Raw genomic sequence first — 57,153 nt, 5'->3', positions numbered from 1 at the left:
CGCCGGGCTGCACGGAGGCGACCGGCCCCCATCCCTCCGGCACCGGCAGGGCGCCGATGACCTGACGGACCTCCAGCACGCCGTCCGGCCTCAGGTCGAAGGCCGTCGGCACGCCGGAGCGGCTGAGCGGGTTGTCGGCGATCGACGCGGCATGGCCGTAGCCCGACCAGCAGCGTGCATCCTCGATGCCAAGCACGGCGACATGGCGGCTGCTCCAGGGCGGATAGAACCGGCCGCCATTGCTCATCCACAGAAGCGTCACCGGCAGCAGCGCCGGGTCCTTCAGCACCAGGAGGAGGTCCTGCGTCTCCTGGCGCACCGCCGCCGTCCAGCCCAGCGGGCTGCCCGCGGCCTCGACCAGCATGAGGAAATCCTCGTGCCGCTCGGCAAAGGGGTAGCGACGCAGGTCGGCCGTGCCGCCCTCCGCCAGGGGCAGGGCCGAGAGATCCTCGCTGCGCGAGGGGTAGGCGAGCACGCCGCGCCCACGGGCCGGATCGCTCTCCAGCGCCGTGCTCGGCATCTCGGCATAGGCCTTGGCCGAGAAGCTGAGCAGGCCGCCCCGGGGCAGCCGGGTGTTGACGTGATGCGCCGCGGTGATCGCCCCGCTCCCGCCCTCGAAGAGATGGCGCTGATAGAGGAAGGGATGGCCGTCGCGCAGCGTCAGCTCCTTGACGAGACGGGCGCCGAACACCGGCTTGCCGAGCACGAAGCGCCCGGTCACCCCGCCGGCGGGATGGACGCGCTCCTCGATCAGGCTCCAGGGGCTGTTGGCGGGCCAGCCGTGCGGCGGCGCCGGCTCGACATCGTTGCGGCCGAAGGGAGCGCAGAGGAAGTCGCCGCCGAGGGCCATCACGTTCGGCGCCGTGTCAGGCTCGGCCTGCGCCTGCGGCTCGTCGGCCCAGGGCGCCAGATGCAGCGGCGCGGCCGTGCGGCCGTCGCGCCGCACCTCCAGGCCGCGCAGATGGCCGACGGACAGGTCGAGCGAGACCGAGATGCCCGCCGCAGCCAGAGTGTGGAACCGTCCGCTCATCCGTGCCTCGCCGCTGGCTGCCATGGGATGCGGCGACAGGCCGGTCTTCCGCGCCCGGACGGCGCGCCGCACGATCGGCCGGGCGGGTCGGCAAGGAGGCTGCCGCAGCAGGGGTCGTACCGCAAACAGCCGGACATGCGCGACTGCTTCTATACTCGGCCAAACTAGTCAGACCCAGGACGATTCGCGACAGAAGATGCCCAGGACTCCCACCGGCAAGAAACGCGGAGGGGACGCCGCCACGCCCCTTCGACAGGTCGCGGCCCTGCCGATGCGCGAGCGGGACGGCCGCCTCGAAGTGTGCCTGATCACCACCCGCGACAGCGGCCGCTGGACGGTGCCGAAGGGCTGGCCGATGAAGGGCCGCAAGGACTTCACGGCAGCGCGGATCGAAGCCGAGCAGGAGGCCGGGGTCACCGGCCGGCCGGGCAAGAAGCCGATCGGCTCGTATCAGTACTGGAAACGCCGCGGCGACGGCGCCGACCTCGTTCGCGTGGCGGTCTATCCACTCGACGTGACCGGTAGCCTGCCGGCCTGGAAGGAACAGGCCGAGCGCCAGGTGCGCTGGGTCGCCCCGGGCGACGCGTCCGTCGTGGTGGAGGAGTCGGGCCTCGCCAGCCTGCTGCTCAGGGTCGACGCGGAGGGAGATGCCATCCTCGCGTCCCTGTCGAACGAGGATTAGGGCGTCAGGCGCCTTGCTTCTTCGAGCACGTCCACGCACCGCCGGTTGCCGGCGTGCAATAGAGGGTGACGCCGGCGATCGCCCGCTTGAGGGAACGCATCGGCCGCCAGTAGCAGCGCTTGCCCTTCTCGGGGGCGCAACGCGTGTCGACTCCGAGGCCTTCGATGGACGTCAGGCGGTAGAGCTTGTTGCCGACCATGAAGGACGCCCGGTCGCGGACCTGCACGTCCTTCGGCACCTTGAGGGTCACCGGATCACCGTCCGCCGCGGACGCCGTATCCGACCCCGCATCGGGAGTCGCCGGATCGGCAGCCGCGGCATCGGCCGCGGCCGGACGCTCCGGCGGGACCGTGACGTCGACCTTCGCCATGTCGATCGGCTTGGCCTCGACGGGCGGCGGGGCATCGTCGGGGCCTGCATCGGCGCCGGCGGCAGGGTCGGCTTCATCGCCGGGCGTCGGGATGACGACCGGCGCCTGGCCGCCTTCGGACGGCATCGGAATGGAGACGGTCGCGATGTTGCGCGTCGCGGGCATGTGAGGCGGAGCGGGCGCGGCCGGCGAGGCGCCCGCCGGCTTCGCGGCCAGGGCACCGGCAGGCGCGACCGACAGTGATGCCAGAGGCTGCTGCTTCACCATGTCCCAGCTTTGCTGAAAGAAGACCGGGAGCGGCTGCAACTCCGCGGCGGCGGCCGGACCGGGGGCCGCCCAGCCACATGCCGCGAACGCACAGGTCAAGACCGTCCAAAAGCGCATTCAAGCATCCCTCTGTCGTCGCGTCTGCGCCCAGAACCACGCGACATGACCCTACCCTGCCAGACCTCGGCCCAGCATGCCAAGCGAAAGCCCTAATTCATAAACAAGGCAATAGCGCGGCTGCTTCGTGGCCGACGAAGAACCCAACGTCAGGGTCATGGTAGCCGGAAACGGGCCCATCAGCCATGCAGCCCCGTCTTTGCTGCACTGCAACCAAGACCCTAGGCAAGCCGGCGGGTGCGTGCGAGGCTACTGGACAGTCAGGGAGGAGTTGGATTGTCGCCAGCAGGCGACGCGTTGAAGGACCACCATCATGTTTCTTGCCAGCATCATCGCCCACATTCATGACCGCCTCGCCAGGCGCCGCCGCTACCTCAGGCTGGTCGCTGAAATCCAGAGCCTGACCCCGCGCGACCTTGCCGATATCCGCGGCAACACCAGCGACATGCTCGAGGCCGCCTGGGAAGAGGTTTACGGCGCCAAGGCCGCCTGACGCTCCGGGACGGAGCGAGCATCCGGCCTGTGCGAACGGGCACGGCCCCGGTGGCTTCGTCGGCGCAACCTGCCGGCAAGTGATCCACCTCGAGCCGGCCCGCCGCCACGACCGCCCTCTTCGCCGACGCACGCTTCGCCATCGCCGTCACCCATCTCACGATCGCGGCGGCTTTCGCGATCGGCCTGGGGCCGGCCGCGCTGCTCTGACCAGCCGCCGGGACTGCCGCTTCCTCCGGGTGCCCGACTTCGGATCCGGCGCTCAGCGCAGCGACACCCAGATCGTCTTGGTCTGCAGATACTGGTCGACCGCTTCGGTGCCGTTGTCGCGAGCCAACGAACCCGAGCGCTTATAGCCGCCGAACGGCGTCGTCACATTCCCCTCGGTGAAGCCGTTGATCGCCACCGTGCCGCAAGGCAGCCGCCTGGCAAGGTGGAAGGCCTTGTCGATGTCGCGGGTGAAGACGGTGGCGTGCAAGCCGTAGTCGGTGTCCCGGGCAACGCGCAGCGCCTCCTCGAGGCCGCTGACGCCGATCACGCCCAGCACCGGGCCGAAGATTTCCTCGCGCGCCACGCGCATGCCGGGCTCGACCCCGTCGAACACGGTCGGGTCGACGAAGCTGCCGGCAAGGCCGGCGCTCGGCCCGCCGCCAGCGAGCAGCCGCGCGCCCTCCCGCCTGCCTGTCTCGATATAGGACAGGACGCGCTGCTGGTGCTCGACGCTGACCATGGCGCCGAGATCCGTCGCCGGGTCGAGCGGATCGCCGACCCGCAGCCTCCGGGTCTTCGCCAGCACCCGGTCGAGGAAGCCGTCCTTCACCCGGGCATCGACGATCTGGCGCATGTTGGCCGAGCAGTTCTGGCCGCCGTTCCAGAAGGCGGCACTGACGGCGCTCGACACCAGCGCATCATCGATCTCGGCATCGTCAAGCACGATGAACGGGCTCTTGCCGCCCATCTCCAGGCCGACGGGCTTGAGGTTGCTCTCACTGGCATATTTCAGGAAATAGGCACCGACCTCGGTCGATCCGGTGAAGGAGACGACGTCGATGTCATCGTGACGACCGATGGCCTGCCCGGCGGTCTCGCCGAGGCCCGGCACGACGTTCAGCACGCCGGGCGGCAGGCCGGCCTCGACGGCGAGCTCGGCGAGGCGCAGGGCGGTGAGCGGCGTCTGCTCGGCCGGCTTCAGCACCGTCGAGCAGCCGGCCGCCAGGGCCGGGGCCAGCTTCCAGGCCGCCATCAGCAACGGGAAGTTCCAGGGCAGCACCAGGCCGACGACGCCGACCGGCTCCTTGACGATCATCGCCACCGTCTTCTCGCCGGTCGGCGCGACCTTGCCGAAGCTCTTGTCGGCCAGCTCCGCGTACCATTGGAAGAAGGTCGGCACCTCATGGCCGATCTCGTTGAGGCAGTCCTTGACGGTCTTGCCGCTGTCGAGGCTCTCGAGCACCGCCAGTTCCTCGGCGTTGGCCCGCACGAGATCGGCAAGGCGCAGCAGCACGGCCTTGCGCTCCTCCGGTGCGGCGCGGGACCAGGCGCCGTCCTCGAAGGCGCGCCGTGCCGCCCTGACGGCCCGGTCGACGTCGCCGGCGCGGCAATGAGCGACGAGACCGAGCGTGGCTCCGGTCGCCGGATCGACGGTCTCGAACACGCCGCCGTCGGCTGCAGCCTGCCAATCGCCGTCGATGAAGGCCTTGGACGGCAGCGCCAGGCCGCGGGCCAGGGCATGATACTGCGTTGCGGATTTGAGCTCGGTCATGACGAAGGCTCCGGCGTTCGCTGGGATGGGGTCAATCTGCGACCGGGCACGGGGCCGGCAGGCGGAAGCGGCCCGCCAGGCGTTCGAGATCGGCGACGATGCCCGGCAGCAGGGGCACTCCCTCCGCCAGTGCGGCACGCTTGCGGCCGAGGCCCGCCTCTCCCGGCAGCCGCACCCGCGGCTGGCCCGCCGGCACGCGGGCGGCGCGACAGGCGTCGGCGAGCCATCCGGTCTGGCGGAGGAAGCCGTCAAGTCCGCCGAACAGGGCCGGAGACAAGACCAGGACCAGCACCGAAGCGCCCCAATCCTTCGGCTCGTCCGCGCGGCCATAGCCGCCGAGGCCCTGGGTCAGGGCTTCGACCATCAGCGACAGGCCATAGCCCTTGTGGCCGTGGTCGACGCCGCCGACCGGCAGGATCGAGCCGCCCTCGCGCATCACCGCCGGGTCGTCGGTGCCCGCACCGTCCCGGTCCAGCAGCCAGCGGCCCGGCAGGCGCCCGCCGGCGGCACGGACGCGGCCGCACATCGCCGCCGTGGTGATCGAGGTCGAGACATCGACCAGGATCGGGTCGGGCCTGGCGGGGATGCCGGCTGCGATCGGGTTCGGCGTCATCACCGGCGTCAGCCCGCCGAAAGGCGCGACATGGCTGTCGCTCGGATCGGAGGAGAACACCAGCACCAGGTTGCCGCGCCGGGCCGGCTCCTCCAGGAAGGCGGCGAGGCAGGCGATATGATGGCTGCGCAGGACGGCGATCGCACCGAGGCCGAAGGCGGCGGCGCGCTTCTCCGCTTCCTCGACCGCCAGGGCCGTGGTCCACACCCCCGGCAGGCGGCGCCCGTCCCAGGTGGCGACGGCGGCGTGGTCCGCCACGACCTCGGGCCGGCCGACCTTCGCCATGGTACCGTTGTCGAGCTCCTCGACATAGTCGGCAATGAGGGCGAGGCCATGGGTCGTATGGCCGAGCAGATCCGCCTCGACCAGGCCGCGCGCGACCGCCGCGGCCGGCTCGGCCGGCAGGCCGGCGGCGGTGAGGATCGCCCCGGCGAGGGCCTCGAGATCGTGATGGGCGTAACGCTGCGACATGGACGGTCCTTGCGACTGGGCCCCGGCTCAATGCCGGCGGACGGAAATGTGCCAGGGGATGAGCAGGCGCTCGGCCAGCGTGACGCAGCCGAACAGGGCGAGGCCGAGCAGGGTGAGGAAGAAGATGCCGGCGAAGGCCAGGTCGGGCCGCATGTTGCCGGTGACGATCTGGATGTAGAAGCCGAGCCCCCGGTCGCTGCCGATGAACTCGGCGATGGTGGCGCCGACGGTGGCGTTGACGGCGGCATATTTGAAGCCGACGAAGCACTGCGGCAACGCCGCGGGCAGGCGCACCTTCCAGAAAGTGCGCAGCGGGCCGGCGCCGGTGGAGCGGCAGAAGCGGGTCAGCTCGTCGCTGAGGGAGCCGAAGGCGTGAATGGCGTTGAGGGCGACCGGGAAGAAGCAGACCAGCACCACGATGATCACCTTGGGCAGCATGCCGAAGCCGAGCCATGAGATGAACAGCGGCGCGAAGGCGATCTTCGGCACCATCTCCAGACTGACGAAGAAAGGATAGATCGTCCGCCGCAGCAGAGGCGAAAAGGCGATCGCCAGGCCGACCGGCACGCCCACCAGGATTGCCAGCACATAGCCGATCACGGTCTCCAGCCCCGTGACGGCAGTGTCGTTCAGCAGGCGCGGGATGTCCGCCCAGCCCTTGGTGACGATCTCGGTCGGTTTGGGCAGGATGTAGGCCGGCACCGAGAACAGCTCGACCGACCATTCCCACACCAGGAAGAAGCCGACGAAGAACAGCAGGAACGGCCAGGACCGGAGCAGCGCCGTGCCGAGCCGCGCCGCAAGGCGCGGGAGGGGGCCGGCAAGCGGAGGCGGGCTAGAGGACGCCATAGTCACGGAAGATCCCCTGGATGTCGTGGACGTAGCGCGTGAAGGCGGGGCTGCCCTTGGTGGCGAAATCGCGCGGCCAGGGCAGGTCGATGTCGATCATGCGCTCGATGCGTCCCGGCCGGGGCGTGATCACGCAGACCGTGGAGGACAGCTGCACCGCCTCCTCGATCGAATGGGTGACGAAGACCACGGTCGGTCGGCGCTTCATCCACAGCGCCTGCAGGTCGGTGCGGATGCTCTCGCGGGTCATGGCGTCGAGCTTGCCGAGCGGCTCGTCCAGGAGCAGCGTGTCGGGGTCGTGCACCAGCGCCTGGCAGAAGGCGGCGCGCTGCTGCATGCCGCCGGAGAGCTCGTGCGGGTAGCGCTCGGCGAAGCCGTCCAGCCGCACCGAGGCGAGCAGGTCGCGGATGCGACCGCGATGGGCGGCGGGATCGAGGCCGCGCAGCTCCAGCTGCAGCGCCACATTGCCCTCCACCGTGCGCCAGGGCACCAGGGTGTTCTCCTGGAACATGATGCCGATGCGGGTCTGCGGGGCGGCGACACGGGCGCCGTCGACCCGGATCTCGCCGTGGGAGGGATCGAGCAGGCCGGCGATCATCAGCATCAGCGTGGACTTGCCGCAGCCCGACGGGCCGAGCAGCGAGACGAAGCCGCCGGACGGAATGGTCATCTCGACCGGGCCGAAGGCGTGCACGGCCTGCGGCCCGGCCCCGAAGGTCTTGGTCAAGGCGCGGATTTCGATGGTCGCTCCCATGGGGCGTCGGTCGTCCCTGTGTCGTGATGGCGGGCCTTGCCGTCGCGCGGCTCGCGCCGGCCGACTGGCAGGAGAGTGCCCGAACGCCACCGCGGCCGGGCGCGGCGAAGCTAGGGCCTGGGCAGGAAATCGTTGGTGTAGAAGGCCGTGTCCGGCTCGGTCGTCTCCAGGCCGTTATAGGTCTTCATCAGCGCGATCATGTCGGCCCAATCGCCCGGGACATTGAGGCCCAGCACCCTGTCCTTGTTGGCCTTGGAGTAGAGAACGTCGAGCGTGACCTTCTGCACCGCCAGTGCCTGCTTCTTGCCGGCCTCCTCGTTCATGGTGCCGCCGACGATGTCGCCGAGCGCGTCCACGGCAGCCTGCGGGTCCGCCTCCGCCGCCTTGTAGGACTTGATGGTGGCAGCGACGAAGCGCTTCACCAGGTCAGGATTCTCGGCGATGGTCTTCTTCGAGGCGACGATGCAGTAGCCGACCTGGTTCACGCCGAAGTCCGAGTAGGCGAAGGTCACCGGCGGCGCGCCGCCATTGGCGATGATCTCCGCCGGTTTGTCGTCGAGGCCGCCGAGGATGCCGACCGAGCCGCCCGCGCCCTGCAGATAGCTGGAGACGAGGGCACCGTCCGGCACGTTGGTGATGCCGACATCGGCCTCGGACAGGCCGGCATTCTTGAGCACCAGCGGCAGGAAGGTGTTGACGCCGGCATTGGCCGTGGTCAGCAGCTTCTTGCCCTTGAGGTCGCCGATCTTGGCGACGCCGGCATCCGGCCGCACGATGACAGCCTCCGTACCCATGGCGTCGATCACCGCCACCGAGACCAGCGGCGCGCCCTTGGCGGCCAGGTTCACCAGGCCGGCGCAGGAGCCGTAGGAGAAGGTGCTGTCGCCGTTGGCGACCAGCCGATGGGCGGACCCCGAGCCGTTGCCCGAGCGGATGTCGAGGTCGATCCCGGCATCCTTGAAATAGCCCCGGTCCTTGCCGAGGGCGAAGGCGGCGTGCGAGCCGTACCACATCCAGTTCAGGCGCAGCCGCACGCTGTCATTGGCCTGCGCCGCGCCCATGGACGCGAACGTCGCGGCGGCAAAGGCGGCTGCGGCCGCCCGCTTCTTCCAGCTTCCCAGTCCGGTCATGACGATCCCTTCCCATTCGTGTTCTTGACACTCACCGCCACACGGACCGCTCAGACCGGCAGGCAACCGGGGCCGAGCGGCTCATAGGTCTTGTAGGACAGGACGAACTCCTGGTGGCCGAGCGCCTCCGACTTGGTCGGGACACCGCCGGCGGCAGCGACCACGGCGTCGAGAAGGTGACGCCCGACATCCTCAACGGTCTCGACGCCGTCGGCGATGGTGCCGCCGTTGACGTCCATGTCTCCGGCCATGCGGGCGAAGACGCGGCTGTTCGAGACGCCCTTGACCACCGGCGCCAGCGCCTGCCCGACCACCGAGCCCGCCCCCGTGGTGAAGAGGATGAGGTGGCAGCCGCTCGCCACCATCTCGGTGATGGTCTGGGTGTCGTTGATGTTGGGGATGCCGAAGCGCACCGGCCCGTCATTGACGGTATCCATCAGGTAGAGGCCCGGCCCGGGCGGCCGGACCCCCGGCTTCAGCACGCCCGCGATCGGCCGCGAGCCGCTCTTGGCATAGGCGCCGAGCGACTTCTCCTCCAGCGTCGACAGGCCGTACTTGATGTTCCCGCCGCCGAAGCTGCCGTGGCCGAGGTCGCGGTAGTAGCTGTCGGCCTTGGCGACGGCCTCGCGCAGGGCCTGCGCCAGCTGCGGCGAGGCGGCGCGGCCGGCCATGTGCTCCTCGCAGCCGATCAGCTCGCAAGTCTCCTCGAACATCACCGTGGCGCCGGCATCGACCAGCAGGTCGACGGCATGGCCGACCGCCGGGTTGATGGTGACGCCGGAAAGCCCGTCCGAGCCGCCGCACTTGGTGCCGACCACCAGGTCGGACAGCGCGAGAGGCACGGTCGGCGCGGCCCGCAGCAGCGGCAGCTGCGCCTCGATCCAGGCACGGCCGTCGGCGACGGTGGCGGCCGTGCCGCCGCATTGCTGGATGGTGAGCAGCTCGACCGGCCGGCCGGAAGCCTCGATCGCCGCCTTGAGGCGGCTGCGCTGGAATTCCTCGCATCCCAGCGACACCAGCAGCACGGCGCCGGCATTGGGATGCGTTGCAAGGTCGGCCATCACCCGGCCGGCGTATTCGCTGGGGTAGCAGCCGGGAAAGCCGATGAGCTGCACGCCCTCCTCCTCGTAGGGCGTCGCGATCTTGCGGGCGACGTGGTGGGCGCATTCGACGAGGTAAGCGACGAGGAGATAGTTGCGGATGCCCTTGCGCCCATCCGCCCGCGGAAAGCCGCGCATCCGGCCGAGGGCCGCTGCCCGGGAGAGGTCACTCATAATGATCCTCGTCATTGTTGAGATAGCGGCTGGCGACGTTGTGGACATGCACCAGGCGCCCCGCCGCGATCGGCACCGTGGCCACCGCGACAGGCATGCCGAAGCGGATGACGGGCTCGTCGGCATCGATGTCGCGCAGCGCGATCTTGTGTCCCTGGGGGATCGCCTCCAACGCCTCGAGCGCGCGGCCGGCCAGGCTGTGGGCGCGGCTGCCGGCCGCGATGTCCCGCAACGCGATGCCGACATTGTCCGCCGCCGCCAGGACGACCATGTTCGCCGCTGCCGTCATGATCCGTCTCAAGCCTCCACCAGGTTGGGCGCGCCGATGCCGCGCAGCATGGCCAGGGTCGCGGCCCGGTAGCGCTCGCGCACGTCCCGCGTCGGCGGGCGGCAGCGGCTCGACGGCAGGCCGACCAGCTCCATGCACAGCTTGTCGAGATAGCCGTCACCGCTGGTGAAATCGCGCTCGATCTCGACCCAGAGCTTGTAGAACGGCATGGCCTCCTCGACCAGCATGCGCGCCACCTCCGGATAGTTTTCTGCCCGGATCTCGCTCATGAGCTTCAGGCCCCAGGCCGGCCAGAAGTTGCACAGATGCACCTCGAAGGCCCGGGCGCCGAGAGCCGGCATGGCGCTGAAGGCGAAGAAGAGATTGTTGTCGATGATGGTGAAGCGGCGGGAGAAGCGCGCCGTGACGCTCTCGAACTCCATGGCGTCGGTGCGCGGCGTCGCCCATTTCAGGCCGACGACATTCGGGATCTCGGCCAGGCGCTCGACCATGGCGAAGGACAGGTTCGTCGTGGTCCAGAACGTGTTGTAGACGATGATGCCGACATTGGGCGCGGCGGCCGCCGCCGCGCGGACGAAGGCCTCGAAGTCGCCCTCGGTATGGGTGAAGTAGAACGGGCAGGACACCTGGATGAAGTCCGCCCCGAGCCGCTCGGCCGCCTTGGCCAGGCGAACCAGCTCCAGCGTGCTGGTGGTCTGGGCTCCCATGGCTACCGGCACCCGGCCGGCCACCTCCTCGATCACCACCTCCGCGACGCGCACCCGCTCGTCGAAGGTCATGGTGGAGAAGTCTCCGGCCGCGCCGCCGGCCAGGAAGACCGCGTTCTCCGCATCGAGGCCGCCGGCGACCAGGAAGCGCACATAGGCGCGCAGCGCCTCCTCGTCGACCGGAAAGCCCTCGACGTCGCGAAACGGCGTCGGTACCGTGACGTAGCAGCCCTCGAGCTTCTTCTTCAAAACGTCGGTTTGCACGTCCAATCCTCTTTCCCATGCGGGTACGCCGGCGCCGGCCGCAGGACGGCACCGCGCCGGCCGGCATGGCCGGGCGCGTTCACGGGCGGGCGAGCCGCCGTGCCTGGTGTCCCTTCATGTCAACGGGTCGGTGGCGCCGGTCGCCGCGGCGGCGAGCCGGGCGCATCCGCGAATGTTTGACCTGCGATCATAGTTCACGCCGTCGCGCCAAAAGAATTGACAAGGACGGACTTGATTTTGACGTTTATGGACAGAGCCATTGCACCTGCCGCCACGCCCCCGAGGGTTGCCGCCATGACCGAGAGACCCGTGACCGCCACGCCCGCCGACCCGGCCATCCCCTCGTTCAACCTCATCCTCCAGCCGGAATTCCCCCTCAATGCCCTGGTCCTGGCCAGCGAGGCGCTGCGCATCGCCAACCAGAACAGCGGGCGCGAGCTGTTTCGCTGGCGCTTCGTCTCGGAGGACGGCCAGCCAGTGCGTGCCAGCAACGGCCTGTGGATGTCCGCCGACGACAGCCTGCAGACCATGCCGCCGGCGGATTTCTACCTCGTCTTCGAGGGCAACCTGCCGATGCAGCGCAACTCCCCGAAGCTCCTGAACCAGTTGCGCACCGCCGCCCGCTTCGGCGCGACGATCGGGGCGATCGACACCGGCACCTTCGCCCTCGCCCAGGCCGGCCTCGTCGACCGCCGCGCGGTGGTGCTGCACTGGGAGGCCGTGCCGACCTTCAGGGAGCGCTTCCCCGATATCGGCGTGCACGGCCAGATCTACATGATCGACGGGCAGCGCATCACATGTGCCGGCGGCGTGGCGACGCTCGATATGATGCTCGACCTGATCGGCCGGCTGAAGACGCCGACGCTCGCCAACGAGGTCGCCAACGCCCTGGTCTATGCGCCGCGCGCGGCCGCGGCACCGCAGCGCCTCGACGACCGGCCGCGGCCGGCCAAGCGCGCCCTCGCCGACCGGATCGTGGCGCTGATGGAGCGCAACCTCGACTTCCCGCTGTCGCTGGAAGACATCGCCACCCAGTTGGAGGTCTCGCACAAGACGGTGCTGCGCGAATGCCGCCGCAGCTTCGAGGAGACGCCGATGCGGCTCTACCTGCGCATCCGCCTGCAGGCTGCGCGCAACATGCTGTTCTATGAGGAGTTCGGCATCAAGGACGTGGCGACGGCCTGCGGCTTCTCCTACCCGTCGGTGTTCTCGCGCGCCTTCCACGCCCAGTTCGGCATGACGCCGCGCGAGTTCCGCGCGTCCCTGCGTCGCCAGCAGAACCAGGCCTATCGGCCCGAGGTGCGCCGCCTTTCGACGAGCGGCCCCGGGGAGGCCCGCGAAATGTCCACGGACGCAAACTACGAGTCTATTTCGATCAAGTCAGAACCGGATTCTGGTCCACTATAGCATCACCAATGGATGAGGCCGGCGGGTAGTCCGGCTTGCGTATGTGACGCCCATTGCGACCCGATCGAGACCGACCTCGGCCTTTCCCCGCAGGAACGTGCGTTCCCGCAGGCGGCATGGCCTTGCCGAGCGCGGCGGCCGGCCTCGATCGAACGGACAGCGGACATCGCGACGACTTCGGTCCAACGCGAGCAGAACGACACCAGTCGGGAGGAAGAACCATGAAGATCGTCACCGAACCGGCAGCCGGGCCCGTGCGCGGGCCATCGCGGCGCCAAGTCCTGGCAGGCGCCGGCGCGGCCGCGGCGCTGGCCGCAGGCGCGCCCTTCATGGCCGCGAGCCCTGCCGTCGCCGCCGGTCCCATCGAGCTCGTCCACTGGAGCTGGCTGGCGGCCTCGGACGGCGAGGTCTGGGCCAAGATGATCGCAGCCTTCAACGACGCCCACAAGGACAAGGGCGTGCAGATCCGCATGGAGCTGGTGCCGGAGGAGCAATACGTCACCAAGGTGCTCGCCGCCGCCGCCACCGGCAAGGCGCCCGATTTCGGCTGGGGCACCGCCGGCAAGGCCGCCGCCCTCGCCCGCGACGAGGTGACGGTGCCGCTCGACGACATTGCCGGCAAGGTCGGGCTCGACCTCGCCGACTTCAGCGCCGCCTCGATCACCGCCTCGCGCTACCCCAAATACGACAACAAGCTCTTCATGATCCCGATGGACCTGATGAGCCTGCAGCCCGAGATCAATCTCGACATCGCCAAGGAGGTCGGCCTCGACCCGGCCAAGCCGCCGCATGACGCCAAGAGCCTGATGGAGTGGGCCACCGCCATGGCCAAGACCGAGGGCGGCAAGGTGACGCGCTCGGGCATCATGATGACCGGCGCCGGCGTGCAGCCCACCGTCACCTGGGGCATCATCGCCGCCCAAATGGGCTTCCGGCGCGCCAGCGACGATCTCAAGACGGCCTGCGTCAACCCGGAGGCGGGCAAGCAGGCCATGCAATGGGTGCTCGACCTGTTCGACAAGCACAAGGTCTCCACCCGCGACGTCACCGACCGCTACAAGGCCTTCGGCACCGGCCAGGGCGGCATCTTCTGGACCGGCCCCTGGACGCTGAACGGCTATCTCGGCCAGAAGCTCAACTTCCAGACCTCGCTTTTCCCCAAGGTCGGCGAGACGCTGCGCACCTATCTGGAGATCGGCGGGCTGGAGCTCTATGCCCAGGCCGACCAGAGCCGCTACGAGGCGACGCTCGCCGCCGTCAAGTGGCTGTCGGACAACAGCTTCCTGTGGACCACGATCGGCCGCGGCGCCTCGCCGCGCAAGTCGATCCTGGCGCGGCCGGACTACAAGACCGCCGGCGCGCCCTGGTCCGTGCGCGGCGCCTTCGTCGAGGGCATGGCCTTCGCCACCGAGGGCGAGATCCCGGTCGTCGCCGGCCCGGACTTCACGATCTACAGCGGCGGCAACTTCCTGGCCAAGACGCTGGACGGCGTCTGGTCCGGCCAGACCACGATCGACCAGGCGATGGCGGCGCTGCAGGAGCAGTGGCAGCGCGGCCTGGACGAGGGCTGAGCCCCTCTCCTTCCTTCGGCGGCGCCCTGCCCGGGGCACCGCGCCCTTCCAGGACCCGAGCCGTCCCCGGCTCCCGGCAGTATTTCGGCAGCGTTTGACCATGGTGACGACGGCAGCGACATCAGCGGCGATCCCGGACGGAACCCGGCCCGCCCGTCCCGACGGGCGGGCCGGCCAGGAGCCCCGGCGGCTCGACGGGATCGGCTATGTCTTCGTCGCCTTCTTCACCGTGCCGTTCTTCCTGTTCAACATCCTGCCGGTGTTCTTCGGCATCTATGTCGCCTTCACGCGCTGGAGCATCGTCGGCTCGCCGCGCTGGATAGGCCTCGACAATTTCAGCAACGCCTTCCGCGACCAGTGGGTGGCGCTGGCCTTCAAGAACGCGCTGCTCTACGGGCTCCTGATCGTGCCGAGCGTGACGGTGCTGGGCCTCGCCTTCGCGCTGTTCGTCAACAAGCGCTATCCCCTCTCGGGCCTCGCCCGCACCCTGTTCTTCGCGCCCAACGTCGTCTCCGCCACGGTGATCGGCCTTGTCTGGGTCTGGCTGCTCGACACCCAGTACGGCCTCGTCAACCACTACCTCGCCTTTCTCGGGGTCGAGGCGATCCCGTGGCTGACCTCGACGCAATGGTCGATCATCGGCGTCAGCATCGCCTCGGTATGGTGGGATCTGGGCCTGGCCTTCGTGCTGTTCCTCGCCGCCCTGCAGGACATTCCCTCCGACCTGACCGAGGCGGCGCTGGTGGACGGCGCCGGGCGCTGGCAGCGGCTGCGCTTCATCATCCTGCCGCAGCTGCGCCCGGTGCTGTCGATGGTGGTGACGCTGCAGCTGATCTCGACGCTGCGCATCTTCAGCCAGGTCTACGTCATGACCAATGGCGGCCCCGGCGGCTCGTCCTCCTCGCCGATCTACTACATCTACAGCGTCGCGATCGTGCGCAACCTGTTCGGTTACGCCTCGGCCATCGCCCTCCTCCTGTTCGCCGGCATCCTGGTGCTGACGCTGGTGCAGCGCCTCCTGCTCAGGGAGCGCGACTGATGACCCTCCTGCCGCAAGGCTTCGCGCGCTGGCTGGAAGCGCGCCGGATGACCGCCGTCGACCTGCCGATCTGGCTCGCCGGCATGGCCGTTGCCTTCATGTGGTTCGCGCCCTTCGTGTGGATGGTCTCGACCTCGCTGAAGTACCCGTCCGACGTGATGACCCAGTCGATCGAGTGGTTCCCGAGCCGGATCACCCTCGACAACTACGTCAAGGTCTTCGAGTACCCGGTGGTGCGCTGGGGCCTGAACAGCCTGATCCAGGCCGTGGCGTCGACCGCCCTCTCCGTGCTGTTCGGCGCCATGGCCGGCTATGCGCTGGCGCGGCTGCGCTTTCCCGGACGGGACGCCCTGTTCGCGCTGTTCCTGGCCTCGCTGATGATCCCCACCGAGGTCTCGATCATCCCGATGCTGCTCGGCTTCATCAAGCTGGGCTGGGCCTCCAGCTACCAGGCGCTGATCCTGCCGACCATCGGCAACGTCTTTAGCGTCTACATCTTCCGCCAGTTCTTCCTGACCTTTCCCAACGAGATCGAGGAGGCAGCCCGCGTCGACGGCGCCGGCCCGTTCAAGCTGTTCTTCCTCATCGCCCTGCCGCTGGCGCGGGCGCCGGCCATCGCCGCCTCGGTCATCCTGTTCACCCTGAACTGGAACAACTTCCTCTGGCCGCTGCTCGTCACCTTCGACGAAAGCATGAAGACCCTGCCGGTCGGCATCGCGGCCTTCACCCCGGTGGTCGGCACACACACGCAGCTCGAGGGCTTCAGCGTCGCCATGGCCGGCATCACCATCCTCAGCGTGCCCAGCCTGCTGCTGTTCTTCCTCCTGCAGCGCTACTTCATCCAAGGCATCTCCCAGGGAAGCATCAAGCAGTGACCACAGGTTCCAGCCCTCCGGCAGCGCTCAGCCTCGACATGCCGCGCACCCTCTTCATCGACGACGCCTTCGAGGCCGCCGCCTCCGGCGCCACCTTCGCCACGATCGACCCGAGCACGGAGGCCGTGCTCGGCGAGGCTGCCCGCGGCGAGGCCGCCGACGTCGACCGCGCCGTCGCGGCGGCGCATCGGGCGACGCGCGGCCCCTGGCGCGACATCACGCCGGCCGAGCGCGGCCGGCTCCTGTTCCGCCTTGCCGATGCCCTCCTCGCCCGCAAGGAGGAGATCGCCCGGATCGAGACGCTCGACGTCGGCAAGCCGCTGAAGGAATCGCGCGGCGACGTGGACGGCGTGGCGGCGACGCTGCGCTACAACGCCGGCGCCGCCGACAAGCTGGAAGGCTCGACCATCCCGCTCGGCCGCTCGGTGATCGACTTCACCCTGCTGGAGCCGGCCGGCGTCACCGCCCACATCATCCCCTGGAACTATCCGCTCGGCATGCTGGCGCGCTCGGTGGCGCCGGCCCTCGCCGCCGGCTGCACCGTGGTGGTGAAGCCGGCCGAGCAGTCCCCGCTCAGCGCCATGCTGTTCGCCCGCTGCTGCCGCGAGGTCGGCATCCCGCCGGGCGTGGTCAATGTCGTCACCGGCCTCGGCGAGGAGGCGGGCGCGGCGCTCGTCGCCCACCCCGAGGTGCGCGGCATCACCTTCACCGGCTCGGTGGAGACCGGCCGGCTGGTCTATGCCAATGCGGCGCGCGGCCTGAAGCCGGCCGTGCTGGAGCTCGGCGGCAAGAACCCGCTGATCGTCCTGCCGGACGCCGATCTCGACCGCGCCGTCACCGACGTGCTCGACGGCGCCTTCGGCAACAGCGGCCAGGTCTGCTCCTCATCCTCCCGGCTGATCCTGCACCGCGCGATCCACGACGAGTTCCTCGACCGCCTGTCGCAGGCCGCCGCCCGCCTCACCCTCGGACCGGGCCTCGACGACTGCGACCTCGGCCCCGTGGTCTCGGCCGAGCAGCACGAGCGCGTCACCGGCTACATCGCCCAGGCCCGTCGCGACGGCGGGCGGCTGCGGCTCGGCGGCGGCCGCCCGAAGCATCTCGACCGCGGCTACTTCGTCGAGCCCACCGTCATCGACCGGGTCGAGCCGTCCCACGCGGCGGCGCGCGAGGAGATCTTCGGCCCCGTCGCCGTGGCTCTCGCCTTCGACACGATCGAGGAAGCGACCGCCCTCGCCAACGGCCTCGGCTACGGCCTGGTCGCCGGCGTCTATAGCCGCGACATCGGCACGGCGCTGCGCCTGGCCCAGGACATCGAAGCCGGATCCGTGTGGATCAACGGCTGGTTCATCGGCGGCCAGCAGGCGCCGACCGGCGGCATCAAGGACAGCGGCATCGGCCGCGAGCGCGGCCTGCCGGGCATCATGAACTACCTGCAGATCAAGAATGTCGGCATCCGGCTCTGAGCCGGACCGCCGCCGCCACCCCTCCCCGCCACTCGAGCCAAGAGCAGACGAGCCGACGATGAGCATCATCACCGATATCGAACATCACGACATCTTCCGCCATGAATCCCATTGCGTGAACCAGATCGCCCAGCGCACGCTGAAGAACGGCGATATCCTTGCGGTCTTCAACGAGGAACGCTTCCCCTTCCATCACGACAGCGGCCAGACGCTGATGACCCGCTCCAGGGACGGCGGCCGGACCTGGAGCAAGCCGCAGGTGGTGCTGCCGTGGAGCGCCACCGAGGGCAACTGGGATTGCGGCATCTGCGAGCTGGAGGACGGCACGCTGCTGGTCAACCTGACCATCACCGGCTTCTTCAAGCGCGGCGTCCGGCCGGAGCAGCCCTCCTGGTCGTCGCACCCGATCACGCCCGAATGGGGCGACTGGACCTGGACCTACAAGCTGCAGGGCTGGCTGGGCACCTATGTCCTCAAGTCGACGGACGGCGGCGAGACCTGGACCAAGCCGGTTCCGGTCAATGTCCGCCCGCTCAAGCACGGCGGCTGCCGCCTCGGCTCCTGGCAGTTGCCGAACGGCTCGCTGCTGATGGGCCTCTACGGGCGCATCCGCGGCTATGAGGAGGAAGGCGAAGGCGAGACGACGCGCTCGGCGCTGATGCGCTCGGACGACGGCGGCGAGAACTGGGAGTACTTCTCCACCCTGGCCTACGACCCGGCCAGCATCATCGACTACGAGGAGCCGGCGCTGCTGCGCCTCAAGGACGGACGGCTGGTCTGCTTCATGCGCACCCACACCCAGCCGAGCAGCGACGCCAAGAACATGGTGATGGTGGTCTCGGAGGATGACGGCTTCTCCTGGACGCCGCCGAAATGGACCAACATCTGGGGCTACCCGGCCGAGCTGATCGCCCTGCAGGACGGACGCTACCTGATGGTCTACGGCTATCGTCGCCCGCCCTACGGCGTGCGCGGCATCATCTCCGAGGACGGAGTGACCTGGGACGTCAAGAATGAGTTCGTCATCCGCTCCGGCGGCGTGCCCGGCGGGACGGCGACCGAGACGCCCGGCTCCAGCCGGATGTCGCCGGAGTCCGGCAAGATCGCCGGCGGCGGCGTGAACTGGCACCATCCGGGCATCTATCAGCACATCGGCTATCCCAGCGTCTGCCAGGTCGCGGACGGCACGATCGTGTGCTCCTATCACGAGTGGAGCGACGATCCCAAGCCGCTGCAATACGTGCTGTGCACGCGCTTCCGCGTCTGAGGCGGACGATGGCCGCAGGCGGCGCAACCCCGACCGTCGACGTGGTGGAGAGCCGGGCGCTCCACCACGATCCCCATGCCTATTGCGCCCACCCGCACATGGCGGTGGCGGCGGACGGCGCCTTTCTCCTGGTGTTCAACCGCGCCCCACGCCGCGAACGCATCCTCCACCCGCCGCAGGACCCCGAGTTCCGCAACCTGATGATGCGCTCGGCCGACGAGGGCCGCAGCTGGAGCGCGCCGGCCGTGGTGCCGGACTACGGCTGGAGCGGCGTCGAATGCGCCGGGCTGACGGCCCTGCGCAGCGGCCGCGTCCTGCTCAACCAGTGGCGGTTCGAATGGCTGCCCCTGCCGCTGGCCGAGGCACTCGGCCGGCCGGACCTCGTCTGGCCCGGAGAGCTGGCGGCCGGGCTCGCGGCCTCGCCGGAGCTCGACACGGTCTCCGGCGGCGAGCCCGCCGCACCGGTCTTTGCCTGGGCTCGGGGCGGCGGCGAGACCGTGGTCCATCTGTCCGACGACGGCGGCCGCAGCTTCCATGCCTCGCCGCGGATCGACACCGCCCCCTTCAGCGGCGGCTACGGCATGCGCGGCGCCCTGGAGCTGCCGGACGGCGACATCCTGCTGCCGCTCTCCGACGTGCCGCGCTACGCGGCGGTGTTCACCGTGCGCTCCTCCGACGGCGGACGCTCCTGGTCCGCCCCGAGCCTGGCGGCGCGCGGCGCCGGCCACGAGTTCGAGGAGCCGGCGGGGCTGGTGCTGGGCTCGGGCCGGATCCTGTTGATGCTGCGCGACAATGGCAGCCGCATCATGCACCAGGTGGCCTCCGCGGATGGCGGACGCAGCTGGAGCGCGCCGGAGCCGACCGGCATCAGCGCCTACCCCGCCCATCTCCTGGAGCTGCCGGACGGGCGCCTCGCCTGTATCGCCGGCCGGCGCCAGAAGCCCTTCGGCATCGTCATGCATCTTTCGGAGGACCAGGGCGAGACCTGGGACGCGCGGCCCATCCTGCTGGCCGCAGACTGGCCGACCAAGGATATCGGCTACCCCACGGCCGCGCTGCGCGCCGACGGGACCATCCTCGTCGTCTACTACGCCCGCGACCATGACGGCGTCACGGGCATCCACTCGCTCACGGTGCGGCTGTCATGAGCCGGCAAACAGCAGAGGCCCGTGTGCCGGTCACGGCCGGATCAAGCCGCATCGGCGCTGAGATAGGGCCAAACCATGCTGCTCCGAGAGAGGCGTCGCCCTTCTCGGGAGCCGCATGGTGCGGCCGCGGCGCCGCATCGCCGCCGAGCCCGTATCGTCGGTGCCTGCCCTGTCCCAGGGCCCATCAAGACAGAGGGGGCCGCCATGTCGCGGGTTGAACTGACCGGCGTCGCCAAGCGCTTCGGCGCCTTCGAAGCCCTGCGCGGCATCGACCTCGCCATCCCCGACGGCGCTTTCACGGTGTTCGTCGGCCCCTCGGGCTGCGGAAAGTCGACGCTGCTGCGGCTGATCTGCGGCCTGGACTCGCCGAGCGAGGGCGTGATCCGCTTCGACGGCCGCGACGTGCGCGGCGTGCCGCCGGCCGGCCGCCGGCTCGCCATGGTGTTCCAGTCCTACGCGCTCTATCCGCATATGAGCGTGGCCGACAATATGGGCTTTGCCCTGCGCATGGCCGGCGTGGCCAAGGCGGAACGCATGCGGCGCGTCGCCAAGGCGGCCGAGACGCTGCAGATCACGCGCCTGCTCGACCGGCGGCCGAAGGAGCTCTCCGGCGGCCAGCGCCAGCGCGTGGCCATCGGCCGGGCGATCGTGCGCGAGCCGTCGCTGTTCCTGTTCGACGAGCCGCTGTCCAACCTCGACGCCGAGCTGCGCGTCGAGATGCGCTTCGAGCTCGCCGACCTGCATCGCCGGCTGGGCACGACCATGATCTACGTCACCCACGACCAGATCGAGGCCATGACCCTGGCCGACCGCATCGTGGTGCTGCGCGACGGCGCCATCGAGCAGGTGGGCGCGCCGGCCGAGCTCTATGAGCGGCCGTGCAACCGCTTCGTCGCCAGCTTTATCGGCTCGCCGCGGATGAACATGCTCGCCGGCCGCGTCGCCGCGGTGCGGGACGGCGCGATCGACGCCGAGATCGCCGGGCTGGACCGGCCGAGCCTCGCCTTGCCGGTCGCCGCCGGCAGCGGCCTGAAGCCGGGAGACGCCATCGACGTCGGCATCAGGCCCGAGGACCTTGCCTGCGGCGGCGACGGGCCGGCGCGCCTGGCGATGCGCGTCGAGGTCTGCGAATATATCGGCGGCGCGGTGCACCTGCATGCGCCCGGCCACCCCGCCGGCCCGCTTACCGTGCGCCATGCGGGGCGGCGGCCCGATGTCGGGACCGAGCAGCAGCTCGGCCTCGCCCCCGCGGCCTGCCACGTCTTCGCCAAGGACGGACGCCGGCTGTCGCCCTGAGACGGGCCGCCGGTTTTCCGACCGACCGATAAAACCGGAACGAAGATCGCAACGCCGCCGCAATCGCGTTCTGCTTGGAGTCGCCCCGCGGCTGCGCCACCCTGGCGCGACGCAGGGAGAGACAGCATCATGGCAGGAACGATTCGGACGAAGACCCGCCGGTGCGGCGGCCTGCTCGGGCTCGCGGGCTTGCTTGCCGCCGCGGCGCCGGCGGCGGCGCAGCCGGTGCCCGAGGCGCGGGTGACGGCCGCCCTGCCCGGTCTGGAGGAGATGGCGCGCAAGGCGGTCGAGGACGGCGGCGTGCCGGGGCTGGCCATCGCGGTCGTGCATGACGACAAGCTCGTCTACCTCAAGGGCTTCGGCCGGCGCCAAGCCGGCAAGCCCGAGGTGGTCGACGGCGACACCGTGTTCCAGCTCGCCTCGATGTCGAAGCCGATCTCCTCGACCGTCGTGGCGGCGCTGGTCGGCGAGGGCCTGCTCGGGTGGGATTCGCGCATCGGCGACCTCGACCCGGGCTTCCGCCTGCGCGATCCCTATCCCAGCGCCGAGGTCACGGTGCGCGACCTGTTCGCCCATCGCAGCGGCCTGCCGGGCAATGCCGGCAACGAGCTGGAGGATATCGGCTACGACCGGGCCGAAGTGCTGCGGCGGCTGCGGCTGGTGCCGCCGTCGTCGAGCTTTCGCGCCGGCTATTCCTACAGCAATTTCGGCCTGACCGAAGGCGCCGTGGCCGCGGCAAGGCCGACCGGCGAGGACTGGGAGACGGTGTCCGAGGAGCGGCTCTACCGGCCGCTCGGCATGAGCTCGACCAGCTCGCGCCATGCCGATTTCCTGGCCCGGGCGAACCGGGCCGCCTTGCATGTGCGGATCGGCGGCGCCTGGACCGCCAGGGTCGAGCGCGATCCCGACGCGCAGGCGCCGGCCGGCGGCGCCAGCTCGAGCGCCCGCGACCTGGCGCAATGGATGCGGCTGGAGCTGGCCGGGGGCGTGATCGACGGCAAGCGGCTGATCCCGGCCGAGGCGATCGGCCAGACCCATGTGCCGCTGATGGCGCGGGGCGCCAACCCGGTCACGTCGGCCACGTCCTTCTACGGCCTGGGCTGGAATGTCGAGTTCGGCCGGCACGGCCTGACCTGGGGCCATGCCGGCGCCTTCAGCGTCGGCGCCAGGACGCTGGTGACGCTCTATCCGCGGTCGAACCTCGGCATCGTCGTCCTCGCCAACGCCTTTCCGACCGGCGCGCCGGAGGCGCTCGCCGACGGCTTTGCCGACCTCGTCTTCGACGGCAAGGCGGGCAGGGACTGGTCGAAGCCCTGGGACGATGCCTATTCGAGCCTGTTCGGCCCGGCGCTTGCGGCGGCCAAGGCGGCCTACGCCTCGCCGCCGGCCACGGCCTCCCCCGCCCTGCCGCTCGCGGCCTATGCCGGCAGCTACGCCAACGCCTATGTCGGGGAGGCGAGCGTGACGGTCAGGGACGGGAGCCTGGTGCTCGGCGTCGGGCCCGGCGGCGGCCGCTCCTACCCGCTCAAGCACTTCGACCGCGACCTGTTCCTCGCCTTCACCATGCCGGAAATGCCGGACATGCCCTCGGCCGTGCGCTTTTCCGTGGGGCCGGACGGCAAGGCGGGCGCGGTGACGATCGAGGCGCTCGACGATGTCGGCCTCGGCACGCTGGAACGCGCCGCGAAGTGACGGCGCAGGCAGGCGGCGGAGGTCCCGCCGCCTGCCCGGCGCCTCAGGCGGGGTGATGCACCTCGGGCAGCCCGTAGACCGGCGTCGCCATCCCTTCCATCCGCGCCTTCAGCTGCAGCGCCAGGTACTGCGAATAGTGCCGCGACTGGTGCAGGTTGCCGCCGTGGAACCACAGCCCGTCCTGCCGGGTCGGCTTCCACATGTTGCGGGGCTCGCCGACCCAGGGGCCGGGATCCTTGGTCGTGCCGGAGCCGAGGCCCCAGACGCGGCCGACCTTGTCCGCGACCTCCTGCGAGATCAGCCGGGCGGCCCAGCCGTTCATCGAGCCGTAGCCGGTGGCGTAGACGATCAGGTCCGCCGGCAGCTCGGTGCCGTCGGCGAGCACCACGCCGTTCTCGGTGATCTCGCGGACATCGCCGCTGGCGAGCTTGACGTCGCCGTCGGCGATCAGGTCAGAGGCGCCGACATCGATGTAGTAGCCCGACCCGCGCCGCATGTATTTCAGGAACAGGCCGGAGTCGTCGTCGCCGAAATCGAGCTTGAACCCGACCTTTTCCAGGCGCTGCAGCAACTCGGCGTCATGCGCCTTGACCGCGGCGGTGACCGGCTTGAGGATTTCGGGCATCAGGCGGTAGGGCACCGAGGCGTTGAGGAGATCCGCCTTGTCGGTGGTGATCCCCTTCTCCAGCGCCGTCTCCGAGTAGAGCGTGCTGGTGCCGTAGCGGAACAGCCCCTCGGAGCTGGCGACATGGGTGGAGGAGCGCTGCACCATGGTCACGTCGGCGCCATGCTCCCACAGATCCGCGCAGATGTCGTGGGCCGAGTTGTTCGAGCCGATGACGACGCAGCGCTTGCCGGCATAGGCCTCGCCGCCCTTGTGCTGGCTGGAATGGTGCTGCTCGCCCTTGAACCGCTCCATTCCCGGGAAGCTCGGCTTGTTGGGTATGCCGGACATGCCGGTCGCCAGGATCAGGTGCCGGGGGCGCAGGGTCAGCGGCTTGCCGTCGCGGACGACCTCGACCGCCCACTCGCCGCGCCCGGCATCGTAGCTGGCCTTTTGGCAGGGCGTGGAGGTCCAGACGTTGAGCTCCATCACCTTGGCGTACATTTCCAGCCAGTCGGCGATCTTGTCCTTGGGCGAGTAGACCGGCCAGTCGTCCGGGAACGGCAGATAGGGCAGATGGTCGTACCAGACCGGGTCGTGCAGGCAGAGCGACTTGTAGCGCTTGCGCCAGGCGTCGCCCGGCCGCTCATGCGCTTCCAGGATGATCGTCGGCACGCCGAGCCGCCGCAGCCGCGCCCCCAGCGCCAGGCCGCCCTGGCCGGCGCCGACGATGACGCAGTAGGGCTGGCGCTCCGTGCCGAGCGTCGCGGCCTCCTCCTGCCGCTCCTCCAGCCAGGTCTTGCGGTCGCGGTGGACGCCGTGCTGGGCGCCGAAGGCGCGCCGGCGGCCCTTCTTCTCCTCGAAGCCCTTGAGCTCCTCCATCGAGGTGAGCAGGGTCCAGCACTTGCCGTCCCTGAGCCGGACATGGCCCCTGCCGCGGGCCTCGGCGGTCTCGAAGGTGAACCAGCCCTCGATCACGCCCTTGCTGTCGGCCGCCTCCCCCTCGACGGCGAAGGCCGACGGCCTGGCGCGCTCCAGGGTGGCGTCGAGCATGGCGCGGATCGCCGGCTGCCCTTCGGCCGTGTGGATGTTCCAGGTGAAGGCCACCAGGTCGCGCCAATAGGCGTCCTCCGTGAACAGCGCCTGCACGCCGGCCTTGTCACCGGCCGCCAGGGCCGCACCGAATGCCTCCAGCCACGCCGACAGGCTGCGCGTCGCCTCCGCATTATCCATGCTCGCTCCATCCCCAAATCTATTCATTTGCATCCGCGCAAACGATGTCGTCGGCGGATTCGACGGGCCAGCCTGCGATGACGGCGGCCCGAGATCAAGCCCCCGCGAGGATGTTCCGGCGGCGAGACAGGGGCGGCGGCAAATTCGCCGGACGCGTGACGGTTTCAATCCACGCGTCCGAGCAGGACGCGACCATCGGCGGCATCCAGCTACAGGTGACGATCCGCTTGTTTCAATCCACGCGTCCCACGCGGGACGCGACCCGGGGCGCGCGGGCGCGGCTTGCTGAACATCTCGGGTTTCAATCCACGCGGGACGCGACGGGGGATCATGCCGTTACGTCAAGAACCGGCCACAGTTTCAATCCACGCGCCCCACGCGGGACGCGACTCGACAACCCGCTCAAGGCCGCCGGTGACCTCCTGTTTCAATCCACGCGTCCCACGCGGGACGCGACCAGTCGGCCGTCAAGCCGGCGCTGGACGCGGAACTGTTTCAATCCACGCGTCCCACGCGGGACGCGACTCCCGTAGCGGCCAGCGGCCACGATGCCGTCAAGGTTTCAATCCACGCGTCCCACGCGGGACGCGACAGTGTGTTTGCAGCTGGAGACATGGCCAAAGGCGTTTCAATCCACGCGTCCCACGCGGGACGCGACAGTGTGTTTGCAGCTGGAGACATGGCCAAAGGCGTTTCAATCCACGCGTCCCACGCGGGACGCGACTCATTGAGCCGGCCCTCTGTGGGGTCGGCCTGATGTTTCAATCCACGCGTCCCACGCGGGACGCGACGCTCACGGTCATACACCTTGCCGAGCCCGCCCTTGTTTCAATCCACGCGTCCCACGCGGGACGCGACGCCGTCGAGCGCGAAGCCGAACCACTCCTCCGGATCGTTTCAATCCACGCGTCCCACGCGGGACGCGACTGATCCGGCACGGTGACGATGGCGAGGAGCTCCTGTTTCAATCCACGCGTCCCACGCGGGACGCGACGCTACGGCCGCGACCTCGACGATGTCTCGACCGAAGTTTCAATCCACGCGTCCCACGCGGGACGCGACTCCCGTAGCGGCCAGCGGCCACGATGCCGTCAAGGTTTCAATCCACGCGTCCCACGCGGGACGCGACAGTGTGTTTGCAGCTGGAGACATGGCCAAAGGCGTTTCAATCCACGCGTCCCACGCGGGACGCGACAGTGTGTTTGCAGCTGGAGACATGGCCAAAGGCGTTTCAATCCACGCGTCCCACGCGGGACGCGACTCATTGAGCCGGCCCTCTGTGGGGTCGGCCTGATGTTTCAATCCACGCGTCCCACGCGGGACGCGACGCTCACGGTCATACACCTTGCCGAGCCCGCCCTTGTTTCAATCCACGCGTCCCACGCGGGACGCGACGCCGTCGAGCGCGAAGCCGAACCACTCCTCCGGATCGTTTCAATCCACGCGTCCCACGCGGGACGCGACTGATCCGGCACGGTGACGATGGCGAGGAGCTCCTGTTTCAATCCACGCGTCCCACGCGGGACGCGACGCTACGGCCGCGACCTCGACGATGTCTCGACCGAAGTTTCAATCCACGCGTCCCACGCGGGACGCGACAGCGCCGTCAGCGTCTTGCCGGTGCCCATGTCCATGTTTCAATCCACGCGTCCCACGCGGGACGCGACTAGTCGTCGATCCAGAGTGCCGCGGTCGGGACAAGTTTCAATCCACGCGTCCCACGCGGGACGCGACGCGGTGGCCCCGCTTCCCCTTCATCGCCGTCGATGTTTCAATCCACGCGTCCCACGCGGGACGCGACTTTCGCGCAGGTCCTCTGTTGAGGCTTGCGCGGCGAGTTTCAATCCACGCGTCCCACGCGGGACGCGACCATCATCGGGATCGGCACAGTCCAGTCGATGGCCTTGTTTCAATCCACGCGTCCCACGCGGGACGCGACGCACAGTTGATGCCCGTCTGGCCGTCTGCGTTGATGTTTCAATCCACGCGTCCCACGCGGGACGCGACCGCGACAAGACGCTTACCCGTTTCGACAGTCATGGTTTCAATCCACGCGTCCCACGCGGGACGCGACGGTCGGCGAAATCGTCACGAGGGTACGAATAAGCACCGTTTCAATCCACGCGTCCCACGCGGGACGCGACCCCGCCCATGCGAGAGCAGCCCGTTGATCCGATCGTTTCAATCCACGCGTCCCACGCGGGACGCGACGATGAGGGGGGCGATGATCATGGCGCCTCCGGATCGTTTCAATCCACGCGTCCCACGCGGGACGCGACCCCTATGCCGCCGGCACCTACCTCGCCAAATGGAAGTTTCAATCCACGCGTCCCACGCGGGACGCGACGCATCCACGCTCAAAATGGTTATTGAGAAAAAACCGTTTCAATCCACGCGTCCCACGCGGGACGCGACCTTCCGACCTGTCGTCGCTACCCGGGCTGCTCGGTTTCAATCCACGCGTCCCACGCGGGACGCGACGTTGCCACTCAACGCCACTTTCGCGCCGACGATGGTTTCAATCCACGCGTCCCACGCGGGACGCGACCTGGCATCGACGCTCTGCGCGACCTCAACAGCCAGTTTCAATCCACGCGTCCCACGCGGGACGCGACGAGCGCGAGACATGGCGCGTTGCTCCGGTCAATTTTGTTTCAATCCACGCGTCCCACGCGGGACGCGACTGGCATTTTTCATTCAACGCGAAAAGCCGCAATCGTTTCAATCCACGCGTCCCACGCGGGACGCGACCTCCGACTATTGGATTGCGTGGTTTGCAGTGCAAGTTTCAATCCACGCGTCCCACGCGGGACGCGACGTCGACATGTACGCGGGCAAGACGGTGCTGGTGCAGTTTCAATCCACGCGTCCCACGCGGGACGCGACCGCGCGCGAGGGCGAGGGACTCGTCAGAGAGGGCGTTTCAATCCACGCGTCCCACGCGGGACGCGACGCCCCACGGATCGCGGATCGAGTCGCGGAGGACGAGTTTCAATCCACGCGTCCCACGCGGGACGCGACCGTGATGGCGATGGCGTAGGCGAGGCTGCTGCGGCCGTTTCAATCCACGCGTCCCACGCGGGACGCGACGCCTTTTCGATCGACATTGACGTTCTCCGGGTTGAGTTTCAATCCACGCGTCCCACGCGGGACGCGACCCAAATCTGCACAAATATCCCTGCATTTATTGGTGTTTCAATCCACGCGTCCCACGCGGGACGCGACCAGTCAACGCGGCCGGTCTCTGCGAGGTGCGAGAGTTTCAATCCACGCGTCCCACGCGGGACGCGACCGAAATGATCCGAAAGAGGTGCTACTTTTTGGCCGTTTCAATCCACGCGTCCCACGCGGGACGCGACACAATCCCCTCGCAACTCCGGAGTCACCAAATGCGTTTCAATCCACGCGTCCCACGCGGGACGCGACCGCCCCACAGTTAACCCATTCCACCCGCACTGAAAATGCCCGCAGTCGCGCGAACCTCAACGGGCTGCTGCCAATCTCCCGCCAAAATTCGACGACTGCGAGCAAAAGATCCCGACCGATCAACGCTCTACAGCCAGCGCGAACCTCCGGGGGAAAGCGGGCCTGCTTCCGGTTCGCGCTCGCCGCGCCGGATGCGGGATCTGCCGGCCTCATCATCATCATCGGAGCGGCCGTGCCCGGCCATGCCAGACGCCTGCCGGCGATGCCGAGGCCTTCATCCGCGACGGCTTCGCCGGGATCAAGGCCGCCTTTCCCCGAACGCGCGCCGGGGAAATGGGCGCCATCCTCCCCTGGCTCGGCCGCGAGGCGACCGGCCGCGCGCCGGTCGCACGGGCGATCCCGGCAGGCGCTCGACATCGCCGGCCGCCGCGGCGCGAGGGCGGGCCTGCGCGAGGGCCGCCGGCCTATTCGGCGGCGAGACCCCTGCTCCGGTCACGGCCGAGGCCGGCGTAATAGGCGCGCTTGGCCTCGTACATCATCAGGTCGGCCCGCTTGATCGCCTGCTCCAGGCGCTCGCCGGGCAGCGCCGTCGCGGCGCCCAGGGAGAAGCTGAGCGGCTCGCCGGTGTAGAACTGGTTGTTGAGGGCCACGAGCTTTTCGATGTTCTCCATCGCCAGCTCGGCGCCGCGCTCGTCGACGCCCGGCAGCAGCACGGCGAACTCGTCGCCTCCGATGCGGGCGGCGTGGGCGGGCTTGTCGACCAGCTTGCCCAGGATCTCGCCGGCCCGCCGCAGCAGCTCGTCGCCGGCGGCGTGACCGAGCTGGTCGTTGGCCCCCTTGAGGCCGTTGAGGTCGGCGACGATCACCGAGACCGGGAACGGGCCCTTGCGCTCCAGGCGGTTGAGCTCGTCGACGTAGAAGGACCGGTTGTAGAGCTTGGTCAGCACATCGTGCTTGCCGAGGAACTCCAGATAGGTCTCGGCCTTCTTGCGGGCGGTGATGTCGGTCAGCGCCACCTGCACCAGCGACCAGTCGCGCTCGTGGCCGGGCAGCACCGAGAACTGCAGGTGCAGGTGCAGCTCGTCGCCGGCGAGGGTGTAGTTCACCACCTCGCGCTGCTGCATCAGCTTGCCCTGCCAAAGGTCGATCAGCTGCTCGCGGAAATGCTGGTGCATGCCGTCGCGAAAGACGTCGCGCAGGCCGCGCAGCAGGGTCGGCTTGTCGCCGGAGCAGAACAGCTCGAGCGTGTGCTGGTTGACCTCGATGACCCGGATCTCGCTCATGCAGCGGCTGACGAATTCGGGGTGGACATCGGTGAAGACGCGGAAATCGACAATGCCGCGCTCGCGCACGTCGTCCATCAGCCGCTTGACCGCGCTGAAATCCTCCACCCACAGCGACACCGGCGAATGGTGGAACAGGCCGCGCGCATAGGCCTCGGCCGCGGCGGCCTGGCGGCGGGCCGCCTCGCGCTCGGTGACGTCCTCGATGGCGACGAGCACGCGCGCCCAGCTGTCCTCGTAGCCGGGCAGCACGGTGCCGTGCAGCTGGATGTCGAGGCGGCGGCCGGACAGCGTGTAGTTGACCGTGAGGCTGGCGAACTCCAGCCGGCCGTTCCACAGCTGCTCCAGCTCGTGCAGGTGCGCCACCAGCATGTCGTCGCGGAAGACGCGGTCGAGATGCGCCACGAGATGGTCGAGATCGTTCGCCTCGAACAGCGACAGGGTCTTGCGGTTGACCTTGACGACGTCGATGCAGCCGGCGCAGCTCCGCACCCGGGCGGGGTCGGCGCTGAGATGCTCGCGCAGGCTGGTGACGCCGGCGCGCCGCCAGTCGTCGAACAGCGCCTTGAGGTCGCTGTAGTCCTCCAGCCAGAGCGACACCGGCGCGAGATCGAACATGTGCGCGTCGTCGGTGCGCCCGGCAGCGTCCTGGGGACCGGCGACGTCGTGGTTCCGTGGTGGCATGGTGCTCCCGCATGACCAAACGCAGCGGAGAAGGCCAGCGCCCTCATCGCCGTTTTGCCTCATATTGCATCAAATGACCCCTTGCCGCGAGAACAACCTCGCCGTCCCCGGCGCGGCCGGCGATTGACAGGCCCGGTGACGCCCGATATTGCGCGCCGGCCGGTTGCCGGGGCCGGATGGCCCCCGGCTGTTCGGCGCCGGTCGCCGCTCTCCTTCGCCGGCCGCACCGCGATCTCCCGGGCCGCGGCTCGCCGGGCGGCAGGCCCCCGGAGGACCCCATGGCAATCACTCGCAGGAGCTTCTGCGGCGGCCTCGCAGGCGGTCTCGCCGGCCTGCCCCTAGCCCAGCGCGCCGCCCTGGCGGGCCTCGCTCCGCCCGCCCGCCCGCTGGCGCTCGCCGTCGTCGACGTGACCGGCAGCCTGGCGTTCACCCGGCCGGCGATCGAACGCTACCGCGCGGCGCGGCCCGGGGCCGTCGAGCGCTTCGCCTTCTCCGGGGCCTCGGCGCCGGCGCTGGCGGCGCAGCTCGCAGCCGGCCGCGCCGACGTCGACCTCGTCCTCGCCGACACCGACATGCTCGCAGCCGGCCTGGCGCAGGACCTGTGGACCGACCTCGCCCCCCACGCCGCCGCCCTACCCCGGCCGGAGGCGCTGCTCACGCCCCAGGCCGCCCGCATGCAGGCGCTGGCCGGCAGCCGGGCGCTGTGCATCGCCTGCCAGCCCTGCGGGCCGCTGATCGAATATCTGCCCGGCCGGGTCGCGGCGCCGCCGGATACGGCCGAGGCGCTGCTGGCCTGGGCCCGGCAGAACCCGCACAAGTTCGCCTATGCGCGCCCGGCGACCTCCGAGCCGGGCCGCACCTTCCTGATGGGCCTGCCCTATATCCTCGGCGACGCCGACCCGCGCGACCCGGCCCGAGGCTGGACCAGGACCTGGGACTACCTGGCGGCGCTGGGCGAGACCATCGAATCCTACCCGGCGGGCGCCGCCCGCACTCTGCAGGATCTCGGCGAAGGCACGCGCGACATCGTCGTCTCCACCACCGGGTGGGACCTCGCCCCCCGGGCGCTCGGCGTCGTGCCCGCGGCGACGGCGGTCGGCGTGCTGCAGGGCACCCGCTGGATCACCAGCGCCCAGTACCTGGCGGTGCCCAAAAACCTGCCCGCCGAGAGGCTGGCGGTGCTGCTCGACCTCATGGGTTTCCTCCTGGAGACGGAGCAGCAGGCCCTGGCCTTCGACCGGAGCCCGTTCCATCCCGCGCCGGCCGCGAAGGGCGTGACGCTCGACATGGCGCCGCGGCGGAGCCGGGAGATGATCCGGGCCTACGATCGCCCGGCCTACCAGGCCTGGCTTGCCGACGCGCCGCTGGAGGCGCCGCTCGACACGGCCGGCATGATCACCGCCGCCCGGCTCTGGGACGAGCGGATCGGCGCCCGCAAGCGCTGAAGGCGGCGGGATATCCGGCCTGCCGCCGCGGCCGCGGCGTCGCATTGCAATCGGGCCCGGGCTGCCGCACCTATAGGGGGCGGCGCGCCATCCCGCGGGCCGGCCCGAGCGCCATCCGCCATGTGGAACAGCCCCCTCCTGCCGAAACTCCGGTTGGTCAGCGGCCTGGTGCTGATGGCCTATGTCTGCGGCCACCTCGTCAATGCCGCGCTCGGGCTCGCCTCGGTCGAGGCCATGGATGGCTGGCGTCCGGTGCTGATGGCGCCCTGGCGGCCCCTGCCCGGCATCGTCCTGCTCTATGCCTGCCTGGCCGTGCACACCCTGCTCGGCCTCGCGGCGGTGGTCCGCCGGCCGCGCCTGGCGCCGACCCTGAAGGACGTGACGCAGATCGCCTTCGGGCTCCTGATCCCGGCCCTGCTCGCCGCCCATGTCCTGGCCACGCGCGGCGCCCGGCTGCTCGCCGACTTCCAGCCGGACTATGCCTGGATCCTGACCGTCTATTGGAAATGGGGACCGGGTTACGGCCTGGTGCAGGTCTTCCTCGTCGCCGTGGTCTGGACGCATGGCTGCATCGGCATGCTGGCCTGGCTCAACCTCCGGCCCTGGTGGCCACGCGTGGCGGCCTTCGCCTACCCGCCGGTCTTCGCCCTGCCGATCCTCGCCCTGCTCGGCTTCGTCCATGCAGGCGACGAGGTCCTGGCCCGGCTGGCCGGCGATCCGGCGTTCCAGGCCCGGGCGCACGCGGCCGGCCAGGCCGCCGCGCCGACGGTGCCGACGCTGGTCGCCTGGCAGCACGACCTGCTCGCCGCCTGTGCGCTGGTGATGGCGGCCACTCTCGCCCCCGCCCTGTGGCGTGTGCTGCGCCGGCGCCTGGAGCCGCCCGCCACGGCCACGCTGCGCTATGTCGGCGGGCCGACGCTGGCGGCCGAGATCGGCGCGACGCTGCTCGACGTCAGCCGGCGCAACCACGTGCCCCACTCCGCCGTCTGCTCGGGACATGCGCGCTGCGGCACCTGCCGGGTGCGGGTCGAGGCGCCGGCGGGGGCGCTGTCGCAGCCGCGGCCGGACGAGAGCCTGCTCCTGTCGCATCTCGATAGCGGAGGGGCCGTCCGCCTCGCCTGCCAGGCAAGGATCCTGCAGCCGGTCGCCCTCACCGTCGAGCGGCTGGTGCCGGTCGAGGTCGCGGAGCCGGCGGCGCGCGGGGAATGGCGGCCCGGCGCCGAGGCTGAGGCCCTTCCTTGAGACGGCGCGCCATGGTCCCGCTGATCGCCCTGGCCAGCCTCGCCGCCGGACCGGCCACGGCCCAGGACGGCGGCGCCGTCGCCACCGCCGAGCGCTTCGTCGCCGACCTGGAAACGATCGGCAACGAATGGGCGACGGCGACCATGGGCTTTGCCGGCGCATGGGCGAGCGGCGAGCTGCTGCGCGTCGTCACCTATCTCATGGTGCTGCTGATGATCGCGGCCGGCAGCGAGCTGCTGTTCTGGTGCTATGGCGGCCCGGCCCTGCGCGCGCTCAGGGCCGCCAGGCCGACCTCGCCGCGCCAGCGCGCCCTGGTCGGAGCCGAGCAGCTCGCCCTGCGCGCCTTCGGCGTGGCGCTGTCGACCGGCGCCGCCCTCGCCGCCACCGCGGTGCTGACCCTGCCGCCGGTGGTGACGGCGATCGCGACCGTCCTGGCGCTATCGACCGGCGCGCTGCGCGCCGTCATGCTGCTGGCCGGCTACCTGCTGGCGCCGCGCATCGGCTCCCATCGGCTCCGGCCCTGGACCGACGCCACGGCGCGCCACGTCCATGCCTATGTCCTGGCGATCGCGACGACGGCGTGGGCCGGCTATGTCGCGGCCCAGTTGCTCGACGTCTTCGCCGCCCCGGACGTCGGCAGGGCCGCGGCCAGCGTCGCCGCGGCGCTGACGGGGCTGATGCTGCTGGCGGCGCTCTCGGCCTGGTCGCGGACCCGGCGGGCCGCCCGCCCGCCGGGGCGCCGGGGCCTCGCCGATCTCCTGCCCTTCAGCCTCGCCGCGCTGCTCGCCGCCGGCGCCGTGCTCTGGTTCATCGGCTGGCATCGCTGGGTGTGGACGCTCGTCGTCCTCGCCGTCCTCGTCGTCGCCGACTTCGCCGGCGCCGCGATCCTGCACGCGCTGCTGCGCGGCGATCCGGACGGGACGGAGCAGGAACCCGACGTCATCGGCCTGGCGCGCGCCTATGAACCGGTGATTCGCCGCTTCCTGCGCTTCTGCCTGGCGCTGGTCGCGTTCGTGATCATCCTGGCGATCTGGCGCGTCGACATGCTGATGCCGGAGGCGGCGGAGCGGCCGGTGGTGCGCGTGGTGGCGCAGTCCGTCAACGTCGTCGCGGTGGTGCTGCTGTGCGACCTCGCCTGGCTGTGGCTGCGCACCTTCATCGACCGGCAGTTGCGCATGTCGGTGCGCATGGGCGACGGCGAGGCCGCCTCGCGCCTGTCGACGCTGCTGCCGATGATCCGCACCGCCGTGCTGATCCTGCTGGTCGGCCTGACCACGCTGGTGGCGCTCTCGGCCATCGGCGTCAACATCGCGCCGCTGCTGGCCGGCGCCGGCGTGGTCGGCCTCGCCATCGGCTTCGGCGCCCAGACCCTGGTCCGCGACATCATCACCGGCGTGTTCTTCCTGATCGAGGACGCCTTCCGGGTCGGCGAGTACATCGACGTCGGCAGCCGCAAGGGTACGGTGGAGGCGATCTCGCTGCGCTCGGTGCGGCTGCGGCACCAGCGCGGCGCGCTGCACACCGTGCCGTTCGGCGAGATCAAGTCGGTGTCGAACGAGAGCCGCGACTGGTCGATCGTCAAGCTCGAGTTCCGCATTCCGTTCGACACCGACCTGGCGCAGGTCAAGAAGATCATCAAGGGCATCAATGCCGATCTGATCGCCGATCCGGATCTGGGGCCGAACCTGCTCGAGCCGCTGAAGAGCCAGGGCATCAACCGCTTCGACGATTACGGCATGGTGCTGCGCGTCAAGTACACGGCCAAGCCCAACTCCACCCTGTTCATCATCCGGCGCGAAGCCTACCAGCGCATCCGCGACGCCTTCGACCGCGCGGGAATCAGGCTCGGCGAGCGCAGCGTCAAGGTCGAGATGGCCGGGCGCGGCCTGCCCGACGGCGTCGCCGCCGCCGGCGCGGCCGACAGCATCGAGGAGCCGCCGCCCCGGCCGGCCTGAGGCGCCGCCGGGGAACAAGGGCCCCAACCCGCTCGTCGTGGCCGGCGCACGTGTTCCGGACGATGCCCGGGCAGGGCCTCCGGACCGGCTCTCGCTCGAGAGTCCGACGGCCTCGGCGCCTTCCGCTTTTGACGGCGGAAACCGGAGAAGCTATCCATTTGCCAGGCTTTCAGCCGTGGCTCGTGGGGGGCTCGCCGCCGATTCGCCTGCTGCGCCGATGGCGACAAGCCCAAGGAGGCGAAGGCGGCCGGCACCGTCGTCCTCCTGCAACAAATCCGGCGGCGCGGCGGAATGGAGGCAAACTCCGAAGGAGGGCCGCGGAAGGGCGAAACGACATGACGCAACACCATGACGCAATCGAGGTCACCGAGGCCAATGCCCGCGAGGCTCTGGCAGGACTTCCCCTGATCGTGCGCAAGGCGCTGGGCTATGCCCTGAGGATCCGGCACGGCGTGCTGACCGTGGTGCTGCCCGGCGGACGGCGCCTGCGCTTCCGCGGCCCGCATCCGGGACCGGAGGGCGCTCTCGAGGTCAAGACGCTGGGCTTTGCCAGGCGGCTGATGTCGGGCGGCGACATCGGCTTCGCCGAGGCCTATATCCGCGGCGAATGGGACAGCCCCGACGTGGCGAAGTTCCTGGAGCTGTTCTCGGTCAACCACCATGCCATCGGCTCCATGCTCGGCCACGCGCCGCTGACGCGGCTGTGGCAGAACTTCCGGCACTGGCTGAACCGCAACACCAAGGCGGGGTCGCGCCGCAACATCCACGCCCATTACGACCTCGGCAACGCCTTCTATTCGCAGTGGCTCGACCAGACGATGACCTATTCGTCCGCCCTGTACGAGCCGCACGACAACGACCTGTCCTCGGCCCAGGCCCGCAAGTACCGGGCGCTGGTCGAGAAGATCGACGTCGGCCCCGATCATCACGTGCTGGAGATCGGCTGCGGCTGGGGCGGCTTCGCCGAGCACGTGGCGCGCGAGACCGGCGCCCGCGTCACCGGCCTCACCATCTCGCGCGAGCAGTACGACTTCGCCCGCAAGCGCATCTTCGCGGCCGGCCTCGCCGAGAAGGTCGAGATCAAGCTGCAGGACTACCGCGACGAGACCGGCCTCTACGACCGCATCGCCTCGATCGAGATGTTCGAGGCCGTGGGCCAGCAATATTGGCCGACCTATTTCCGGCAGCTCAGCGACCGGCTGAAGCCCGGCGGCAAGGCCGGCGTCCAGGTGATCACCATCCGCGACGAGCTGTTCTCGACCTATACGCGCGAGGTCGACTTCATCAGACGCTACATCTTCCCCGGCGGCATGCTGCCGACGCCGACGATCATGCGCCAGCTCGGCGAGAAGGTCGGGCTGCCGCTGGCGTCCGAGCGCGTCTTCGGCCTCGACTATGCCCGCACCCTGGCCGAATGGCGCGACCGCTTCCTCGACGCCTGGCCGGGCATCGTGCCGCTCGGCTTCGACGAGCGCTTCAAGCGCATCTGGCAATATTACCTGTCCTATTGCGAGGCGGGCTTCCGGGCGGGCTCCATCGACGTGCGCCAGATGGTGTTCACCAAGGCGGGGTGACCGAGGCGCTCGTCCACATGCCGTGAAGGCTCCGGCCGGACCGATCGCATCCCGCGCTTGCCGCCCAGGCGCGGGAGGACTACGATTGGCCCACTAACTTCATGGATTTGATGCAGCATGCCCTTCCGCACAGGCCTCGTCGACGCCATCGGCCGCACGCCCCTGATCCGGCTCAACCGCGCTTCCGAGGAGACCGGCTGCACCATCCTCGGCAAGGCCGAGTTCATGAATCCGGGCCAGTCGGTGAAGGACCGGGCGGCGCTGTACATCATCCGGGATGCGGTGCAGCGCGGCCTGCTGCAGCCGGGGGGCACCATCGTCGAAGGCACGGCCGGCAACACCGGCATCGGCCTGGCGCTGGTGGCCGATGCGCTCGGCTTCAAGACGGTGATCGTCATCCCGGAGACGCAGAGCCAGGAAAAGAAGGACATGCTGCGCCTCGCGGGGGCCGAGCTGGTCGAGGTGCCGGCCGTGCCCTACGCCAACCCGAACAACTATGTGAAGGTGTCGGGCCGCCTCGCCGAGGAGCTGGCGCGCACGGCGCCGGGCGGCGCGGTGTGGGCGAACCAGTTCGACAACGTCGCCAACCGCCAGGCCCATATCGAGACCACGGCGCCGGAGATCTATGACGACACCGGCGGCACGGTCGACGGCTTCATCTGCGCCGTCGGCACCGGCGGCACGCTGGCCGGCACCGGCATCGGCCTCAAGCAACGCAACCGCGCCATCAAGCTCGGCCTCGCCGACCCGATGGGCGCGGCCATGCACGCCTTCTTCACTTCCGGCGAGCTGACCGCCTCCGGCTCCTCGATCTCCGAGGGCATCGGCCAGAACCGGGTGACCCGGAACGTCGAGGGTGCGCCAGTCGACTTCTCCTGCCAGATCCCGGACGAGGAGGCGGTGCCGATCGTCTACGACCTCCTGCTGCAGGAAGGCCTGTGCGTCGGGCTCTCCACCGGCATCAACATCGCCGGGGCGATCCGCATGGCACGTGAGATGGGCCCAGGGCACACCATCGTCACCATCCTGTGCGACTACGGCACGCGCTACCAGTCCAAGCTGTTCAACCCGGCGTTCATGCGCTCCAAGGGCCTGCCGGTGCCGGAATGGCTGGAACGCAAGAGCGCGCTGAAGGTGCCGTATCTGTAGGCTGCCGGAGGCCCTGCAGGAAAGGGCGCTCGAAGCCTTCTCCGGGAGACGCCATATTGCCGCCGGCCGCGGTTCGGTGCAGGGAAGGCGCTCGACCGTTCGCGAGACCGCCCCATGTCCACTGCCCTGCTCTTCCGTGACGATGCCTATCTGACGACGACGCCCGCCACCGTGCTCGCCGTGACCGAGCGCGGCGGCATCGTGCTCGACCGGACCGTGTTCTACGCCACGGGCGGCGGCCAGCCGGGCGATGCCGGCACGCTGACGCGGGCGGACGGCAACCGCGTTGCGATCGCCACCGCGGTCTGGAACGACGCCGCCAAGACCGAGATCGCCCATGTCCCGGCCGAAGGCGGCGCCCTGCCCGCCATCGGCGAGACCGTGCGGCTCGACCTCGACTGGCCGGTGCGCCATGCCCGCATGCGCGTGCACACGGCCCTGCACCTGCTGTCGGTCGCCCTGCCCTATCCCGTCACCGGCGGCTCGATCGGCGAGGGCGAGGGCCGGCTCGACTTCGACATTCCGGACGCCGGCCTCGACAAGGACGCGATCACGGCCCGGCTCCTGGAGATGGTGGCGGCCGATGCCGCCGTCAGCGAGCGCTGGATCACCGATGCCGAGCTCGACGCCAATCCCGGCCTGGTCAAGACCATGTCGGTGCAGCCGCCGCGCGGCTCCGGCCGGGTGCGGCTGGTCGAGATCGCCGGCCTCGACCTCCAGCCCTGCGGCGGCACGCATGTGCGCAGCACCGGCGAGATCGGCCCGGTGGCGGTGACGCAGATCGAGAAGAAGGGCAAGCAGAACCGGCGGGTGCGGATCGCGCTGGGATAGCAGCCCGGTCAGCGGCTCAGGACGGACAGCGCCGCCCCGATCACGCCGGCATCGTCGCCCAGGGCGGCCGGGACCACCGGGCACTGGTACCAGGGCGACAGGGCGGGCGCGAGGGCGAGCGCCTGCGCCGCGGCGCTGCCGAGGCCGCCGCCGAGCAGGACGATCTCGGGGTCGACGGTGGCGACAAGGCTGTCGACGGCGGCGCGGAGCGGCCCGGCCCAGGCCTCCAGCACCGCCCTCGCCGCCGGGTCCTCGCCGGCGGCGGCCAGGAGCGCCTCGACCCTTGTGCCGGCGGGCAGGCCCGCCTCGGCGATCAGCCGGCCGAGCGCCGTGCCCGAACTGGTCGTCTCGACGCAGCCGCGCCGGCCGCAGGCGCAGGGATGGCCACCGACGTCGACCGTGAGATGGCCGAGCTGTCCGGCGCTGGCACGCCCGCGGGCGATCGCCCCGTCGAGCGCTATGGCGCCGCCGATGCCCGTGCCGATGGTCAGCATCACGACCTGGCGCCGGCCGCGCGCGGCGCCGATATGCATCTCCGCGACGAGGGCCATGTTGCAGTCGGTGTCGAGCACCACCCTCTTGCCGGTCTCCGCCTCCAGGCGCTCGACCAGCGCGACGTCGGCAAGGTCGAGGAACCCGCCGGAGAGGACGCGCCGCGCGGCGGCGTCGACCCGCCCCGGGATGCCGACGCCCAGCCCCGCCACGCCGTCGCGGTCGAGCTGCCGGGACAGGGCGAGGATACGGTGCAGCGCCGCCTGCGGGTCGCGGCTGATGCGCTCGGACAGGGAGGCCAGGATGCGCCCGGAGGCGTCGACCCGCGCCACCCTGAGGTTCGTGCCGCCGATGTCGATGCCGATCGCCTCGCCCTGGACCATGGGCCTCACCCGCCGATCATCAGGTTCACGACTTCGCTCGGCGTCGTCGCGCCGGTGCGGAAGTCGCCGACATTGCTGCCGCGCCGCATCACGAAGATGCGGTCGGCGATCTCGAAAACGTCCTGCATGTTGTGGCTGATCAGCACCACCGGCACGCGCCGCTCCTTCAGCATGCGGATCAGAGCGATGACCTTGCGCTGCTCGGGCACGCCGAGGGCGGCCGTCGGCTCGTCCATGATCATCAGCCGCGCCTGCCAGTAGACGGCGCGGGAGATCGCCACCGCCTGCCGCTGCCCGCCCGAGAGCTGGCGCACGGGCGCGCTCAGGTCGGGGATGCGGATGTGCAACTCGTCGAGAACCGCATGGGCCTTCTCGCGCATGGTGCGGTTGTCGAGGCCGGGGACGAAGCCCAGGCGCTTCGTCCCGATCTCGCGGCCGAGGAAGATGTTGTCGGCCGCGCTCAGATTGTCGCAGAGGGCGAGGTCCTGGTAGATCGTCTCGATGCCGGCGCTGCGGGCATCCTCCGGCGAGTTGAACTGCTTCGGCTGCCCGTCGAGCTCGATCGAGCCGGCATCGGCGCGGTAGACGCCGGAAATCATCTGCACCAGCGTCGACTTGCCGGCGCCGTTGTCGCCCACCAGGGCGATCACCTCGCCTTCCGGAATGTCGAGGTCGACGCCGTTGACGGCGGTCAGGCCGCCGAAGCGCTTGACCAGGCCGCGGCAGCGCAGCAGCGGCGGCCCGGCGGAATGCGTCGAAGGCGCATTGTCTGCGGGCCGGGTCATCGCGCGATCCTGAACTTGGCCTTGTCGGCGAGCACGGCAAGGATGATGACGACGCCGACCGCGGCATATTGCCAGAACGGGTCGATGCCGAGCAGGACCAGGCCGTTCTGGATGACGGCGATGATCAGCGCACCCACCAGCGTGCCGAGGATCCGACCTTCCCCGCCGAGCAGGGACGCGCCGCCGATGACGATCGCCGCGATCGAGGACAGCATCAGCGCGTCGCCCGAGCTGGCGACGCCGCCGGTGTAGCGCAGCACGTACATGAAGCCGGCCAACGCCGCCATGATCGAGGACAGGATATAGACCTTGAACAGGTTGCGCTGCACCGGGATGCCGGCGCGCAGGGCCGCCTTGGCGCTGCCGCCGATGGCATAGACGTGCCGGCCGAAGCGCGTCGAGGCGAGGAGCCAGGCGCAGAAGGCAGTCGCCAGCCCGGCATAGAGGATCTGGTAGGGCAGGAAGCCGCGGACGTTGCGCACCTCGGCGCCGACCACGCCGGCCGGCATGCCGAACAGGCCGAGGCCCTGCTCGGGATGCCAGTAGAGCACGTAGCCGTTGCCGAGCGTTCCGAGCCCGGGCAGCGGGATGCTGACCGGCGGTCCGCCGGAGAGGACATAGGCGATGCCCTGGGCGATGCCGAGCGTGCCCAGCGTGGCGATGAACGGCGAGACCTGCAGCTTGGCTATGATGGCCCCGTTCAGCAGCCCGGCGACCAGCCCGACGCCGAGGGCCGAGAGCAGGCCGGCGAGCACGACCAATGGGAAGGGATAGCCGACCAGGCTCTGCATCACCAGCGAGATGACGATGGTGGCCAGGCCCATGACATAGCCGACGGACAGGTCGATGCCGCCGGTGATGATGACGAAAGTCTGGCCGAGGGCGAGCACGAGCACGACGGCCGCGTTCGCGCCCATGGCCTGGAAGTTGAACAGGTCGAAGAAATGCGGCGTCGTCACCGAGAAGAAGACGACGAGGGCGGCCAGGAACAGCCAGGCCCAGACGCGGCCGAGCAGCTTCAGGGCTCGGCCCCCGCCGGGAGCGGCAGCCGCCGGCGCCGGGCGGCCGGCCTGCGGCGTGGAGACGCCGGCGGAGCCGGCGCCATCTGTCGGTTGGGCGGTCATGTCCTGCCTGGATGCGCCGGAGCAGCCGGATGGCGGCTCAGTTGCTCTTGTAGATGGCCTGCTGCGCCTCGGGCGTGTCGACGTTCTCGCGCGTGATCACGACGAAGGGTGTCGCCACCTTGCGCTTGACGTCGGCAGCCTTGCCGTTCAGCGCATCGACCACGTTCTGGACGGCGGTCGCGCCGATCAGCGCCGGCTGCTGGGCGATGACGATGTCGACGACGTTGTTGCGCAGGTCGTCGATCGCCTGCTCGGGGGCGTCGAAAGAGGCGATCTTCACGGTGCCGGTGAGGTTCGCCGTCTTGACGGCGGCGGCCGCGCCCTGGGCGCTGAACAGGTTGCCGCCGAAGATCGCGCCGATGTCGGGCGTCTTCTGCAGGCTCGCCTGGGTCTGGGTGGTGGCGATGGTGGCGTTGCTCTGGGTGTAGTCGACACCGGCGAGCGTCACCTCCCCGTTCGTCGCCTTGATGGCCTCCAGGCAACCGTCGCGGCGGGCGGTGTCGGAGGGCACGTTGGCGGTGGAGACGAGCACGTAGAGCTTGCCCTTGCCGCCCATGCCCTTGATCAGCGACTCGCAGGCGAGCTTGCCGCCGCCGAAATTGTCCGAAGCGATGTAGCTGAGCGGGAAGGTCACGGGCCCGGCGGCATAGTCGCCGTTGCCGATATACTGGTCCGTGGTCACCACCGGCATGCCGGCGTCGGAGGCGCGCTGCAGCGCGGCGACCATCGCCTGCGGGTCGTTCGGCACGGCGATGAGGCCGTCGACCTTGCGGGCGATCATGGCGTCGACGATCGGCGTCTGCAGGGCCGGGTTCCACTGGGAAGGACCGTCTGCGACCAGGGTGACGCCGAGTTCGTCGGCCTTCTGCTGGGCGCCCTTCGCCATGGTGACATAGAAGGCATCGCCCTTGATGCCGTAGACCAGCGCGACGGTCTTCTTGTCCTGGGCTGCGCCGCCGGAGGCGGCCGCGCCGGCCAGGGCAAGGCCGCAGGCGAGGGAAGCGAGGGTTTTGCGCATAGGATCCTCCCAGATCATGGCCTTGTGCACGCAGAGCCGTTCCGGCTTTCTGCTATCGTGGGCGGGCGTGGCGCATTGGCCCGGCCGACGAAGTGATGTAACTAATTTCTGAATAAAGTTGCAACAGGTTTCTCATGGACACGCCCCCGTCGGACTCCCGGGCCCTGCTCCACACCGTGGCGCGCCTCCACTACGAGCAGGACCTGTCGCAGCGGGACATCGCCCAGCAGATGCAGCTGTCCACGGCAACGGTGTCGCGCCTGCTGCGCCGGGCTCGCGAGGAGGGAATCGTCCGCATCGAGATCAGCGAATTCGTCGAGCCGGACACGCTGGCCGGCGATTTGGCCGCCGCCTTGACGCTTCGACGCGTCGCCATCGCGCCGAGCGCATCGGAACAGGGCACCCTGGCGGCCCTCGCCGACCCCGTCGGGCGGCTGCTGAAGGAGGCCCGTCTCGGTCCCCGTTCCGTCCTGGGGCTGGGATGGGGGCGCACCGTCTGGGAGGTGCTGCAGGTCGGCCTGCCGGAGGCGCACGGCACGACGACGGTGCCGCTGAGCGGCGGCATCCCGGAGGCGGCCCGGCACTTCCAGATCGGCGAGTTCGCCCGGCTGGCCGCGGCGCAGATGGAAGGCATCCCGAAATTCGTCCATGCCCCCTATCTGCTCGCCGACGAGGCGCGGCTCGCCCTGGTGAAGGACCCGGTGATCCGCGAGAGCGTCGAATTGTGGGACAGGGTCGACGTCGCGCTGGTCGGCATCGGCCGGCCGCATGGCGGCGACCGGACGAGCAGCGGCGCGGCGATGACGCCCAACGACCCGGCGCTGGACCACGCCGCCGGCGACGTGCTGCTGCGCTACTACGACGCCGCGGGCCGCATGGTGGCCTGGAAGGACCAGGACAAGCTGCTGGCGATCAGCACCGGGCAGCTCAAGCGCATCCCGCTGCTGATCGGCGTCGCCGCCTCGCCGCTCAAGGCCGCCGCCATCATCGGCGCCGCGCGCGCCGGCCTGATCAACGCCCTGGTGACCGACAGCCGGACGGCGCTGAAGATCCTCGATACCCTCAGGGGCTGACGGCCCGCGGCCGCCCCCGCCCTCAGGCCCGCACCGTCCGCGGCCGTGCCGGCTTGCGCACCGCCTTGACCAGCCGGTAGCCGAGCAGGCCGGCGATGATGGCCGCATAGACCAGCGGCTCGATCTGCCAGACCTTCAGCACCATGACGAAGTGCAGCGCCGCCAGGGCGGCCGCGGCATAGACGAGCTTGTGCAGCCGAGCCCAGCCGGCGCCGCCGAGCCGGCGGATCGACCAGGCGTTGGAGGTTGCCGCCAGCGGCAGCAGGATGGCGAGGGCAGCCATGCCGATGGTGATGTAGGGCCGCTTGACGATGTCGGCCAGCACGGCCTGGGGATCGAGCCCGCGGTCGAACAGCAGCCAGACGCCGAGGTGCAGCAGGGCATACCAGAAGGCCATGAGGCCGAGGGCGCGGCGATAGCGCAGGAGATTGACATGGCGGCGCAGCGGCGTGACGCACAGCGTCGCGATCAGGAAGCGCAAGGCCCACAGGCCGATGCCGTGCTCCAGCGCCCGGACCGGGTCGGCGCCGAGCCGGTCGGAAAAGGCGAGCCAGAAGGTCCAGGCGGCCGGGATGAAGCCGGCGGCATAGACCAGGGCGACCGGCACCTTCGGCACCGCGAGCCCTCCGGGCGTGCGGGGGGCGGCCATCAGAAATTCGCCCTCAGATCCATGCCGGCATAGAGGCCGGCGACCTGGTCGCCATAGCCGTTGAAGGGCAGCGTCGGCCGGCGCTTGGCCAGGAGGCCGCCCTCGCCGATGCGCCGTTCGGTGGCCTGGCTCCAGCGCGGGTGGTCGACCTGCGGATTCACGTTGGAATAGAAGCCGTACTCGCCGGCATTCTGCAGGTTCCAGGTGGTCTTGGGCTGATGCTCGACCAGGCTGATGCGCACGATCGACTTGATGCCCTTGAAGCCGTATTTCCACGGCACGACCAGCCGCAGCGGCGCCCCGTTCTGGTTCGGCAGGGTCTCGCCGTAGAGGCCGACGGCGAGGATGGTCAGGGGATGCAGGGCCTCGTCGAGGCGAAGCCCCTCCACATAGGGCCAGTCCAGCGGCTGGAAGAAGCCGCTCTGGCCCGGCATCTCCTCAGGCCGCACCAGGGTCTCGAACGCCACATATTTGGCGCTGCCCTTCGGCCCGGCCCGCTTGATCACCTCGGCGAGCGGAAAGCCGTCCCAGGGAATCACCATCGACCAGCCTTCGACGCAGCGCATGCGATAGATGCGCTCCTCCAGCGCGAACGGCTTGACGAAATCTTCCAGCTGATAGTCGGCCGGCTTCTCCACCAGGCCGTCGACCTTCACCGTCCAGGGCTTGGTCGTGAGCTTGCCGGCATAGGCGGCCGGGTCGGCCTTGTCCGTGCCGAACTCGTAGAAATTGTTGTAGGAGGTGATGTCCTCGCGGCTGGTCTGCGGCTCGCCGGTCGAGAACGGGCTCCTGGCGGCGTCAAGCGCCGCCGCGGCCTCGCCGGGCAGCGCGGCGCCGAGCGCGAGGCCGGCCGCCCCGGCCAGGAGGCGGCGGCGGTCCAGATAGATGTCGCGGGGCGTGATCTCGGACGGGGCGAGGTTTGACGCGTGGCGGATCAGCATGGGAGGCCTCATACCGTGGGTATGCCCCCTATACGTCCCGACGCGATCAAGCGTTGCTCACGATCGCGTCATGGCCCGGGCCGGCGCCACCGCCTCGCCGTTTCGTGATCGGTCGGCCCGGCCGGCACGGCGATCACGCCGGCGCGATGTCGCCGCGCTCCCAGCCCTCCTTCACCTCGGCCCGGAAATCGGCGAAGCGCCCGGCCGCGATCGCGGCGCGGATGCCCGCCATCAGTTCCTGGTAATAGGCCAGGTTGATCCAGGTCAGCAGCATCATGCCGAGGATCTCGTTGGCCCGGGTCAGGTGATGCAGGTAGGCGCGGCTGTAGTCGCGCGCCGCCGGACAGGACGAGGCCTCGTCGAGCGGGCGCTTGTCCTGGGCGTGGCGGGCGTTCTTCAGGTTGATCTTGCCGAAGCGCGAAAACGCCAGGCCATGCCGGCCGGCCCGGGTCGGCATGACGCAGTCGAACATGTCGACCCCGCGCGCCACGCTCTCGATCAGGTCGTCCGGCGTGCCGACGCCCATGAGGTAGCGCGGCCTCGTCGCCGGCAGGTGCGGCTCCACCGTCTCGATCATGTCGAGCATCACCGCCTGCGGCTCGCCGACCGCCAGGCCGCCGATGGCGTAGCCGGGAAAGTCCATGGCCGCGAGCGCCCCGGCCGATTCGATGCGAAGCCGCTTGTCGTCGCCGCCCTGGACGATGCCGAAGATCGCCTTGCCCGGCTGCGAGCCGAAGGCGGCCCTGGAGCGCTCGGCCCAGTCGAGCGACAGGCGCATGGCCCGCTCGATGTTGGCGCGGTCGCTCGGCAGGCGCACGCATTCGTCGAGCTGCATGATGATGTCGCTGTCGAGCAGCGTCTGGATCTCGACGGAACGCTCCGGCGTCAGGCGATGCATCGAGCCGTCGATATGGCTCTTGAAGGTGACGCCCTGCTTGTCGAGCTTGCGCAGGCCGGCCAGCGACATCACCTGGAACCCGCCGGAATCGGTGAGGATCGGTCCCGGCCAGCGCGCGAACTCGTGCAGTCCGCCGAGCGCGGCGACCCGCTCGGCGCCCGGCCGCAGCATCAGGTGATAGGTGTTGCCGAGGATGATGTCGGCGCCGAGGTCTCGCACCTGGTCGGCATACATGGCCTTCACCGTGCCCGCGGTGCCGACCGGCATGAAGGCGGGCGTGCGCACCACGCCGCGTCCGAGCGTCAGCGCGCCGGTGCGCGCCGCGCCTTCGGTGGCATGGATGGCAAAGGAAACACCCGTCGTCACGCCGCATCCTCCCGGAAAAGCAGGCTGGCATCGCCATAGGAATAGAACCGGTAGCCGCCGGCGATCGCGTGGGCATAGGCCTGCCGCATGCGGTCGTAGCCGGCGAAGGCGCAGACAAGCACCATCAGCGTCGAGCGCGGCAGGTGGAAATTGGTCATCAGGACGTCGGTGGCGCGGAAGCGGTAGCCAGGCGTGATGAAGATCGCCGTCTCGCCCGCGAAGGGCGCGATGACGCCGTCCTCCCCGGCCGCGCTCTCGATCAGGCGCAGCGAGGTGGTGCCGACCGCGACGATGCGCCCGCCCCGCGCCCGTGCCGCATTGAGGGCGGCGGCCGTCTCGGCCGTCACCTGCCCCCACTCGGCATGCATGCGGTGCTCGGCCAGCGTCTCGGCCTTGACCGGCAGGAACGTGCCGGCCCCGACATGCAGGGTGACGAAGTGCCGGGACACGCCCCGGTCCCCGAGCCGCTGCAGCAGGTCCGGCGTGACATGCAGCCCGGCCGTCGGCGCGGCCACGGCGCCGTCCGCCGCGGCATAGACGGTCTGGTAGTCGGTCCGGTCGCGCGCATCCTCGTGGCGCTTGCCGGCGATGTAGGGCGGCAGCGGAATGTGGCCGGCGACGGCGATCGCCTGGTCGAGGGCCGGACCGGCGAGGCTGAAGCGCAGCGTCACCTCGCCCCCCTCGCCCCTGGCCTCGACCTCGGCGTCGAGGGCCTCGCCGAAGCGGATGCGGTCGCCGACCGCCAGGCGCTTGGCCGGCCGGGCGAACGCCTTCCAGCGGTCCGGCGCCAGGCGCTGGTGCAGCATGGCTTCCATCGCGGCGCCGGTGCCGCCGGGCCGGTGGCGCACGCCCTCCAGCCTGGCGGGGATGACGCGCGTGTCGTTGAACACCAGCGCATCGCCCGGCGCCAGCAGGTCCGGCAGGTCGCGGACATGACGGTCCTCGAAGCCGGCCGCGCCGGGTCGGACGACCAGCAGGCGCGACGCGCCCCGCGGCTCGGCCGGGCGCAGCGCGATCCGATCCTCGGGCAGGTCGAAGTCGAAGTCGGAGATGCGCATCACAGGAAGCGGATCATCAGGACACCGGCCATCATCAGGCCGACGCCGGCAACGCGTCCCAGCGAGACCTCCTGGACGATGCCGGCCGGCCAGCCGAAATGATCGAGCGCCACCGCCATGATCAACTGGCCGGCGATCAGCGTCGACATCACCACCGCCACGCCGAGGCGAGGCACCAGGAAGACGGCGCTGAACAGGTAGAAGGCGCCGAGCAGGCCGCCGGCGAACCAGACATAGGGCGGCAGCGTCCGCGCCGTCTCCAGCGTCGGCAAGGGCTGGCGGGTCGCCAGCGTCGCCGTGAACAGCACCGCGGTGCCGACGCAGAAGGAGATCAGCGCCGCGGTGACGGGCGATCCGATGCCGCGCGCCAGCTGGGAATTGACGGCGGCCTGCAGCGCGATGCCGCCGCCGGCCACAAGGCCCATCAATCCGAGGAGGAGCACCGGCGCGGGCATTGCGGGCTTGCCGTCAGGCGACGTCGGCGGCGACGCGCAGGGTGACGATGCTGTCGGGATCGCGCACCGGCTCGCCGCGCTTGATCTTGTCGACGTTCTCCATGCCCTCGGTCACCTGGCCCCAGACCGTATATTGCCGGTCGAGGAAGCGGGCGTCGTCGAACACGATGAAGAACTGGGAGTTGGCCGAGTTCGGGCTCTGCGCCCGGGCCATCGAGCAGACGCCGCGCACATGCGGCTCGGCGTTGAACTCGGCCGGCAGGTTCGGGTGCTTGGAGCCGCCGGTGCCGGTGCCGTGCGGGCAGCCGACCTGGGCCATGAAGCCGTCGATGACGCGGTGGAAGACGATGCCGTCATAGAACTTCTCGCGCGCCAGCTGCTTGATGCGCTCGACATGCTTGGGCGCCAGATCGGGCCGCAGCTCGATGACGACGCGGCCCTTGGTGGTTTCCATGATGATCGTGTTTTCGGGATCGGCGGCCATGATGGCTCCTGTTGTGTCGGCGTATCGGGAAGGCAGCTCGACCGGCTAGATAGGCCGAACTGCCCGGCGATGGAAGGGCCGGCGGCGCGGGGCCGCGGCTGCTCTGCGAGGCGGAGCCCCGCTGCCGGCCCGGCAGCCGGCCTCAGGCCTGCTTCAGCGACGCCACGAACGCCTCCTGCTCGGCGATGAGTTCGCCGGACAGCGCCTTGGCGATCAGGGCGCGGGTTTCGGGGATGCCGTAGATGGCGGCGAAGGAGCCGAAGCGCGGCCCCCGCTGCTCGCCGAGCAGGATGCGGTAGAGCGTGTTGAACCATTCCAGCGACACGCCCGGCCGCTCGGGCGTCGCGCCCTTGGCCTTGAAGTCCTGGTAGGACGGCTGGGCCCGGCCGACATCGTAGACCGCCTCCTGGATCGCCGCCGCGTCGGCATGCGCCGGCAGCGCGGCGAGCGCCGTGGACAGGGCCTCCAGGGCCCGGCGCTCCTCGGCGTTCGGCACATGGTACTGCTTGGCCGGCTTCACGAAATCGCGGAAGTAGCGGATGGCGTAGCCGACCAGGGCGTCGAGCCGGGGATGGCTCTCCGGCGAGGCGCCGGGCGCGTAGCGCTTGAGGAAGCCCCACAGCACGTCCCTGGTCTCGGCGTTGGCCACGGCCACGAGGTTGAGCAGCAGGCCGAAGGAGACGCTGGTGCGCTCCCCCTCCCCGCCGATGGTCTCGGGCGCCGGCGGATTGCCGCCGTGGATGTGCCAGACCGGGTTGCCGAGCCGGTTCTTCCAGTCCTGCCGCTCATAGCTGCCGAGGAACTGCAGATATTCGTCGGCGGTGCGCGGGATGACGTCGAAGTACAGCTTCTTGGCCTCGCGGGGCTTCTGGTACATGAACTGCGCCAGGCTCTCGGGGCTGGCATAGGTCAGCCACTCGTCGATGGTCAGGCCGTTGCCCTTCGACTTGGAGATCTTCTGGCCGGTCTCGTCCAGGAACAGCTCGTAGTTGAAGCCGTCCGGCGGCGTGCCGCCCAGGACCTTGCAGATCTGGCTGGAGATGCGGACGTTGTCGATGTGGTCCTTGCCGGACATCTCGTAGTCGACGCCGAGCGCGGCCCAGCGCAGGGCCCAGTCCGGCTTCCACTGCGCCTTGGCATGGCCGCCGGTGACGACGGTCTCGAAGCGCTTGCCGGTGGCCGGGTCGGTCCACACGATGGTGCCGCGCGCGGCATGGCGTTCCTCGATCGGCACCTGCATGACGATGCCGGTCTCCGGATGCACCGGCAGGAAGGGCGCATAGGTCTTGCGCCGCTCCTCGCGCAGCGTCGGCAGCATGATCGCCATGACGTCGTCATAGCGCTCCAGCATGACCAGCAGCTTCTCGTCGAGCCGGCCGGCGGCATAGTACTCGGTGGCGCTGGCGAACTCGTAGTCGAAGCCGAACGTGTCGAGGAAACGCCGCAGCATGGCGTTGTTGTGGTGGCCGAAGCTCTCATACTTGCCGAACGGGTCCGGCACCTTGGTGAGCGGCTTGCCGAGATGGCCGCGCAGCATCTCCGGCGACGGCACGTTGTCGGGCACCTTGCGCATGCCGTCCATGTCGTCGGAGAAGCACAGGAGCTTGCTGGAATAGCGCCCGTCGGTGAGCACGTTGAAGGCATGGCGCACCATGGTCGTGCGCGCCACCTCGCCGAAGGTGCCGATATGCGGCAGGCCCGAAGGCCCGTAGCCGGTCTCGAACAGCACCTCCTGCCGGTCGCCGCCACGTTTCTCCACCCGCGCCACGAGTTTCCGCGCCTCCTCGAACGGCCAGGCGGCCGAGGTGCTGGCGGCCGCGACGAGCTCGGCGGGAAAGTGGTCGGGCATGGCGGGTCTCCTGAAGGGAAAACGCGGGGGCGTCGTCCGCGGACGGTCGATACGGGCCTCGCGCCCCCGGCCTGGGCCGGGCGCGCCCGTCACCGCATGCAAGACGCTCCGCCCGCGTGGGATGCCTTAGTCAGGGCGGATGAAGGCGTCAATGCGCCAAATGCAGCGCCGCGCGCCGCAATTCCGCGCGCCGCCCCGCTGCGGCCGCGACGACGACGGCCCCGGCATGGTCCGAAACCGCACGCCGCGTCCGCAGGCAAGCGGCGATTGCGGCCGTCACGGAGCCGCGACATGATGGACCCCCTCCCGCATCGGAAGATCGCCGCATGCCTCTCGTCGACTATCTCGCCGCCGCCGCGGTGACGCTCCTGGTGGTGGTCGACCCGCCGGGGCTGGGACCGATCTTCCTGGGCGTGACGCCGGGCATGACGGTGGCGCAGCGCCGCTCCGTCGCCTGGCGCGCCGCGGTGATCGCCACCGGCGTCCTCGCCTTCTTCGCGCTGGTCGGCGAGCCGTTCCTGCGCCTGCTCGGCATCACCCCGCCGGCCTTCCGCATCGCCGGCGGGCTGCTGCTGTTCTGGATCGCCTTCGAGATGGTGTTCGAGCGGCGCAGCGAGCGCAAGGCGAACACCGCCGAGATCGCGATCACCAAGGACCACATCTCCAACGTCGCCGTCTTTCCCCTGGCGATCCCGATGATGGCCGGGCCGGGCGCCATCACCGCGACCATGCTGCTGTCGGCGCAGGCCGGCGGCGATCCGCTGCTGCTGGCCTGCCTGCTGCTGCTGATCGCCGTCACCACGCTCTGCTGCTACGCCGTCTTCCAGGCGGCGGCGCCGATCAACCGCCTGCTCGGCGTCACCGGCAATGCGGTGCTGACGCGCCTGCTCGGCATCATCGTCGCGGCGCTGGCTGTGCAGTTCGTGGTGGACGGCGTGCGGGCCGCCGCAGCGGGATAGCCGAGGCGACGAAGAGCTGCGACGGAGTGTCCTCGGTCCGCGTGCCGGCAGCCGGCCTCAGAACGGTAATAGGGAAGTCTGGAGTGTAAACTGAGAGAGAGAGGCCTAGCAGGCTGCTGAAAAACGCACTGTTTTTTTGATGGCAGGGGTGATTCTATCCGGGAGGGCAGCAGCAGGACTGATTTGGATGCGCGGAGGGGATGAGCGGACCGGGGCGCTGTTTTCGTATGTCGACCTGGAGGCCCGGGTTCCGGCACGCCACCCGCTACGGGCGATGCCCGAGTTGGTGAACGCGTCGCTCGCGGCGCTGGATGGGGCGTTTGCGGGGCTTTATGCGAAGACGGGTCGGCCGTCGATTGCGCCGGAGCGGATGCTGCGGGCGGTCCTGCTGCAGATGCTGTATTCGATCCGGTCGGAACGTCAGTTGATGGAGCGGCTGGACTACGACCTGTTGTTCCGCTGGTTCGTTGGGCTGGGGATCGATGAGGCGGTGTGGGATGCCTCGTCGTTTTCGAAGAACCGGGACCGGTTGCTGACGACGGAGGTCGCGCAGGGTTTCCTGTCGGCGCTGCTGTCGCAGCCGGCGGTCAGGAAGCTGTTGAGCGCGGAGCATTTTTCGGTCGACGGCACGATGCTGAAGGCGTTCGCCTCGATGAAGAGCTTTCGGGCCAAGGACGGATCGGACGAGCCGCCGGAAGGCGGGCGCAACGGCGAGCGCAACTTTCGCAAGGAGAAGCGCTCGAACGAAACGCATGTCTCGACGACGGACCCGGATGCGCGTCTGTACCGCAAGGGCAATGGCCAGGAGAGCCGGCTGGCCTATCTGGGCCACGCGCTGATGGAGAACCGCAATGGCCTTGCGGTGGACGGCACGGTGACGGCACGGTGACGCATGCGACCAGCACGGGCGAGCGCGAGGCGGCGAGCCGGATGAGCATGAGCCTTGACGCCGGCGCGACGCTGGGCGCCGACAAGGGCTACGACGTGGAAGAGTTCGTCGAGGAGCTGAAGGCCAGGAACCTCGTGCCGCACGTGTCGATCAACGGCGCGGTGAGCAAGACCGGCAAGGTCCGCAAGACGGCGGTGCCGCCGCAGGTTGCGGCAAGCACCGGCTATGCGATCAGCCTGCGCTGCCGCAAGCGGATCGAGGAAATCTTCGGTTGGATCAAGACGACGGCCGGGCTGACCCAGCTCAAGGTGCGCGGATTGGCCAAGGTGAAGGCGGTCTTCACCTTTGCTCTTGCCGCCTACAACATCCTTCGTCTTCCCAAATTGATCGGTTCGACGGGCGAAGTGTGTCTTCAGGGAGGTCAATAGGCCAAGATGACCGCTGAAATCCCCGCGATCAGGCCATATCCGGCTGCAATTCGTCAAAAAATCGCGCCCATCGCGATGATCGGCGGTCACGCTGAACGATTTTCAGCAGCCTGCTAGCTTCTTGGGGTTCCAAACCGCATGGCGCGGATGGCCATCAAAAAATGTAAACAACACCGCTCCGGACGCCGCTTTTCAGCAGACAAAGTTTACATTTCCAGTCCCTCTTTGCCAGAATTAAATGAGGTATCTGAACCTAAGGTCCTGTCAGGAAATAATCGCTTCTGGTATTTGGGTTGATGGGTCGATTGTATAATTCCATTCGCCGTGGAAATCGTGGCGGCGGATGTTGATGTTTTGCCAGTCGGCGTCGGAGACGGCGATGCCTTTGGGATATGTGTTGGTGTCGAGTTCACACAGGACCGTCAACCCGGTCTTCGTGGTTGTCGAGGCGATCAGATCGACGATGACGCGATAGCTGACGAGGGGGTGCGCGCGCCAATTTTGGGCGATGAACGAGAACAGGCGGTGCTCGATCTTGTTCCACTTGCTTGTTCCCGGCGGGAGGTGGTGCACTTCGATCGAGAGACCCAGTTCATCGGCGAGGCGTTGCAATTCAAGCTTCCAAAGGCGTCCGCGCGAGGCGTTGCTGCCGCCACCATCGGCGGTGATGACCAGGCGCCTGGCCAGGGGATAGCGACAGCAGCCGACCTCCCGCCACCATCGGCGGATGGTCTGCGCGGCGAAAGCCGCGGTGTCATTGTCCATGCCGACACTCACCCAGCCCGCGTTGGCGGCGAGGTCGTAAACGCCATAGGGAATGGCGCGCCCCAGTTCCTGGATGAGAAAGTCGTGCACGCGCACCGTCTCGGGATCGCCTCGGGGCCGCCATTCCCGGCCGGCGTTCTTGAAGTCGCCGACCAGTTCCTTCTTCTTCGTATCGACCGAGATGACCGGCTGCTGGTCCGCCAAAGCGGTCTTGACCGCGGCGTTGACCACTTGGAACTGAGCGTCGCGGTCGGGATGGTCCGCGCCTTCCAGGGTTTTGCGATTGGCCTGCAAGCTGAACTTTTCCGCCTTCAGCAACTCTCCGACCACCGTGTGGCTGACTTTGTGGCCGAGTTCCCCGAGTTGAGCGGCCAAGCGACGGGTGCTCTTGCAGGTCCAGCGCAGCGGCGACATCGGATCCCCGCGCGCGCCCGGCTCGACCAGCCCCAGCAGATCAAGGAGCAACTGGGGGGCTTTCTCAACCAGTGACTTGCGTCCGCCGCCCGGGCGACGAACGCGACCTTCCGGCAGGGACGCAGGAGCCGCGATGTCCTTCAACCCGCGCCCGATCGTACTCGGCGCGATGCCCGTCACACGCGAAACCGCCGCTATGCCGCCATGACCGGCCGCCTTCGCCTCGCTGGCCGCAAACAACCGCCGTTGCCGTTCGTCAAGGTGCCGCAGAAGCGCAGACTGGCGCTTGCGCAGGGAAACTTCGTCAATCATTCCCTACGATACGACACTCTGCCTCCGACAGGAATCCCACGACATCACCAAAAAGCCCAACCGATTCGCCTATTCCCTTCCGGCCCCTAAGATACGGTTCACTGCTCCGAAGCCGCTTTTTGTGTAGCCCTTCGCCGAAAGGTGGCAGGAACAGCGGCTATTACAACATGCAGATACCTTGGCCGATCAAGCAGCATATCGCGCACCCAACGATGCCCTCAGACAAGCAAAGACGGCAAAAAATAGAACAACACGGAATATGCGGGGTTATTCCAGAGTCAGTTCCCGAACCTCCTCCAGGAAATGGCTTACGGAATTTTTGGTCTGACATTATGACTACATTATTGTTTTCGTCATCTCCAGATATCTGATTTGCCATGGATTGCAATATCGAAGTAGATAACTCGGATGGAGATGTATTCACAGCGTTGGTAATAGCCCTTTCAATTTCCTTAATGTTTTTCTCCCCTTTCAATGATCGAAGAGTGTCAACGACATGTTTTTCTTCAGACAATTTGCCAGAACCCGAAGACGTTTTCCTTACAAAAACCATTAGGCCTTCAACAACACCTTCTGGTGCATCGTGCCTTACTGCTTGGGCCGCCACCTCTTTCATAAGGATGGCCACGTTTGCCGGGCTATCAAGGAGCCAATCCGTCATGACAACCGAAGAGGGCTTTACGCTATCAATCGCATTGACTATCGACTCTCTCTCTGAATCTAGCCAATTTAGAGCGAGGTTCGCATTATAGAACTCGTCCCGAGTTACGGTCACGTCCATGCTCGTTCTCCAATATCAACGAATCGTCGTGGAATTGCTTGTTGGCCAATGTTGCTTCCGAAGCCCCGCGCGTAGCGGGGGTAGGCTGCATCGCGACCGACCGCCATGGCCAACCGCCTTTTGATACTTGCACTGCGTGTACGCTGATTTCAGGAATAGAGCTGCTGTCTCAACTTATATGAGAGTTTCCTTGTACAATAAACGCAACGGGAAGTGAAGAGGCTCGAGGCTGTCTCGAAACCGGCCTGGGTGGGTCTTGAAAAATCGCAAGCTGATGGAATCTATGGAGGAATCCCACCCTCCCTGGACCCCTCATGTGGACCAAGACCACCCGGGCGCAGCATGCCCGGGATCATTTGCGTTATGGCAGCGACCTCACCGATCAGGAATGGGAGCTTCTGGCTCCGCTCCTGTCGATCCCCGCCGAGACCGGGCGTCCGCGGCGGTGGCCGATGCGCGAAATCGTCAATGCCTTGTTCTATGTGCTGCGCGGTGGCGTCTCATGGCGCATGCTGCCGGAGCACTTTCCGCCCCATCAGACCGCCTATCGCTGGTTCGTCCGGTTCCGCGACAGCGGCCTGTAGGAGAGCCTCAACCACCATCTCCTGATGCTCGATCGTGAAGCGGACGGCCGAGATGCCAGCCCATCTGCCGCCATCGTGGACAGCCAGAGCGTCAAGACGACGGAGGCCGGCGGCCCGCGCGGCTTCGATGCAGGAAAGAAGATCAAAGGCCGCAAGCGCCACGTCATGGTCGATACCGACGGGCGCGCCCTTGTGATGCAGATCCATGCCGCCGATACCCAGGACCGCGACGGCGCGGTGCCGTTGCTGAAAGCCTCGCGCCGGGCCTTCCCCTTTGTCGAACGCGTCTTCGCCGATAGTGCCTATGCCGGCGAACGGGTCGCCGAAGCCACGCGCATCGTCGTCGAGATCGTGCGCAAACTGCCCGATCAGGTCGGCTTCGCCGTGCTCCCACGTCGTTGGGTGGTCGAGCGCTTCCTCGCATGGATCAACCGCAATCGCCGCCTCGCCAAGGATTTCGAAGCCACACTCGCCTCCGCCACAGCTTTCCTCTACGCCGCCGCCGTCATGCTCCTCCTTCGCAGGATCGCGCGACGTGCCTGAGTTTCGAGTCAGATGGGATGATTGGGGTCTCGGCCTGAGGGTGGCTGCTCCGTTCGGGATGTTGGAACGTGGTCCGTGTTGATCGGCCACAAGCATCGGGAAGGAGCAGCCATGGAATACTATGCCGGACTGGACGTTTCGCTGGAAGAGACCGCGATCTGCGTTGTGGATGGAACGGGCCGGATCGTGAAGGAGGCGCGCGCGGCGAGCGAGCCTGACGCGCTGGCCGCGGCGCTGAACCAGATCGGCCTGCCGCTGGAGCGCATCGGCCTGGAAGCCTGCTCGCTGACGGCCTGGCTTCACGACGGTCTGCGCGCGGCGGGCTTGCCGGCGATCTGCATCGAGACGCGCCAGGCCAATGCGGCGATGAAGACGATGCCCAACAAGACCGACCGCAACGACGCCCGCGCTTTGGCGCAGATCATGCGGACGGGCTGGTTCCGGCAGGTTCACGTCAAGAGCCGCCAGTGCCGACTGTGGCGTTCGCTTTTGGTGGCGCGCCGCACGGTCCTGGGCGAGATGCGCTCGATCGAGAATGTGGTGCGGGCGATCCTGCGCGAGGCCGGCCTCAAGCTCGGCACCCCTTCGCGTCCAGCCTTCGCTGGCCGCGTGCGCGAGTTGGCCGAGGGCGACCCGCTGGTGATGCCACTCGTCGAGCCGCTTCTGGCTGTGCTGTCCGGCATGCTGACCGCGCTCGCCGGTCTGACCAGGCAGGTCCTGGATCTCGTCAGGAAGGAGGAGGTCTGCCGGCGGCTGATGAGCGTTCCGGGCGTCGGCCCGATCACCGCGCTCGCCTTTCGGGCGACGATCGACCGGCCCGACCGGTTCAGGCGCTCGCGCGACGTCGGCGCCCATCTCGGCCTGACCCCGGCGCGCTACCAGTCCGGCGAAACCGACATCCAGGGCAAGATCAGCCGTTGCGGCGACGAACTCGCCCGCACGGCACTCTATGAGGCGGCGCACACGCTGCTGGTGCGCAGCCGGAAATGGTCGAGCCTGCGCGCCTGGGGGACGAAGATCGCCAGGCATCGCGGCATGGCCCGCGCCCGCGTCGCGGTCGCCCGCAAGCTCGCCGTCATCCTCCACCGCATGTGGAGCGACGGTGTGGAGTTCCGTTTCGGCAAAGACCCTGCCAATGGCGCCCCGGTCGCAGCATGACGCCGCAGTGCTGAAACAGGAGGACACAACACCACGCATGAACCCGCATCAAGGGTGAACCGGATCGTCCCGTGGGGACGATGGGCAAGGCGATCTCGTTGAGAGTCCAGAGCCTGCAGGGGCAAACCTGCAAGGTCGTGAAACAGATTGAGACGCCTCGCCCTTCTGACCCCATCATGCAGCGGCCAAGCGTCGACCGCGAAGAGAAGCGTGTGACCCACGGGAGCGACACAAGCCGGAGAAATCAGAACGAGCAGCTTAACCTCAACGACCCCAATCAGAGAAGACTCTAAGTTGCTTGTCAACTAAAAAGCGTGTGATAGTAGTGGGTTAAGTTTCTTAGTTTACAAAACGTAACCCATTCTTTGCTAGAACGGGATCTCGTCGTCCATGTTGGAGGAGGAGTACTTGCCGCCGCCCCCGCCGCCGGAGGACGGGGCCGGGCGGCGCTCCATCGGGCTGGACGAGCCGAAATCCGAACCGGCAT

The 57,153-nt window shown here is 69.0% G+C and carries 46 protein-coding genes, 2 pseudogenes and 1 CRISPR repeat array (2 of these 49 cut by a window edge); of the genes and pseudogenes, 22 read left to right on the top strand and 26 right to left on the bottom strand.

The genetic code is table 11. From position 1 onward, the window contains the following. Positions 1 to 1,030, bottom strand: partial view of a hypothetical protein gene (locus AC27L4_RS24930; protein ID WP_487145198.1) — the 5' portion only. 77 nt of this gene lie to the left of the window's left edge; 1,030 of the gene's 1,107 nt are visible here — the first part of the coding sequence; it begins with the start codon at positions 1,028 to 1,030; its stop codon lies off the left edge, out of view. 196 nt (positions 1,031 to 1,226) lie between these two features. On the opposite strand from AC27L4_RS24930, the gene AC27L4_RS24925 reads away from it, so the two are divergent. Continuing rightward, positions 1,227 to 1,712, top strand: coding sequence for an NUDIX hydrolase (locus AC27L4_RS24925; RefSeq protein ID WP_487145197.1), 486 nt, complete (start codon positions 1,227 to 1,229; stop codon positions 1,710 to 1,712). Between the two features lie 4 nt (positions 1,713 to 1,716). On the opposite strand, the gene AC27L4_RS24920 is transcribed toward AC27L4_RS24925, so the two are convergent. Further along, positions 1,717 to 2,349 (bottom strand): hypothetical protein, encoded by a 633-nt coding sequence (locus AC27L4_RS24920; RefSeq protein WP_487145196.1) that lies wholly within the window; start codon positions 2,347 to 2,349, stop codon positions 1,717 to 1,719. Positions 2,350 to 2,779: 430 nt separating this feature from the next. Between AC27L4_RS24920 and AC27L4_RS24915 the strand changes: the two genes are divergently transcribed. Further along, entirely contained in the window at positions 2,780 to 2,959 is a 180-nt protein-coding gene (locus AC27L4_RS24915; RefSeq protein ID WP_487145195.1) for a YjiS-like domain-containing protein, read from the top strand. 261 nt (positions 2,960 to 3,220) lie between these two features. Here the strand turns inward: AC27L4_RS24915 and AC27L4_RS24910 are convergent, their stop codons facing one another. From AC27L4_RS24910 to AC27L4_RS24875, 8 genes are all read right to left on the bottom strand, one after another. Then, on the bottom strand, positions 3,221 to 4,720 hold the full coding sequence (locus AC27L4_RS24910; RefSeq protein WP_487145194.1) for an aldehyde dehydrogenase: 1,500 nt from the start codon (positions 4,718 to 4,720) through the stop codon (positions 3,221 to 3,223). A gap of 31 nt (positions 4,721 to 4,751) precedes the next feature. After that, positions 4,752 to 5,804 (bottom strand): Ldh family oxidoreductase, encoded by a 1,053-nt coding sequence (locus AC27L4_RS24905; RefSeq protein WP_487145193.1) that lies wholly within the window; start codon positions 5,802 to 5,804, stop codon positions 4,752 to 4,754. Positions 5,805 to 5,831: 27 nt separating this feature from the next. Next, positions 5,832 to 6,653, bottom strand: a complete 822-nt coding sequence (locus AC27L4_RS24900; RefSeq protein ID WP_487145192.1) for an ABC transporter permease — start codon at positions 6,651 to 6,653, stop codon at positions 5,832 to 5,834. Next, entirely contained in the window at positions 6,640 to 7,407 is a 768-nt protein-coding gene (locus tag AC27L4_RS24895) for an ABC transporter ATP-binding protein (protein ID WP_487145191.1), read from the bottom strand. Before AC27L4_RS24895 ends, AC27L4_RS24900 begins: the two co-directional genes overlap by 14 nt. A 110-nt stretch (positions 7,408 to 7,517) precedes the next feature. Further along, complete coding sequence (locus AC27L4_RS24890) at positions 7,518 to 8,537, bottom strand: ABC transporter substrate-binding protein (protein ID WP_487145190.1); 1,020 nt, start codon at positions 8,535 to 8,537, stop codon at positions 7,518 to 7,520. 50 nt (positions 8,538 to 8,587) lie between these two features. Then, the gene (locus AC27L4_RS24885; protein ID WP_487145189.1) at positions 8,588 to 9,811 is read right to left on the bottom strand and encodes a UxaA family hydrolase; all 1,224 of its coding nucleotides are present in this window, start codon (positions 9,809 to 9,811) and stop codon (positions 8,588 to 8,590) included. Further along, complete coding sequence (locus tag AC27L4_RS24880) at positions 9,804 to 10,100, bottom strand: UxaA family hydrolase (RefSeq protein ID WP_487145188.1); 297 nt, start codon at positions 10,098 to 10,100, stop codon at positions 9,804 to 9,806. Before AC27L4_RS24880 ends, AC27L4_RS24885 begins: the two co-directional genes overlap by 8 nt. Positions 10,101 to 10,108: 8 nt before the next feature. Further along, on the bottom strand, positions 10,109 to 11,071 hold the full coding sequence (locus AC27L4_RS24875) for a dihydrodipicolinate synthase family protein (protein WP_487145187.1): 963 nt from the start codon (positions 11,069 to 11,071) through the stop codon (positions 10,109 to 10,111). A gap of 294 nt (positions 11,072 to 11,365) precedes the next feature. Between AC27L4_RS24875 and AC27L4_RS24870 the strand changes: the two genes are divergently transcribed. The 9 genes from AC27L4_RS24870 to AC27L4_RS24830 all read left to right on the top strand — a co-directional run bounded on the left by AC27L4_RS24870 (position 11,366) and on the right by AC27L4_RS24830 (position 22,832). Beyond that, entirely contained in the window at positions 11,366 to 12,478 is a 1,113-nt protein-coding gene (locus AC27L4_RS24870; protein ID WP_487145186.1) for a GlxA family transcriptional regulator, read from the top strand. 221 nt (positions 12,479 to 12,699) lie between these two features. After that, positions 12,700 to 14,049, top strand: a complete 1,350-nt coding sequence (locus tag AC27L4_RS24865; RefSeq protein ID WP_487145185.1) for an extracellular solute-binding protein — start codon at positions 12,700 to 12,702, stop codon at positions 14,047 to 14,049. Between the two features lie 100 nt (positions 14,050 to 14,149). Then, positions 14,150 to 15,088 carry a carbohydrate ABC transporter permease gene (locus AC27L4_RS24860; RefSeq protein WP_487145184.1) on the top strand — a complete coding sequence of 313 codons (939 nt, stop codon included), beginning with the start codon at positions 14,150 to 14,152 and terminating at the stop codon, positions 15,086 to 15,088. Continuing rightward, positions 15,088 to 15,963: a carbohydrate ABC transporter permease gene (locus AC27L4_RS24855; protein WP_487145183.1), complete on the top strand. Its 876-nt coding sequence runs from the start codon at positions 15,088 to 15,090 to the stop codon at positions 15,961 to 15,963. Before AC27L4_RS24860 ends, AC27L4_RS24855 begins: the two co-directional genes overlap by 1 nt. Further along, the gene (locus AC27L4_RS24850; protein ID WP_487145182.1) at positions 15,960 to 17,429 is read left to right on the top strand and encodes an aldehyde dehydrogenase family protein; all 1,470 of its coding nucleotides are present in this window, start codon (positions 15,960 to 15,962) and stop codon (positions 17,427 to 17,429) included. Before AC27L4_RS24855 ends, AC27L4_RS24850 begins: the two co-directional genes overlap by 4 nt. Before the next feature lie 58 nt (positions 17,430 to 17,487). Then, on the top strand, positions 17,488 to 18,696 hold the full coding sequence (locus tag AC27L4_RS24845) for a sialidase family protein (RefSeq protein WP_487145181.1): 1,209 nt from the start codon (positions 17,488 to 17,490) through the stop codon (positions 18,694 to 18,696). Positions 18,697 to 18,704: 8 nt separating this feature from the next. Next, the gene (locus tag AC27L4_RS24840) at positions 18,705 to 19,844 is read left to right on the top strand and encodes an exo-alpha-sialidase (RefSeq protein ID WP_487145180.1); all 1,140 of its coding nucleotides are present in this window, start codon (positions 18,705 to 18,707) and stop codon (positions 19,842 to 19,844) included. Positions 19,845 to 20,048: 204 nt separating this feature from the next. Beyond that, a complete protein-coding gene (locus AC27L4_RS24835; protein ID WP_487145179.1) occupies positions 20,049 to 21,140 on the top strand; it encodes an ABC transporter ATP-binding protein in 1,092 nt (363 codons plus the stop codon). Between the two features lie 129 nt (positions 21,141 to 21,269). Further along, a complete protein-coding gene (locus AC27L4_RS24830) occupies positions 21,270 to 22,832 on the top strand; it encodes a serine hydrolase (RefSeq protein ID WP_487145177.1) in 1,563 nt (520 codons plus the stop codon). 43 nt (positions 22,833 to 22,875) lie between these two features. Here the strand turns inward: AC27L4_RS24830 and AC27L4_RS24825 are convergent, their stop codons facing one another. Together AC27L4_RS24825 and AC27L4_RS24820 are read right to left on the bottom strand one after the other, a co-directional pair. After that, complete coding sequence (locus AC27L4_RS24825; RefSeq protein ID WP_487145176.1) at positions 22,876 to 24,669, bottom strand: NAD(P)-binding domain-containing protein; 1,794 nt, start codon at positions 24,667 to 24,669, stop codon at positions 22,876 to 22,878. 357 nt (positions 24,670 to 25,026) lie between these two features. Next, a CRISPR array of direct repeats spans positions 25,027 to 28,095; the repeat unit is 33 nt; unit sequence GTTTCAATCCACGCGTCCCACGCGGGACGCGAC. Between the two features lie 464 nt (positions 28,096 to 28,559). Next, a complete protein-coding gene (locus tag AC27L4_RS24820) occupies positions 28,560 to 30,062 on the bottom strand; it encodes a GGDEF domain-containing protein (protein ID WP_487145175.1) in 1,503 nt (500 codons plus the stop codon). Between the two features lie 278 nt (positions 30,063 to 30,340). On the opposite strand from AC27L4_RS24820, the gene AC27L4_RS24815 reads away from it, so the two are divergent. The 6 genes from AC27L4_RS24815 (at position 30,341) to AC27L4_RS24790 (ending at position 38,258) form a co-directional block, all read left to right on the top strand. Beyond that, the gene (locus tag AC27L4_RS24815; protein WP_487145174.1) at positions 30,341 to 31,507 is read left to right on the top strand and encodes an extracellular solute-binding protein; all 1,167 of its coding nucleotides are present in this window, start codon (positions 30,341 to 30,343) and stop codon (positions 31,505 to 31,507) included. Between the two features lie 120 nt (positions 31,508 to 31,627). After that, a complete protein-coding gene (locus AC27L4_RS24810; protein ID WP_487145173.1) occupies positions 31,628 to 32,749 on the top strand; it encodes a 2Fe-2S iron-sulfur cluster-binding protein in 1,122 nt (373 codons plus the stop codon). A gap of 11 nt (positions 32,750 to 32,760) precedes the next feature. Continuing rightward, complete coding sequence (locus AC27L4_RS24805) at positions 32,761 to 34,704, top strand: mechanosensitive ion channel family protein (protein ID WP_487145172.1); 1,944 nt, start codon at positions 32,761 to 32,763, stop codon at positions 34,702 to 34,704. A 335-nt stretch (positions 34,705 to 35,039) separates the two neighbouring features. After that, positions 35,040 to 36,278 carry a class I SAM-dependent methyltransferase gene (locus AC27L4_RS24800; RefSeq protein WP_487145171.1) on the top strand — a complete coding sequence of 413 codons (1,239 nt, stop codon included), beginning with the start codon at positions 35,040 to 35,042 and terminating at the stop codon, positions 36,276 to 36,278. A gap of 117 nt (positions 36,279 to 36,395) precedes the next feature. After that, positions 36,396 to 37,427, top strand: coding sequence for a cysteine synthase A (locus AC27L4_RS24795; protein ID WP_487145170.1), 1,032 nt, complete (start codon positions 36,396 to 36,398; stop codon positions 37,425 to 37,427). Between the two features lie 114 nt (positions 37,428 to 37,541). Next, the gene (locus AC27L4_RS24790) at positions 37,542 to 38,258 is read left to right on the top strand and encodes an alanyl-tRNA editing protein (protein ID WP_487145168.1); all 717 of its coding nucleotides are present in this window, start codon (positions 37,542 to 37,544) and stop codon (positions 38,256 to 38,258) included. Between the two features lie 8 nt (positions 38,259 to 38,266). On the opposite strand, the gene AC27L4_RS24785 is transcribed toward AC27L4_RS24790, so the two are convergent. The 4 genes from AC27L4_RS24785 to AC27L4_RS24770 are packed head-to-tail and all read right to left on the bottom strand — an operon-like array spanning position 38,267 to position 42,060. After that, entirely contained in the window at positions 38,267 to 39,133 is an 867-nt protein-coding gene (locus AC27L4_RS24785; RefSeq protein WP_487145250.1) for an ROK family protein, read from the bottom strand. Between the two features lie 5 nt (positions 39,134 to 39,138). Further along, a complete protein-coding gene (locus AC27L4_RS24780) occupies positions 39,139 to 39,918 on the bottom strand; it encodes an ATP-binding cassette domain-containing protein (RefSeq protein WP_487145167.1) in 780 nt (259 codons plus the stop codon). After that, entirely contained in the window at positions 39,915 to 41,042 is a 1,128-nt protein-coding gene (locus tag AC27L4_RS24775; RefSeq protein ID WP_487145166.1) for an ABC transporter permease, read from the bottom strand. Before AC27L4_RS24775 ends, AC27L4_RS24780 begins: the two co-directional genes overlap by 4 nt. 37 nt (positions 41,043 to 41,079) lie before the next feature. Beyond that, positions 41,080 to 42,060 (bottom strand): ABC transporter substrate-binding protein, encoded by a 981-nt coding sequence (locus tag AC27L4_RS24770; protein WP_487145165.1) that lies wholly within the window; start codon positions 42,058 to 42,060, stop codon positions 41,080 to 41,082. A gap of 134 nt (positions 42,061 to 42,194) precedes the next feature. Between AC27L4_RS24770 and AC27L4_RS24765 the strand changes: the two genes are divergently transcribed. Continuing rightward, positions 42,195 to 43,133: a sugar-binding transcriptional regulator gene (locus AC27L4_RS24765; RefSeq protein WP_487145164.1), complete on the top strand. Its 939-nt coding sequence runs from the start codon at positions 42,195 to 42,197 to the stop codon at positions 43,131 to 43,133. Positions 43,134 to 43,155: 22 nt separating this feature from the next. Here the strand turns inward: AC27L4_RS24765 and msrQ are convergent, their stop codons facing one another. The 7 genes from msrQ to AC27L4_RS24730 all read right to left on the bottom strand — a co-directional run bounded on the left by msrQ (position 43,156) and on the right by AC27L4_RS24730 (position 49,833). Then, complete coding sequence (gene msrQ / locus AC27L4_RS24760; protein ID WP_487145163.1) at positions 43,156 to 43,782, bottom strand: protein-methionine-sulfoxide reductase heme-binding subunit MsrQ; 627 nt, start codon at positions 43,780 to 43,782, stop codon at positions 43,156 to 43,158. Then, on the bottom strand, positions 43,782 to 44,723 hold the full coding sequence (msrP, locus tag AC27L4_RS24755) for a protein-methionine-sulfoxide reductase catalytic subunit MsrP (RefSeq protein ID WP_487145162.1): 942 nt from the start codon (positions 44,721 to 44,723) through the stop codon (positions 43,782 to 43,784). The genes msrQ and msrP overlap by 1 nt, the downstream gene beginning before the upstream one ends. 133 nt (positions 44,724 to 44,856) lie before the next feature. Then, positions 44,857 to 45,987, bottom strand: a complete 1,131-nt coding sequence (gene tgt, locus AC27L4_RS24750) for a tRNA guanosine(34) transglycosylase Tgt (RefSeq protein ID WP_487145161.1) — start codon at positions 45,985 to 45,987, stop codon at positions 44,857 to 44,859. Then, a complete protein-coding gene (gene queA / locus AC27L4_RS24745; RefSeq protein WP_487145160.1) occupies positions 45,984 to 47,045 on the bottom strand; it encodes a tRNA preQ1(34) S-adenosylmethionine ribosyltransferase-isomerase QueA in 1,062 nt (353 codons plus the stop codon). Before queA ends, tgt begins: the two co-directional genes overlap by 4 nt. Next, positions 47,045 to 47,500: a DMT family transporter gene (locus tag AC27L4_RS24740; protein WP_487145159.1), complete on the bottom strand. Its 456-nt coding sequence runs from the start codon at positions 47,498 to 47,500 to the stop codon at positions 47,045 to 47,047. Before AC27L4_RS24740 ends, queA begins: the two co-directional genes overlap by 1 nt. A 13-nt stretch (positions 47,501 to 47,513) precedes the next feature. Then, positions 47,514 to 47,984, bottom strand: coding sequence for a peptidylprolyl isomerase (locus AC27L4_RS24735; RefSeq protein ID WP_487145157.1), 471 nt, complete (start codon positions 47,982 to 47,984; stop codon positions 47,514 to 47,516). A 142-nt stretch (positions 47,985 to 48,126) separates the two neighbouring features. Then, complete coding sequence (locus AC27L4_RS24730) at positions 48,127 to 49,833, bottom strand: lysine--tRNA ligase (RefSeq protein WP_487145156.1); 1,707 nt, start codon at positions 49,831 to 49,833, stop codon at positions 48,127 to 48,129. 326 nt (positions 49,834 to 50,159) lie between these two features. Between AC27L4_RS24730 and AC27L4_RS24725 the strand changes: the two genes are divergently transcribed. Both AC27L4_RS24725 and AC27L4_RS24720 read left to right on the top strand, forming a co-directional pair. Then, entirely contained in the window at positions 50,160 to 50,792 is a 633-nt protein-coding gene (locus AC27L4_RS24725; protein WP_487145155.1) for a MarC family protein, read from the top strand. A 187-nt stretch (positions 50,793 to 50,979) separates the two neighbouring features. Then, a pseudogene (locus AC27L4_RS24720) lies at positions 50,980 to 52,109 on the top strand (IS5 family transposase). A 264-nt stretch (positions 52,110 to 52,373) separates the two neighbouring features. Here the strand turns inward: AC27L4_RS24720 and AC27L4_RS24715 are convergent. Together AC27L4_RS24715 and AC27L4_RS24710 are read right to left on the bottom strand one after the other, a co-directional pair. Beyond that, a complete protein-coding gene (locus AC27L4_RS24715) occupies positions 52,374 to 53,600 on the bottom strand; it encodes an ISAzo13 family transposase (protein ID WP_487145154.1) in 1,227 nt (408 codons plus the stop codon). Between the two features lie 160 nt (positions 53,601 to 53,760). Next, positions 53,761 to 54,381, bottom strand: coding sequence for a hypothetical protein (locus AC27L4_RS24710; protein ID WP_487145153.1), 621 nt, complete (start codon positions 54,379 to 54,381; stop codon positions 53,761 to 53,763). Positions 54,382 to 54,695: 314 nt separating this feature from the next. Between AC27L4_RS24710 and AC27L4_RS24705 the strand changes: the two are divergent. Together AC27L4_RS24705 and AC27L4_RS24700 are read left to right on the top strand one after the other, a co-directional pair. Beyond that, positions 54,696 to 55,508, top strand: a pseudogene (locus tag AC27L4_RS24705) (IS5 family transposase). A gap of 111 nt (positions 55,509 to 55,619) precedes the next feature. After that, positions 55,620 to 56,666: an IS110 family RNA-guided transposase gene (locus AC27L4_RS24700; protein ID WP_487144531.1), complete on the top strand. Its 1,047-nt coding sequence runs from the start codon at positions 55,620 to 55,622 to the stop codon at positions 56,664 to 56,666. A gap of 368 nt (positions 56,667 to 57,034) precedes the next feature. Here AC27L4_RS24700 and ssb read toward each other — a convergent pair whose 3' ends face one another. Continuing rightward, on the bottom strand, positions 57,035 to 57,153 hold the 3' portion of the coding sequence (gene ssb / locus AC27L4_RS24695) for a single-stranded DNA-binding protein (RefSeq protein ID WP_487145152.1). Its footprint extends 394 nt past the window's final position; 119 of the gene's 513 nt are visible here — the last part of the coding sequence; the start codon falls outside the window, past its right edge; the stop codon is at positions 57,035 to 57,037.

The organism is Labrys sp. Lb11 (assembly GCF_057554225.1).
This window is presented reverse-complemented; position numbering and strand designations above follow the sequence as displayed.

Excerpts from the sequence above, each read along its gene's own strand:
- AC27L4_RS24925 (WP_487145197.1), top strand. The coding sequence starts at position 1,227 with ATGCCCAGGACTCCCACCGGCAAGAAACGCGGAGGGGACGCCGCCACG.
- AC27L4_RS24920 (WP_487145196.1), bottom strand. The coding sequence starts at position 2,349 with ATGGTGAAGCAGCAGCCTCTGGCATCACTGTCGGTCGCGCCTGCCGGT.
- AC27L4_RS24915 (WP_487145195.1), top strand. The coding sequence starts at position 2,780 with ATGTTTCTTGCCAGCATCATCGCCCACATTCATGACCGCCTCGCCAGG.
- AC27L4_RS24910 (WP_487145194.1), bottom strand. The coding sequence starts at position 4,720 with ATGACCGAGCTCAAATCCGCAACGCAGTATCATGCCCTGGCCCGCGGC.
- AC27L4_RS24905 (WP_487145193.1), bottom strand. The coding sequence starts at position 5,804 with ATGTCGCAGCGTTACGCCCATCACGATCTCGAGGCCCTCGCCGGGGCG.
- AC27L4_RS24900 (WP_487145192.1), bottom strand. The coding sequence starts at position 6,653 with ATGGCGTCCTCTAGCCCGCCTCCGCTTGCCGGCCCCCTCCCGCGCCTT.
- AC27L4_RS24895 (WP_487145191.1), bottom strand. The coding sequence starts at position 7,407 with ATGGGAGCGACCATCGAAATCCGCGCCTTGACCAAGACCTTCGGGGCC.
- AC27L4_RS24890 (WP_487145190.1), bottom strand. The coding sequence starts at position 8,537 with ATGACCGGACTGGGAAGCTGGAAGAAGCGGGCGGCCGCAGCCGCCTTT.
- AC27L4_RS24885 (WP_487145189.1), bottom strand. The coding sequence starts at position 9,811 with ATGAGTGACCTCTCCCGGGCAGCGGCCCTCGGCCGGATGCGCGGCTTT.
- AC27L4_RS24880 (WP_487145188.1), bottom strand. The coding sequence starts at position 10,100 with ATGACGGCAGCGGCGAACATGGTCGTCCTGGCGGCGGCGGACAATGTC.
- AC27L4_RS24870 (WP_487145186.1), top strand. The coding sequence starts at position 11,366 with ATGACCGAGAGACCCGTGACCGCCACGCCCGCCGACCCGGCCATCCCC.
- AC27L4_RS24865 (WP_487145185.1), top strand. The coding sequence starts at position 12,700 with ATGAAGATCGTCACCGAACCGGCAGCCGGGCCCGTGCGCGGGCCATCG.
- AC27L4_RS24860 (WP_487145184.1), top strand. The coding sequence starts at position 14,150 with ATGGTGACGACGGCAGCGACATCAGCGGCGATCCCGGACGGAACCCGG.
- AC27L4_RS24855 (WP_487145183.1), top strand. The coding sequence starts at position 15,088 with ATGACCCTCCTGCCGCAAGGCTTCGCGCGCTGGCTGGAAGCGCGCCGG.
- AC27L4_RS24845 (WP_487145181.1), top strand. The coding sequence starts at position 17,488 with ATGAGCATCATCACCGATATCGAACATCACGACATCTTCCGCCATGAA.
- AC27L4_RS24840 (WP_487145180.1), top strand. The coding sequence starts at position 18,705 with ATGGCCGCAGGCGGCGCAACCCCGACCGTCGACGTGGTGGAGAGCCGG.
- AC27L4_RS24835 (WP_487145179.1), top strand. The coding sequence starts at position 20,049 with ATGTCGCGGGTTGAACTGACCGGCGTCGCCAAGCGCTTCGGCGCCTTC.
- AC27L4_RS24830 (WP_487145177.1), top strand. The coding sequence starts at position 21,270 with ATGGCAGGAACGATTCGGACGAAGACCCGCCGGTGCGGCGGCCTGCTC.
- AC27L4_RS24825 (WP_487145176.1), bottom strand. The coding sequence starts at position 24,669 with ATGGATAATGCGGAGGCGACGCGCAGCCTGTCGGCGTGGCTGGAGGCA.
- AC27L4_RS24820 (WP_487145175.1), bottom strand. The coding sequence starts at position 30,062 with ATGCCACCACGGAACCACGACGTCGCCGGTCCCCAGGACGCTGCCGGG.
- AC27L4_RS24815 (WP_487145174.1), top strand. The coding sequence starts at position 30,341 with ATGGCAATCACTCGCAGGAGCTTCTGCGGCGGCCTCGCAGGCGGTCTC.
- AC27L4_RS24810 (WP_487145173.1), top strand. The coding sequence starts at position 31,628 with ATGTGGAACAGCCCCCTCCTGCCGAAACTCCGGTTGGTCAGCGGCCTG.
- AC27L4_RS24805 (WP_487145172.1), top strand. The coding sequence starts at position 32,761 with ATGGTCCCGCTGATCGCCCTGGCCAGCCTCGCCGCCGGACCGGCCACG.
- AC27L4_RS24800 (WP_487145171.1), top strand. The coding sequence starts at position 35,040 with ATGACGCAACACCATGACGCAATCGAGGTCACCGAGGCCAATGCCCGC.
- AC27L4_RS24795 (WP_487145170.1), top strand. The coding sequence starts at position 36,396 with ATGCCCTTCCGCACAGGCCTCGTCGACGCCATCGGCCGCACGCCCCTG.
- AC27L4_RS24790 (WP_487145168.1), top strand. The coding sequence starts at position 37,542 with ATGTCCACTGCCCTGCTCTTCCGTGACGATGCCTATCTGACGACGACG.
- AC27L4_RS24785 (WP_487145250.1), bottom strand. The coding sequence starts at position 39,133 with ATGGTCCAGGGCGAGGCGATCGGCATCGACATCGGCGGCACGAACCTC.
- AC27L4_RS24780 (WP_487145167.1), bottom strand. The coding sequence starts at position 39,918 with ATGACCCGGCCCGCAGACAATGCGCCTTCGACGCATTCCGCCGGGCCG.
- AC27L4_RS24775 (WP_487145166.1), bottom strand. The coding sequence starts at position 41,042 with ATGACCGCCCAACCGACAGATGGCGCCGGCTCCGCCGGCGTCTCCACG.
- AC27L4_RS24770 (WP_487145165.1), bottom strand. The coding sequence starts at position 42,060 with ATGCGCAAAACCCTCGCTTCCCTCGCCTGCGGCCTTGCCCTGGCCGGC.
- AC27L4_RS24765 (WP_487145164.1), top strand. The coding sequence starts at position 42,195 with ATGGACACGCCCCCGTCGGACTCCCGGGCCCTGCTCCACACCGTGGCG.
- msrQ (WP_487145163.1), bottom strand. The coding sequence starts at position 43,782 with ATGGCCGCCCCCCGCACGCCCGGAGGGCTCGCGGTGCCGAAGGTGCCG.
- msrP (WP_487145162.1), bottom strand. The coding sequence starts at position 44,723 with ATGCTGATCCGCCACGCGTCAAACCTCGCCCCGTCCGAGATCACGCCC.
- queA (WP_487145160.1), bottom strand. The coding sequence starts at position 47,045 with ATGCGCATCTCCGACTTCGACTTCGACCTGCCCGAGGATCGGATCGCG.
- AC27L4_RS24740 (WP_487145159.1), bottom strand. The coding sequence starts at position 47,500 with ATGCCCGCGCCGGTGCTCCTCCTCGGATTGATGGGCCTTGTGGCCGGC.
- AC27L4_RS24735 (WP_487145157.1), bottom strand. The coding sequence starts at position 47,984 with ATGGCCGCCGATCCCGAAAACACGATCATCATGGAAACCACCAAGGGC.
- AC27L4_RS24730 (WP_487145156.1), bottom strand. The coding sequence starts at position 49,833 with ATGCCCGACCACTTTCCCGCCGAGCTCGTCGCGGCCGCCAGCACCTCG.
- AC27L4_RS24725 (WP_487145155.1), top strand. The coding sequence starts at position 50,160 with ATGCCTCTCGTCGACTATCTCGCCGCCGCCGCGGTGACGCTCCTGGTG.
- AC27L4_RS24715 (WP_487145154.1), bottom strand. The coding sequence starts at position 53,600 with ATGATTGACGAAGTTTCCCTGCGCAAGCGCCAGTCTGCGCTTCTGCGG.
- AC27L4_RS24710 (WP_487145153.1), bottom strand. The coding sequence starts at position 54,381 with ATGGACGTGACCGTAACTCGGGACGAGTTCTATAATGCGAACCTCGCT.
- AC27L4_RS24700 (WP_487144531.1), top strand. The coding sequence starts at position 55,620 with ATGGAATACTATGCCGGACTGGACGTTTCGCTGGAAGAGACCGCGATC.